General features: G+C 69.2%; 53 protein-coding genes (2 of these 53 only partly in view). 13 read left to right on the top strand and 40 right to left on the bottom strand.

Annotated features, from left to right (window positions below; translation table 11 throughout):
• Positions 1-184, top strand: the 3' portion of a protein-coding gene (locus FHU39_RS07080; protein ID WP_221185162.1) for a VOC family protein. 299 nt of this gene lie to the left of the window's left edge; the window shows 184 of its 483 coding nt (coding positions 300-483); its start codon lies off the left edge, out of view; its stop codon occupies positions 182-184.
• Here FHU39_RS07080 and FHU39_RS07075 read toward each other — a convergent pair.
• From FHU39_RS07075 to uvrA, 11 genes are all read right to left on the bottom strand, one after another.
• Positions 177-527, bottom strand: a complete 351-nt coding sequence (locus tag FHU39_RS07075) for an RNA polymerase-binding protein RbpA (protein ID WP_183319696.1) — start codon at positions 525-527, stop codon at positions 177-179. The two genes, FHU39_RS07080 and FHU39_RS07075, sit on opposite strands and share 8 nt — an antisense overlap.
• Before the next feature lie 36 nt (positions 528-563).
• A complete protein-coding gene (gene secG, locus FHU39_RS07070; protein ID WP_183319695.1) occupies positions 564-806 on the bottom strand; it encodes a preprotein translocase subunit SecG in 243 nt (80 codons plus the stop codon).
• A gap of 167 nt (positions 807-973) precedes the next feature.
• Positions 974-1,789, bottom strand: a complete 816-nt coding sequence (tpiA, locus tag FHU39_RS07065) for a triose-phosphate isomerase (RefSeq protein WP_343065770.1) — start codon at positions 1,787-1,789, stop codon at positions 974-976.
• Positions 1,790-1,792: 3 nt separating this feature from the next.
• Complete coding sequence (locus FHU39_RS07060; RefSeq protein WP_183319694.1) at positions 1,793-2,995, bottom strand: phosphoglycerate kinase; 1,203 nt, start codon at positions 2,993-2,995, stop codon at positions 1,793-1,795.
• 35 nt (positions 2,996-3,030) lie between these two features.
• On the bottom strand, positions 3,031-4,026 hold the full coding sequence (gap, locus tag FHU39_RS07055) for a type I glyceraldehyde-3-phosphate dehydrogenase (protein ID WP_183319693.1): 996 nt from the start codon (positions 4,024-4,026) through the stop codon (positions 3,031-3,033).
• Positions 4,027-4,201: 175 nt separating this feature from the next.
• A complete protein-coding gene (whiA, locus tag FHU39_RS07050; protein ID WP_183319692.1) occupies positions 4,202-5,182 on the bottom strand; it encodes a DNA-binding protein WhiA in 981 nt (326 codons plus the stop codon).
• A gap of 154 nt (positions 5,183-5,336) precedes the next feature.
• Positions 5,337-6,281 (bottom strand): gluconeogenesis factor YvcK family protein, encoded by a 945-nt coding sequence (locus FHU39_RS07045; protein WP_183319691.1) that lies wholly within the window; start codon positions 6,279-6,281, stop codon positions 5,337-5,339.
• 43 nt (positions 6,282-6,324) lie between these two features.
• A complete protein-coding gene (gene rapZ / locus FHU39_RS07040) occupies positions 6,325-7,224 on the bottom strand; it encodes an RNase adapter RapZ (protein ID WP_183319690.1) in 900 nt (299 codons plus the stop codon).
• On the bottom strand, positions 7,221-9,239 hold the full coding sequence (uvrC, locus tag FHU39_RS07035; RefSeq protein WP_183319689.1) for an excinuclease ABC subunit UvrC: 2,019 nt from the start codon (positions 9,237-9,239) through the stop codon (positions 7,221-7,223). The genes rapZ and uvrC overlap by 4 nt, the downstream gene beginning before the upstream one ends.
• 285 nt (positions 9,240-9,524) lie before the next feature.
• Positions 9,525-10,004, bottom strand: a complete 480-nt coding sequence (locus FHU39_RS07030; protein ID WP_183319688.1) for a Rieske (2Fe-2S) protein — start codon at positions 10,002-10,004, stop codon at positions 9,525-9,527.
• A gap of 95 nt (positions 10,005-10,099) precedes the next feature.
• A complete protein-coding gene (gene uvrA / locus FHU39_RS07025; protein ID WP_343065769.1) occupies positions 10,100-13,225 on the bottom strand; it encodes an excinuclease ABC subunit UvrA in 3,126 nt (1,041 codons plus the stop codon).
• 53 nt (positions 13,226-13,278) lie between these two features.
• On the opposite strand from uvrA, the gene FHU39_RS07020 reads away from it, so the two are divergent.
• Genes FHU39_RS07020 through FHU39_RS07010 form a run of 3 tightly spaced genes read left to right on the top strand, consistent with a single transcriptional unit; the run spans position 13,279 to position 15,632 of the window.
• Positions 13,279-13,944, top strand: a complete 666-nt coding sequence (locus FHU39_RS07020; RefSeq protein WP_183319686.1) for an MBL fold metallo-hydrolase — start codon at positions 13,279-13,281, stop codon at positions 13,942-13,944.
• A 36-nt stretch (positions 13,945-13,980) separates the two neighbouring features.
• Positions 13,981-14,736, top strand: coding sequence for a C40 family peptidase (locus FHU39_RS07015; protein WP_246336415.1), 756 nt, complete (start codon positions 13,981-13,983; stop codon positions 14,734-14,736).
• Between the two features lie 8 nt (positions 14,737-14,744).
• Entirely contained in the window at positions 14,745-15,632 is an 888-nt protein-coding gene (locus FHU39_RS07010) for an EamA family transporter (RefSeq protein ID WP_183319684.1), read from the top strand.
• Between the two features lie 17 nt (positions 15,633-15,649).
• On the opposite strand, the gene FHU39_RS07005 is transcribed toward FHU39_RS07010, so the two are convergent.
• Both FHU39_RS07005 and FHU39_RS07000 read right to left on the bottom strand, forming a co-directional pair.
• Positions 15,650-17,092, bottom strand: a complete 1,443-nt coding sequence (locus FHU39_RS07005) for an MFS transporter (protein ID WP_183319683.1) — start codon at positions 17,090-17,092, stop codon at positions 15,650-15,652.
• Positions 17,093-17,172: 80 nt separating this feature from the next.
• Entirely contained in the window at positions 17,173-18,438 is a 1,266-nt protein-coding gene (locus FHU39_RS07000) for an aspartate aminotransferase family protein (RefSeq protein ID WP_183319682.1), read from the bottom strand.
• 58 nt (positions 18,439-18,496) lie between these two features.
• Between FHU39_RS07000 and FHU39_RS06995 the strand changes: the two genes are divergently transcribed.
• Complete coding sequence (locus FHU39_RS06995; protein WP_183319681.1) at positions 18,497-19,975, top strand: NAD-dependent succinate-semialdehyde dehydrogenase; 1,479 nt, start codon at positions 18,497-18,499, stop codon at positions 19,973-19,975.
• A 12-nt stretch (positions 19,976-19,987) separates the two neighbouring features.
• Here FHU39_RS06995 and FHU39_RS06990 read toward each other — a convergent pair whose 3' ends face one another.
• Genes FHU39_RS06990 through FHU39_RS06975 form a run of 4 tightly spaced genes read right to left on the bottom strand, consistent with a single transcriptional unit; the run spans position 19,988 to position 24,399 of the window.
• Positions 19,988-20,671 (bottom strand): GntR family transcriptional regulator, encoded by a 684-nt coding sequence (locus tag FHU39_RS06990; RefSeq protein WP_183319680.1) that lies wholly within the window; start codon positions 20,669-20,671, stop codon positions 19,988-19,990.
• A 41-nt stretch (positions 20,672-20,712) separates the two neighbouring features.
• Positions 20,713-21,978 (bottom strand): M20 family metallopeptidase, encoded by a 1,266-nt coding sequence (locus tag FHU39_RS06985; protein ID WP_183319679.1) that lies wholly within the window; start codon positions 21,976-21,978, stop codon positions 20,713-20,715.
• A complete protein-coding gene (locus FHU39_RS06980) occupies positions 21,978-23,174 on the bottom strand; it encodes an aminotransferase-like domain-containing protein (protein WP_183319678.1) in 1,197 nt (398 codons plus the stop codon). The genes FHU39_RS06985 and FHU39_RS06980 overlap by 1 nt, the downstream gene beginning before the upstream one ends.
• Position 23,175: 1 nt before the next feature.
• Positions 23,176-24,399, bottom strand: coding sequence for a M24 family metallopeptidase (locus FHU39_RS06975; RefSeq protein WP_343065768.1), 1,224 nt, complete (start codon positions 24,397-24,399; stop codon positions 23,176-23,178).
• Between the two features lie 63 nt (positions 24,400-24,462).
• Here FHU39_RS06975 and FHU39_RS06970 point away from each other — a divergent pair, with 63 nt between their 5' ends.
• On the top strand, positions 24,463-25,446 hold the full coding sequence (locus FHU39_RS06970; RefSeq protein ID WP_343065767.1) for a D-2-hydroxyacid dehydrogenase: 984 nt from the start codon (positions 24,463-24,465) through the stop codon (positions 25,444-25,446).
• 4 nt (positions 25,447-25,450) lie between these two features.
• The gene (locus FHU39_RS06965) at positions 25,451-26,407 is read left to right on the top strand and encodes a pyridoxal-phosphate dependent enzyme (RefSeq protein ID WP_183319675.1); all 957 of its coding nucleotides are present in this window, start codon (positions 25,451-25,453) and stop codon (positions 26,405-26,407) included.
• A gap of 283 nt (positions 26,408-26,690) precedes the next feature.
• Here FHU39_RS06965 and FHU39_RS06960 read toward each other — a convergent pair whose 3' ends face one another.
• Both FHU39_RS06960 and uvrB read right to left on the bottom strand, forming a co-directional pair.
• Positions 26,691-27,044, bottom strand: coding sequence for a DUF3817 domain-containing protein (locus FHU39_RS06960; protein WP_183319674.1), 354 nt, complete (start codon positions 27,042-27,044; stop codon positions 26,691-26,693).
• Positions 27,045-27,088: 44 nt separating this feature from the next.
• A complete protein-coding gene (uvrB, locus tag FHU39_RS06955) occupies positions 27,089-29,215 on the bottom strand; it encodes an excinuclease ABC subunit UvrB (RefSeq protein WP_183319673.1) in 2,127 nt (708 codons plus the stop codon).
• Between the two features lie 60 nt (positions 29,216-29,275).
• On the opposite strand from uvrB, the gene FHU39_RS06950 reads away from it, so the two are divergent.
• Positions 29,276-30,529 (top strand): threonine/serine exporter family protein, encoded by a 1,254-nt coding sequence (locus tag FHU39_RS06950; RefSeq protein ID WP_183319672.1) that lies wholly within the window; start codon positions 29,276-29,278, stop codon positions 30,527-30,529.
• Positions 30,530-30,649: 120 nt separating this feature from the next.
• Here the strand turns inward: FHU39_RS06950 and FHU39_RS06945 are convergent, their stop codons facing one another.
• From FHU39_RS06945 to coaE, 11 genes are all read right to left on the bottom strand, one after another.
• On the bottom strand, positions 30,650-31,294 hold the full coding sequence (locus FHU39_RS06945) for a GNAT family N-acetyltransferase (RefSeq protein ID WP_183319671.1): 645 nt from the start codon (positions 31,292-31,294) through the stop codon (positions 30,650-30,652).
• A complete protein-coding gene (gene lplAB, locus FHU39_RS06940; protein WP_183319670.1) occupies positions 31,291-32,340 on the bottom strand; it encodes a lipoate-protein ligase LplAB in 1,050 nt (349 codons plus the stop codon). The genes FHU39_RS06945 and lplAB overlap by 4 nt, the downstream gene beginning before the upstream one ends.
• Positions 32,340-33,497 (bottom strand): hypothetical protein, encoded by a 1,158-nt coding sequence (locus FHU39_RS06935; RefSeq protein WP_183319669.1) that lies wholly within the window; start codon positions 33,495-33,497, stop codon positions 32,340-32,342. Before FHU39_RS06935 ends, lplAB begins: the two co-directional genes overlap by 1 nt.
• A gap of 42 nt (positions 33,498-33,539) precedes the next feature.
• The gene (locus FHU39_RS06930) at positions 33,540-34,964 is read right to left on the bottom strand and encodes an MFS transporter (RefSeq protein ID WP_183319668.1); all 1,425 of its coding nucleotides are present in this window, start codon (positions 34,962-34,964) and stop codon (positions 33,540-33,542) included.
• Complete coding sequence (locus FHU39_RS24100) at positions 34,957-35,394, bottom strand: MarR family transcriptional regulator (protein ID WP_183319667.1); 438 nt, start codon at positions 35,392-35,394, stop codon at positions 34,957-34,959. The genes FHU39_RS06930 and FHU39_RS24100 overlap by 8 nt, the downstream gene beginning before the upstream one ends.
• A gap of 21 nt (positions 35,395-35,415) precedes the next feature.
• Positions 35,416-36,618 (bottom strand): chloride channel protein, encoded by a 1,203-nt coding sequence (locus tag FHU39_RS06920; protein ID WP_183319666.1) that lies wholly within the window; start codon positions 36,616-36,618, stop codon positions 35,416-35,418.
• Between the two features lie 35 nt (positions 36,619-36,653).
• On the bottom strand, positions 36,654-37,730 hold the full coding sequence (locus FHU39_RS06915; protein ID WP_183319665.1) for an ABC transporter ATP-binding protein: 1,077 nt from the start codon (positions 37,728-37,730) through the stop codon (positions 36,654-36,656).
• A gap of 3 nt (positions 37,731-37,733) precedes the next feature.
• Positions 37,734-39,044, bottom strand: coding sequence for an ABC transporter substrate-binding protein (locus FHU39_RS06910; RefSeq protein WP_183319664.1), 1,311 nt, complete (start codon positions 39,042-39,044; stop codon positions 37,734-37,736).
• Between the two features lie 32 nt (positions 39,045-39,076).
• Complete coding sequence (locus tag FHU39_RS06905; protein WP_183319663.1) at positions 39,077-39,976, bottom strand: carbohydrate ABC transporter permease; 900 nt, start codon at positions 39,974-39,976, stop codon at positions 39,077-39,079.
• Positions 39,973-40,932, bottom strand: coding sequence for a carbohydrate ABC transporter permease (locus tag FHU39_RS06900; RefSeq protein ID WP_343065766.1), 960 nt, complete (start codon positions 40,930-40,932; stop codon positions 39,973-39,975). Before FHU39_RS06900 ends, FHU39_RS06905 begins: the two co-directional genes overlap by 4 nt.
• Before the next feature lie 145 nt (positions 40,933-41,077).
• A complete protein-coding gene (gene coaE / locus FHU39_RS06895) occupies positions 41,078-41,980 on the bottom strand; it encodes a dephospho-CoA kinase (protein ID WP_183319662.1) in 903 nt (300 codons plus the stop codon).
• Between the two features lie 104 nt (positions 41,981-42,084).
• On the opposite strand from coaE, the gene FHU39_RS06890 reads away from it, so the two are divergent.
• Positions 42,085-42,429, top strand: coding sequence for a carboxymuconolactone decarboxylase family protein (locus tag FHU39_RS06890; RefSeq protein ID WP_183319661.1), 345 nt, complete (start codon positions 42,085-42,087; stop codon positions 42,427-42,429).
• Positions 42,430-42,449: 20 nt separating this feature from the next.
• On the opposite strand, the gene FHU39_RS06885 is transcribed toward FHU39_RS06890, so the two are convergent.
• Positions 42,450-43,037 (bottom strand): TetR/AcrR family transcriptional regulator, encoded by a 588-nt coding sequence (locus tag FHU39_RS06885; RefSeq protein ID WP_183319660.1) that lies wholly within the window; start codon positions 43,035-43,037, stop codon positions 42,450-42,452.
• 68 nt (positions 43,038-43,105) lie between these two features.
• On the opposite strand from FHU39_RS06885, the gene FHU39_RS06880 reads away from it, so the two are divergent.
• The gene (locus FHU39_RS06880) at positions 43,106-43,651 is read left to right on the top strand and encodes a hypothetical protein (protein ID WP_183319659.1); all 546 of its coding nucleotides are present in this window, start codon (positions 43,106-43,108) and stop codon (positions 43,649-43,651) included.
• A 258-nt stretch (positions 43,652-43,909) separates the two neighbouring features.
• Here the strand turns inward: FHU39_RS06880 and rpsA are convergent, their stop codons facing one another.
• Entirely contained in the window at positions 43,910-45,394 is a 1,485-nt protein-coding gene (gene rpsA / locus FHU39_RS06875) for a 30S ribosomal protein S1 (RefSeq protein ID WP_183319658.1), read from the bottom strand.
• A 213-nt stretch (positions 45,395-45,607) separates the two neighbouring features.
• On the opposite strand from rpsA, the gene FHU39_RS06870 reads away from it, so the two are divergent.
• The gene (locus FHU39_RS06870) at positions 45,608-46,414 is read left to right on the top strand and encodes a class I SAM-dependent methyltransferase (protein ID WP_183319657.1); all 807 of its coding nucleotides are present in this window, start codon (positions 45,608-45,610) and stop codon (positions 46,412-46,414) included.
• Between the two features lie 66 nt (positions 46,415-46,480).
• On the opposite strand, the gene FHU39_RS06865 is transcribed toward FHU39_RS06870, so the two are convergent.
• On the bottom strand, positions 46,481-47,899 hold the full coding sequence (locus FHU39_RS06865; RefSeq protein ID WP_183319656.1) for a purine-cytosine permease family protein: 1,419 nt from the start codon (positions 47,897-47,899) through the stop codon (positions 46,481-46,483).
• Positions 47,896-48,897: an agmatinase gene (speB, locus tag FHU39_RS06860; protein WP_343065765.1), complete on the bottom strand. Its 1,002-nt coding sequence runs from the start codon at positions 48,895-48,897 to the stop codon at positions 47,896-47,898. Before speB ends, FHU39_RS06865 begins: the two co-directional genes overlap by 4 nt.
• A 242-nt stretch (positions 48,898-49,139) precedes the next feature.
• Here speB and FHU39_RS06855 point away from each other — a divergent pair, with 242 nt between their 5' ends.
• Positions 49,140-50,543, top strand: a complete 1,404-nt coding sequence (locus FHU39_RS06855) for a helix-turn-helix domain-containing protein (RefSeq protein ID WP_183319654.1) — start codon at positions 49,140-49,142, stop codon at positions 50,541-50,543.
• A 19-nt stretch (positions 50,544-50,562) separates the two neighbouring features.
• On the opposite strand, the gene pgfA is transcribed toward FHU39_RS06855, so the two are convergent.
• From pgfA to FHU39_RS24090, 5 genes are all read right to left on the bottom strand, one after another.
• A complete protein-coding gene (gene pgfA / locus FHU39_RS06850) occupies positions 50,563-51,648 on the bottom strand; it encodes a cell envelope lipid trafficking protein PgfA (RefSeq protein WP_183319653.1) in 1,086 nt (361 codons plus the stop codon).
• Between the two features lie 63 nt (positions 51,649-51,711).
• The gene (locus tag FHU39_RS06845; RefSeq protein ID WP_183319652.1) at positions 51,712-52,287 is read right to left on the bottom strand and encodes a D-glycero-alpha-D-manno-heptose-1,7-bisphosphate 7-phosphatase; all 576 of its coding nucleotides are present in this window, start codon (positions 52,285-52,287) and stop codon (positions 51,712-51,714) included.
• A 76-nt stretch (positions 52,288-52,363) separates the two neighbouring features.
• Positions 52,364-52,990 carry a D-sedoheptulose-7-phosphate isomerase gene (locus tag FHU39_RS06840; protein WP_183319651.1) on the bottom strand — a complete coding sequence of 209 codons (627 nt, stop codon included), beginning with the start codon at positions 52,988-52,990 and terminating at the stop codon, positions 52,364-52,366.
• Complete coding sequence (locus FHU39_RS24095) at positions 52,990-53,652, bottom strand: GHMP family kinase ATP-binding protein (protein WP_343065764.1); 663 nt, start codon at positions 53,650-53,652, stop codon at positions 52,990-52,992. The genes FHU39_RS06840 and FHU39_RS24095 overlap by 1 nt, the downstream gene beginning before the upstream one ends.
• Positions 53,649-54,071 (bottom strand): GHMP family kinase ATP-binding protein, encoded by a 423-nt coding sequence (locus FHU39_RS24090; RefSeq protein ID WP_246336176.1) that lies wholly within the window; start codon positions 54,069-54,071, stop codon positions 53,649-53,651. The genes FHU39_RS24095 and FHU39_RS24090 overlap by 4 nt, the downstream gene beginning before the upstream one ends.
• 83 nt (positions 54,072-54,154) lie before the next feature.
• On the opposite strand from FHU39_RS24090, the gene FHU39_RS06830 reads away from it, so the two are divergent.
• Positions 54,155-55,291, top strand: coding sequence for an acyltransferase family protein (locus FHU39_RS06830; RefSeq protein WP_183319650.1), 1,137 nt, complete (start codon positions 54,155-54,157; stop codon positions 55,289-55,291).
• Here the strand turns inward: FHU39_RS06830 and FHU39_RS06825 are convergent.
• Positions 55,185-56,909, bottom strand: partial view of an alpha-(1->3)-arabinofuranosyltransferase domain-containing protein gene (locus FHU39_RS06825; protein ID WP_183319649.1) — the 3' portion only. 2,043 nt of this gene lie beyond the right edge of the window; only the last 1,725 of its 3,768 coding nucleotides appear in the window; its start codon lies beyond the right edge, outside the window — the gene reads right to left on this strand; it ends in the stop codon at positions 55,185-55,187. The genes FHU39_RS06830 and FHU39_RS06825 overlap by 107 nt on opposite strands.

Here is a 56,909-nt window from a genome sequence, read left to right as displayed (position 1 = left end):
CGCCCTGTCGGCGGTGCCGGAAGCGGAGCAGTGCGGCTGGTGCAAGGACAGGTACGGCCTCAGCTGGCAGATCCTGCCCGCGCAGCTGGACCGGCTGATGACGGGTCCGGCGGCCGTGCAGGCCCTGTTGGGAATGCAGAAGATCGTGATCGCCGAGCTGGCGGCCGCGGGTGCGGCTACTTGATCAGGCCCCGCTGGCGCAGCGTGTCGAGCGCCTCGTCGAGGATGACCGCGCCCTCCTCGTCGCTGCGCCGCTCCTTCACGTAGGCCAGGTGCGTCTTGTACGGCTCGGCCCGCGGCGGCGCCGGCGGGTTCTCCTGGTCCTGGCCGGCGGGGAACCCGCATCGCGGGCAGTCCCAGATCTCCGGAACGGCGAGGCCGGGCTCCTGCGCGAAGCTCGGCCGGGTCTCGTGCCCGTTGGCGCACCAGTAGGAGATGACTACGCGGGGAGCAGCCTCACCACGCTCCGCCTCACCCATCGGTCCGGCGCCGACTCGACTACCTCGAATTGCATTGGCACCGGCCACGATTGCTCCTTGACAGCGAAGAAATGGGGATGAGGACTACTGGAAGCGCGCAACGAGACCGAGCCCGACGATCGCAGCGAGCCAGACGATGCTCACCATGACCGTCAACCGGTTGAGGTTGCGCTCCGCGATCGACGAGCCCCCGAGGCTGCTGCTGACACCGCCACCGAACATGTCGGACAGGCCCCCGCCCTTGCCCTTGTGCATCAGGATCAGCAACACCAGGAACAAACCGCTGATGACCACGACCGCCTGGAGAGCGATGCGCATGACGTCCACGCTGGAGACACCTTCACGTCGAGAACTTCGGATGGCGCGCACGAGGCGACACCGGGAACCAGATTACCTGTGATCATACGTAAATCTGGACAGGACCCCCGCGAAGCGCAGTCCCGACCCCGCCGAAGGGTATTCGGGGAGCGCAGCGGAGGAGAGACTTCGTGGGGTCAGAGCACTCCCTGGTGCGCCTTGAACCGGCAGATCGAGGCGAACTCGGCCGCGTCCAGGGAGGCGCCGCCGACGAGCGCGCCGTCGACGTCGTCCCTGGCCATGATCGAGGCGACGTTGCCCGACTTGACCGAGCCGCCGTAGAGGAAGCGGACCTGGTCGGCGACGTCACCGGAGTAGAGCTCGGCCACCGTGTCGCGCAGCGCCGCGCACGCCTCCTGGGCGTCATCGGGCGTCGCGACCTCCCCGGTGCCGATCGCCCAGATCGGCTCGTAGGCGACGACCATGGTCGCGACATCCTTCGCCGGAACGCCGGCCAGGTCGGCCGTCAACTGACCGACGATGTGCTCGACCTGGCGCCCCTCCTTGCGGACCTCCAAGGACTCACCGACGCACAGGATCGGCGTCAGGTCGTGCCGGAACGCCGCCTGCACCTTGGCGCCGACGATCTCGTCCGTTTCGCCGTGGATGGTGCGGCGCTCACTGTGCCCGACGACGACGTAGTCGCAGCCCAGCTTGGCCAGGAACTCGCCGGAGATGTCCCCGGTATAGGCGCCGGAGTCGTGCTGCGACAGGTCCTGCGCACCCAGCTTCAGCTTCAGCTTGTCACCGTCGATCAGCGTCTGCACCGAGCGCAGATCGGTGTATGGCGGGATGACGGCGATCTCGGTCTCGGCGTGGTCGTGTCGCTTGTCCTTCAGCGTCCAGTCGAGCTTCTGCACCAGCACGGTCGCCTGCTGGTGGTCGAGGTTCATCTTCCAGTTGCCCGCGATGAGCGGGACGCGTCCGGCCTGCTGGTCCTTGTTGTCCGCCACCGCTCAGCCCTCCAGCACGCTCAGGCCGGGCAGGGTCTTGCCCTCGAGCAGTTCGAGGCTCGCACCACCACCGGTGGAGATGTGGCCGAAGGCGTCGTCGGCGAAGCCGAGCTGCCGCACCGCGGCGGCGGAGTCACCACCGCCGACAACGGTCAGCGTGCCGTCCTTGGTCGCATCCGACAGGGCCTGCGCGACCACCTTGGTGCCGTCGGCGTACGGCTGCATCTCGAAGGCACCCATCGGGCCGTTCCAGAAGACCGTCCTGGCCCCACGGATGACCTCGGCGAACTGCCGGGCGGACCCCGGTCCGATGTCCAGCCCCATCCGGTCGGCGGGTATGGCGTCCGCGGCCACGACCTCGTGATCGGCATCCGCGGAGAACTCGGTCGCGGCCACGATGTCGGACGGCAGCACGATCTTCACCCCGCGCTGCTCGGCGTCCGACAGGTAACCCTTGACCCGTTCGATCTGGTCCTGCTCCAGCAGGCTCTTGCCGACCTCGTGGCCCTGGGCGGCCAGGAACGTGAAGACCATGCCGCCGCCGATCAGCAGCAGATCGGCCTTGCTGAGCAGGTTCTCGATGACGCCCAGCTTGTCGCTGACCTTGGCCCCGCCGAGCACCACGGCATACGGGCGCTGCGGTGCCTCGGTCAGCTGCCGGAGCACACCGACCTCGGTCTCGACCAGGGTGCCCGACGCGTGCGGCAGCCGCTGCGCGATGTCGTAGACGCTGGCCTGCTTGCGGTGCACCACGCCGAACCCGTCGGAGACGTAGGCGTCGGCCAGGTGACTGAGCTGGTCGGCGAACGCGCCGCGCTCGGCGTCGTCCTTGCTGGTCTCCCCCGGGTTGAACCGCAGGTTCTCCAGCAGGGCGACCTGGCCCTTGTGCAGCTTGTCGACGGTTTCGTTCGCCGACTCACCCACCGTGTCCGTGGCGAACAGCACCGGGTCGTCGAGCAGCTCGGACAGCCGGTCCGCGACCGGCCGCAACGAGTACTTCTGCTCCGGCGTGCCCTTCGGACGGCCCAGGTGGGCGCACACGACGACCCGGGCACCCGCATCGGCCAGCCGTTTGATGGTCGGCACGGAGGCCCGCACCCGCCCGTCGTCGGTGATCTCCCCCGCGTCGTTCAGCGGGACGTTCAGGTCGCTGCGGACCAGCACCGTCTTGCCGGTGAGATTGCCCAGGTCGTCGATCGTTCGCATCGGTTCTCCAGCTCCTCGCCCAGAACGGTCGCGCGTCAGAGGCTCTGCCCGACCAGCTGCACGAGGTCGGCCAGCCGGTTGGAGTAACCCCACTCGTTGTCGTACCAGCCGACGACCTTGACCTGGTTGCCGATGACCTTGGTCAGGCCCGAGTCGAAGATGCACGACGCCGGGTCGGTCACGATGTCGGAGGAGACGATCGGGTCGCTGGTGTAGCGCAGGATCCGGCCGTCGGCGGCCTTCTCCACGGCCGCGTTGACCTCTTCGACGGTGGTCTCGCGACCCGCCTCGAAGGTGAGGTCGGTGGCCGACCCGGTCGGGGTCGGGACGCGCAGCGCGTAGCCGTCCAGTTTGCCCTTCAGCTCCGGCAGCACCAGGCCGATGGCCTTGGCGGCACCGGTCGACGTGGGGACGATGTTGAGGGCGGCGGCGCGGGCCCGGCGGGCGTCCTTGTGCGGTCCGTCCTGGAGGTTCTGGTCCTGCGTGTAGGCGTGGATGGTCGTCATCAGGCCCTTGACGATGCCGAACTCGTCGTGCAGCGCCTTGGCCATCGGGCCGAGGCAGTTGGTGGTGCAGGACGCGTTGGAGATGATCGTGTGGTTCGACGCGTCGTAGTCGCCGTCGTTGACACCCATCACGATGGTGATGTCCTCGTTCTTCGCCGGCGCCGAGATGATGACCTTCTTGGCGCCGTTGTCGACGTGCACCTTCGCCTTGGTGGCGTCGGTGAAGATGCCGGTCGACTCGATGACGATGTCGGCGCCCAGGTCGCCCCACGGCAGCTTGGCGGGGTCGCGCTCGGCGAACGCCTTGAAGGTCGCGTCGCCGGCGGTGATGTCGGTGTCCGTGGCGGACACGTCACCGGGGAAACGGCCCAGGATCGAGTCGTACTTCAGCAGCAGCGCGAGTGACTCGTTGTCGGTCAGGTCGTTGACGCCCACGACCTCGATGTCGGCACCGGACGCGACGACGGCCCGGAAGAAGTTGCGGCCGATGCGGCCGAAGCCATTGATTCCCACGCGGACGGTCACAGGCGACTCATCCCTTTCTCATCTGTCAGGGGTATGGGGTCAAGAGGGTTTGCGCGACGCGTGCCATGAGCCCACGCCACACAAGCACGACCCTATGGGATGACCGGCCGGTAACCCGAACCACCTCCGCCGATCGTCCGCCGGTCGGACGTGGCCCTCGTCACGTCATACCGGGTCAGCCGTCGAGCAGGTCCCCCGACAGGGCCGCCTCGGTGTTGGGTATGCCGAGGTCGGCCGCCCGCTTGTCGGCCATCGCCAGCAGCCGGCGGATCCGGCCGGCGACCGCGTCCTTGGTGAGCGGCGGCTCCGCCTTCTGCCCGAGCTCCTCGAGGCTGGACTCCTTGTGCGTCAACCGGAGTCGGCCGGCCTCTGCCAGGTGGTCGGGCACCTCCTCGCCGAGGATCTCCAGGGCCCGCTCGACGCGGGTGCCGGCCTGCACGGCCGCCTCGACCGAGCGGCGCAGGTTGGCGTCGTCGAAGTTGGCCAGCCGGTTGGCGGTCGCCCGCACCTCCCGGCGCATCCGGCGTTCCTCCCACGCCATGAACGCATCGGTCGCGCCGAGCCGGGTGAGCATGACGCCGATGGCGTCGCCGTCCCGGATGACGACGCGGTCGACCCCGCGCACGTCACGCGCCTTGGACTGCACGCCGAGCCGGCGGGCCGCCCCGACGAGCGCGAGCGCTGCCTCCTGGCCCGGGCAGGTGATCTCCATCGAGGACGAGCGACCGGGCTCGGTGAGCGAGCCGTGGGCGAGGAACGCGCCCCGCCACGCCGCCTCGGAGTCGCACACCGCACCGTTGACCACGCGCGGCGGCAGCCCGCGCACGGGACGCCCGCGGTGGTCGATCAGGCCGGTCTGCCGCGCCAGCGCCTCGCCGTCCTGCGCCACCCGCACGATGTACCGGCTGCCGCGGCGCAGGCCGCCGCCGCTCATCACCAGCACCTGCGGGGTCTGGCCGTAGAGGTCGGCGATCGACTGCCGCAACCGGCGGGCCGCCGAGGCGGTGTCGAGCTCGGCCTCGATGACGATCCGGCCACCGATGATGTGCAGGCCGCCCGCGAACCGGAGCATCGCGGAGATCTCCGCCTTGCGGCAGCACGTCTTCGTGACGACATACCTGCTCAGTTCGTCCTTGACGGCTGCGGTCATCGACATCTGGTTTCAATTCCTCGTGCAGTTGGCGGCGGCGTCCACATCCCTGAGTTCCCCGCGAAGCGATGTCCTGAGCTTGTCGAGGCTACCGGAGCAAGGCAGGCTCGGAGAAACTTCGTGGGGTGATCATGCTACGTCTCCGTAAGGTGCGGCAGGTTCACTCGACCACATCACGATAGGCCGCTGCGAGCCGGAGTGTGTCGTGTGCGCCCGGTCGATCGGAGTCGGCGACGTTGGCGAAAACCACTTCCGCGCCTAGCGATTCGGCCGTGCTGCGCAGTTGTTCGCCCTGATCCGCGACCACGCTCGGGTCGGCCAGCACCACGTCGAGATGGAGTTCGGGCGCGTGTGCGGCCAGCACCTCGAGGTGGTCGGAGGCGCTGAAGCCGCTCGTTTCACCGGTGTTCATCACCATGTTGAGGGTCAGCATCCGTTTGGCGGTGGTGTGCACCAGCGCCTCCCGCAGGTCGGGCACCAGCAGGTGCGGCATCACCGACGTGAACCACGAACCGGGGCCGAGGATCACCCAGTCGGCGTCATACACCGCGTCGATCGCCTCCTGGCAGGCCAGCGGCGGGTCGGGGTGCAGCCGCACCCCGAGCACCCGGCCCGGCGTCGTGGCGACCTCGACCTGACCGATGATCTCGGTGACCGCTTCCGGGTCGTCCGGGTCCGCGCCCACCACGCTGGCCTCGATGCGCAGCGGCTCGGCGGCCATCGGCAGCACGCGCCCACGCGCGCCGAGCAGCCGGCCGACCAGGTCGAGCCCGGTGATCGGATCACCCAGCAGGTCCCAGAGCGAGGCGATGATCAGGTTGCCCAGCGCGTGGCCGCCGAGCGGTCCGTCACCGGCGAAGCGGTGTTGCAGGGCGTCGGCCCACTGCAGGCCCCATTCGGAGTTGTCGCACAGCGCCGCCAGCGCCATCCGCAGGTCGCCGGGCGGCAGGATGTCGAACTCCTCCCGCAACCGCCCGCTCGAGCCGCCGTCGTCGGCGACCGTGACGATCGCGGTGATCTTGTCGGTGACCAGCTGCAGGGCCTGCAGCGAGGCGAAGAGACCATGACCGCCACCGAGCGCGGCGATCGCCGGACGCCGGGTCATCGACGACTCCGCTGCGATGAGCGGGCGCGACGGACCGCGGTCTTCATTCGCGCCCCAGGTCGCGGTGGACGACGATCGACTTCACCTGGCTGGAGTTCAGCTTGTCGGCGAGCGCCTCGGCCATCGCGACGGACCGGTGCTTGCCACCGGTGCACCCGACGGCGAGCGTCACGTAACTGCGGCCCTCGCGCAGGTAACCGGCGGTCATCGGCTCCAGCAGGCTCAGGGTGCGGTCGAGGAACTCCTTGGCACCGGGCTGGGCGAGCACGTAGTCGGCGACGATCGCCTCCTGGCCGGTGTGCGGCCGCAGCTGCGGGTTCCAGAACGGGTTGGGCAGGAAGCGCATGTCGAAGACCAGGTCGGCGTCCAGCGGGATGCCGTACTTGAACCCGAACGACATGACCGCGACGCGCAGTGCCGGGCCCTCGTCGCCGCCGACGAACTCGCGCACCTTGCTGCTGAGCTGGTGGACGTTGAGACCGCTGGTGTCGATCAGGATGTCGGCCGTGGAGCGCAGGTCACGCAGGGTTTCGCGTTCTGCCTGGATGCCGTCCAGCAGCCGGCCCTCGCCCTGCAGCGGGTGCGGGCGGCGGACCGACTCGAAGCGGCGCACCAAGGCCTCGTCGGTCGCGTCCATGAAGATGACCGTCGGCCGCCACCCCTCGTCACGCAGGTGGTCCAGGCCCTCCCGGAAGTCGGTGAAGAACTCCCGTGACCGGACGTCGACGACGGCCGCCAGACGCGGCAGGTCGTCACGGTTGTCGACGCTCTGCTTGGCGAGCAGGTCCGCCATGGAGACCAGCAGTTGCGGCGGGAGGTTGTCGATGACGTACCACCCGCGGTCCTCGAGCACGTTGGCGGCGGTGGTGCGTCCCGCGCCGCTCATACCCGTGACGACGATCAGCTCCGGCGACCCCGCCGGGGGCTCCTCCGAGGTGGTCATCGGATCGTCTCCTTGTCGTCCAGCACTTCACCGGTGGTCAGGTTGACCGCAGGTGTCGCGTCGCCATCTTCTTTCAGGTGTGAGTGCACCGTAGCGGCGAGAGCGGGCCCGATGCCCTTCACCGCGGCAATCTCGTCCGCTGTTGCCGCCCGGAGCCTCTTGACCGAACCGAACTGCTTCAGCAGCGCCTTGCGACGGACTGCGCCCAGCCCGGGTATGTCGTCCAGCGCCGACCGCGTCATCGCCTTGGATCGGCGCTGCCGGTGGAAGGTGATCGCGAAGCGGTGCGCCTCGTCGCGCACCCGCTGCAACAGGTAGAGGCCGTCACTGGTGCGCGGCAGGATCACCGGGAAGTCGTCGCCGGGCAGCCAGACCTCTTCGAGTCGTTTGGCCAGACCGACCACGGCGACGTCGTCGATGCCCAGGCCCTCCAGGGCGCGCGACGCGGCGTCCACCTGCGGCTTGCCGCCGTCGACGACCACCAGTTGCGGCGGGTAGGCGAATCGCTTGGGTTTGCCGGTGGTTTCGTCGATCGGGCCACTGCCCGGTGACGGCTCGTCGGTGTCGTCCAGCTCGATGTCCCCGGCGTTGTCACGGTCCTCGAGGTAGTGCCGGAACCGGCGGGTGAGGATCTCGTCCATGGCGGCGGTGTCGTCGACCCGGACGGACCCGTCGGGCTGCGGGGTGCCGCGCACGATGAACCGCCGGTATTCGCCCTTGCGGGGCAGCCCGTCCTCGAAGACGACCATCGAGGCGACGACGTTGGTGCCCTGCACGTGGCTGACGTCGAAGCACTCGATGCGCAGTGGCGCCTGCTGCAGTTCGAGCGCGTCCTGCAGGTCCTGCAACGCCTGGCTGCGCGCGGTGAGGTCACCGGCGCGGGCCACCTTGTGCCGGGCGAGGGCCTGCGTGGCGTTGCGGTTGACCGTTTCCATCAGCGTGTGTTTGTCACCACGCTGCGGCACGCGCAGGTCGACGTTCGCGCCGCGGACCTCGGACAGCAGATCTGCCATCGCCTCCGGCTCCGGCGGCAACGCCGGCACCAGCACCTCACGCGGCACACCTTCGGGAGACTCCCCGCCATACACCTGCCCGAGCAAGCGCTCGACCACCTCGGCGAGCCCGAGATCACCCTCACTCTGCTTGTCGACCACCCAGCCCCGCTGGCCACGGATGCGTCCACCGCGCACGTGGAAGACCTGCACCGCGGCCTCCAGCTCGTCGTCGGCGATCCCGAAGACGTCGGCGTCGGTCGCGTCCGGCAGCACGACCGCGGACCGCTCCAGGGCCTTCTCCAGCGCCTGCAGGTCGTCCCGTCGCCGTGCGGCCGTCTCGAAGTCGAGTTCGTCGCTGGCAGCACGCATTTCGCGCTCCAGCCGCTTGACGAACCGGCCGGTGTTGCCGGCCATGAAGTCGCAGAACTCCTCCGCGATCGCCCGGTGCTCCTCCGGGGTGACCCGACCGACACAGGGCGCCGAGCACTTGTCGATGTAACCCAGCAGGCACGGCCGGCCGACCTGCCCGGCGCGCCGGAAGACGCCGCTGCTGCAGGTGCGCAGCGGGAAGACCCGCAGCAGCTGGTCGAGCGTCTCGCGGATCGCCCACGCGTGCGCGTAGGGCCCGAAGTAGCGGGTGCCCTTGCGCTTGGTCCCGCGCATCACCTGCGCCCGGGGGAACTCCTCGCCCATGGTGACCGCGAGGTAGGGGTAGGACTTGTCGTCGCGGTACTTGACGTTGAACCGCGGGTCGAACTCCTTGATCCAGGAGTATTCGAGCTGCAGCGCCTCCACCTCGTTGCGCACCACGGTCCATTCGACGCTGGCTCCGGTGGTGACCATGGTGCGGGTGCGCGGGTGCAGTGCCGCGATGTCCTGGAAGTACGACGACAGCCGGCTGCGCAGCGATTTGGCCTTGCCGACGTAGATGACCCGGCGGTCCTTGTCGCGGAACTTGTAGACACCGGGGTCGACCGGGATCTCCCCCGGCTTCGGGCGGTATGACGAAGGATCGGCCACAACTCCACTCTATGGACTCACCCGGACACCCCGACGCCGTCCCCGCACCCCGACCGTCGGCACTACGGGACATCCCCGGGCCGGAAACCCGTCCCCAACCACCGACCGTCGGCACTACGGGACGCCTTCGCACCGAAAACCCGTCCCCACCCACCGACCGTCGGCACCACGGGACACCTTCGGGCCGAAAACCCGTCCCCACCCACCGACCGTCGGCACCACGGGACACCTTCGCACCGAAAACCCGTCCCCACCCACCGACCGTCGGCACTACGGGACGCCTGCTCAGGAGATGACGACCCGGGATCCCTTGACCGTCGCGGTCTTGGCTTCCAGCGGCTTGGTCGCGGGTCCTTGCAGCACGGAGCCGTCCTTGATGCTGAACTCGCTGCCGTGGCAGGCGCACATGATCTTCTCGCCCTGGATCTGCGAGACCGGGCACTGCTGGTGCGTGCACAGGTAGTTGAACGCCTTGAACTCGCCGCTGGTGGGCTGGGTGATGACCGTCTGCAGGTTGTCGTCGATGATGCCGCTGCCGACCGGGACCTTCGACGTCGCGACGCTCTCGGCGGCACCGCCTGCCGAGCCGCCGTGCGTCACCGAGGCGCCGGTGCTGCCGGCCGCATCGGCAGCGCTCGACCCACCACACCCGGCCAGCGCGGCCACCACCGTGAGTCCGCCGATGAGGCCGGCGGAGCACAGCACCGCACGCCGCGGGGTCCCTTCACCGGGTGCGTCGGCAGGACGGTCGTCTCGGGTCGTCATGGGACCATGATGCGGTACTTGAATGGTCAACAGGTTGCGAAGGCCTGTGCATCCGCTGTGCACCGGCGCCGCACCCGGGACAGCGGTGCACCGGGTCAGTTCGCCCGCGTCGCCTTCGCGTTCGGTGCCTTCGCGGTGGCAGCGGGCTTGGCCGAGCGTGCCGCCGCGGCGGCGGTCCGGGTGCGGGTGGGCGACGTGGTGGCTGCGGCCTTGGTGGCGGCCGTCTTCCGCGCCGCCTTCTTCGTCGCCGTCTTCTTCGCGCTCGCCTTCTTCGTCGTCGCCTTCTTCGTCGGCGACGCCTTGGCCTGCGACGGCCGAGCGGCCCGGGTCGTCTTGGCGAGCAGCGGCGCGAGGAACTGACCGGTGTAGCTGTCCGCGACCTCGGCCACCTCCTCCGGGGTGCCGGTCGCCACGATGGTGCCGCCCCGGTGCCCGCCCTCGGGGCCCATGTCGAGGATCCAGTCGGCCGACTTGATCACGTCGAGATTGTGCTCGATCACGATCACCGTGTTGCCCTTGTCGACCAGGCCCTGCAGCACCCCGAGCAGCTTGCGGATGTCCTCGAAGTGCAAACCGGTGGTGGGCTCGTCGAGCACGTAGATGGTGCGGCCGGTGGAACGCTTCTGCAGCTCGGAGGCGAGCTTCACGCGCTGCGCCTCGCCACCGGACAGGGTCGGCGCCGGCTGCCCGAGCCGGACGTAACCCAGCCCGACGTCGACCAGGGTGTTCATGTGCCGCGCGATGGCGGGCACCGCCGCGAAGAAGTCCTTCGCCTCCTCGATCGGCATGTCGAGCACGTCCGCGATCGTCTTGCCCTTGAAGTGCACCTCGAGCGTCTCGCGGTTGTAGCGGGCGCCGTGGCACACCTCGCACGGGACGTAGACGTCCGGCAGGAAGTTCATCTCGATCTTGATGGTGCCGTCACCGCTGCAGGCCTCGCAGCGACCACCCTTGACGTTGAACGAGAAGCGTCCCGGCTGGTAACCGCGCACCTTCGCCTCGGTCGTCTCGGCGAACAGCTTGCGGATGTTGTCGAAGACCCCGGTGTAGGTCGCGGGGTTGCTCCGCGGGGTGCGGCCGATCGGGCTCTGGTCGACGTGGACGACCTTGTCCAGCTGGTCCAGACCCTCCACCGTGCGGTGCCGCCCGGGCACGTGCCGGGCGCCGTTGAGCTGGTTGGCCAGCACGTTGTAGAGGATGTGGTTGACCAGCGTCGACTTGCCGGAGCCGGAAACACCGGTGACCGCCACGAGATTGCCGAGCGGTATGGCGGCGTCGATGTTCTGCAGGTTGTGCTCGCGCGCCCCGCGGACGACGATCTGGCGACCGTCCTGCGGCCGGCGGATCGCCGGGGTCAGGATCTCGCGACGACCGGACAGGTAGGCGCCGGTGATCGAGTCGGGGTGCTCCAACAGCTCCTTGACCGGACCCGAGTGCACGACGTTGCCGCCGTGCTCGCCCGCGCCCGGCCCGATGTCGACGACCCAGTCGGCGGTGGCGATGGTGTCCTCGTCGTGCTCCACGACGATCAGCGTGTTGCCCAGGTCGCGCAACCGGGTCAGCGTCTCGATCAGCCGGTGGTTGTCGCGCTGGTGCAGACCGATGGACGGCTCGTCGAGCACGTAGAGCACGCCGACCAGCCCCGAACCGATCTGGGTGGCCAGCCGGATGCGCTGCGCCTCACCGCCGGACAGCGTCGCCGCGGGCCGGTCGAGCGACAGGTAGTCGAGACCGACGTCCAGCAGGAATCCGAGCCGTGCGTCGACCTCGCGGATCACCCGCTCGGCGATCTGCCGCTCCCGCGGTGTGAAGTCGACGTTGTCCAGGAAGCCGGCCGACTCGGAGATCGGCAGCGCGCAGACCTCGGCGATGGAACGTCCGCCGATGGTCACCGCCAGCGACTCGGGCTTCAGCCGGGCGCCGCGGCAGACCGGGCAGGGCACCTCCCGCATGTAGCCCTCGTAGCGGTCCCGGCTCCAGTCGGACTCGGTCTCCTCGTGCCGCCGCTTGATGAACGGTATGACGCCCTCGAAGCCCGTGGAGTAGCTGCGTTCGCGGCCGTAGCGGTTGCGGTACTTGACGTGCACCTTGTGGTTCCGGCCGTGCAGCAGCGCCTCCTTGGCACGCTCCGGCAGCGCTCGCCACGGCACGTCGAGGCTGAACTTCTGCTCGTCGGCGAGCGCGCCGATGACCCGCAGGAAGTAGTCGGTCGACTGCGCGCCCTGCGCCCACGGCAGGATCGCGCCCTCCCGGATCGACTTGTCCTGGTCGGGGATCACCAGGTCGATGTCGACCTCCAGCTCGGTGCCGATACCGGTGCAGGTCGGGCACGCGCCGAACGGGCTGTTGAACGAGAACGAGCGGGGCTCGATCTCGTCCATCGCGAGCGGGTGCTCGTTGGGGCAGGCCATCTTCTCGGAGAAGCGCCGCTCCCGCCGGGGGTCGTCGGCGTCCAGGTCGACCAGGTCGGCGATCATCACACCACCGGCCAGGCCGAGCGCCGTCTCGACCGAGTCGGTGATCCGCTGCTTGCCGGAGGCATCACCCTCCTTGGCCACCAGCCGGTCGACGACGACCTCGATCGTGTGCTTCTTCTGCTTGGCGAGCTTCGGCGGCTCGGTGAGCGTCACGACCTCGCCGTCGACCCGCGCCCGCGAGTAGCCCTTGGCCTGCAACTCGGCGAACAACTCGAGGTATTCGCCCTTGCGCGCCCGCACCACCGGGGCCAGCACCTGGTAGCGGGTGCGGTCCGGCAGCGCCAGCAGCTGGTCGACGATCTGTTGCGGTGTCTGCCGGCCGACCGGCTCACCGCACACCGGGCAGTGCGGCCGCCCGGCGCGGGCGAAGAGCAGGCGCAGGTAGTCGTAGACCTCGGTGATGGTGCCGACGGTCGAGCGCGGGTTGCGGTTGGTCGACTTCTGGTCGATCGACACCGCGGGCGACAGACCCTCGATGAAGTCGACGTCCGGCTTGTCCATCTGGCCGAGGAACTGCCGGGCGTATGCCGACAGCGACTCGACATACCGGCGCTGTCCCTCGGCGAAGATGGTGTCGAAGGCGAGTGACGACTTGCCCGAACCGGACAGCCCGGTGAAGACCACGAGCGCGTCGCGCGGGATGTCGATCGAGATGTCCTGGAGGTTGTGCTCGCGAGCACCACGCACCCGGAGGTGGTCGCGGCCCCGACTTGATGGCACGGTGGATGACGGAGGCGTTGGCACGAGCTCAATGCTAGGTCGCACCACCGACAACCCCGAATCGTGAGGAGACTTCGATGATGTACGACGGTCACGTGACCCCTGGTGATGCTCCTGCGACGCGTGATGCGGGTCCGGCGCGGATCAGCAAGCTCAGCGTCTCGGACATGCACAACAACGTCTACCTGGTGACCGACGCGGCGAGCGGTGAGGCGCTGCTCATCGACGCCGCCGACGACTGGCCGGCGATCGCGGCGATGGTCGAGGCGGACGGCGGCCGGGTCACCCAGATCGTCACCACGCACCGGCACTGGGACCACGTGCGGGCCCTGCCGGACGCGGTGGGCGCGACCGGAGCCCGCACCCTCGCGGGCGCGGACGACGCGGACGAGCTGCCGGTCGCCGTCGACCAGCGGCTGGCCGACGGCGACACCGTCCGCGTCGGCGACCTGACGCTCGACGTGATCGCCCTGCGCGGGCACACGCCCGGGTCCGTCGCACTGTCGTTCCGGGGCGACGACGGTCACACCCACCTGTTCACCGGCGACTCCCTCTTCCCCGGAGGCGTAGGAGCGACGAATCACGCCGACTACCAGTCGTTCCCGCAGCTGATCGACGACGTCGAGGAGCGCGTGTTCGGCCGGTACGACGACGACACCTGGGTCTACCCGGGGCACGGTGACGACACGACCCTCGGGGCCGAGCGCCCGCAGCTGGCGGAGTGGCGATCGCGGGGCTGGTGAGCGCGGGCGGCAGCGAGCGTGTTGGATGGGCTGGTGATGATTGACGCGGAAGCCGCACAACTGGCAATTGTGAACGTCGGGGTCACCGGGCTGTGGAACGCGCCCGGCTCTCCCCGGCCCGTCGACGGACCCATCGTCGCCGACCGGCCCGACCACGCTCGCTGGCTCGCCGACCTGGACGCGCAGCCGACGCTCGAGGAGGGTCGCCTCGGCCTCTACGAGCGTTTCGACTCCGAACTCCTCGAGGGTGAGCCGGTCCTCGTCGGTGGCGAGGAGGAGGCGGGCTGGACCCGGGTCACCGCACCGTGGCAGCCGTATGACGGCAGCGACACCGGCTACCCGGGATACGTCCGCACCGCCCACCTACGGCTCGTCGACGACGCCCCCGTCGGCCGCCTCCCCGACTGCGGCGTCGCGCCGACCGTCGACAACTTCCTCACCGAGGCGCGCCGGCACATCGGTCTCGGCTACCTCTGGGGCGGCATCTCCCCCGCCGGACTGGACTGCTCCGGTCTGGTCCACTACGCGCTGCGCCGCCTCGGGGTGATCTTCGCCCGCGACGGCGGCGACCAGTACCGCGCGTGCGACGACGTGCCGGTCGACGAGGCACGACCGGGCGACCTGTACTTCTTCGCCTACCCCGGCAAGACGATCCACCACGTCGGCATCGTCACCGGCCCGCGGCGGATCCTGCACTCGCCGTCCACCGGCGAGGTCGTCGTCGAGGAGGACATGCCGGCGCACCGCCAGGAGACCCTGACGGTCATCGGCCGGATCCGCCAACTGCAATAATCACCGGCATGAGGCGCGGCGCGGGGACTGTCCCCGCGCCGTTGCTCGTGCTGGGCAGCATCGTGTCCGTCCAGTTCGGCGGCGCACTGGCCGTGACGCTGCTGCCGCTCGTCGGCGTCTCCGGGTCGGTCGCGCTCCGGCTGGCGCTCGCGACCCTGCTGATGTGGCCGTGGGTCCGCCCGTCGCTGCGCGGTCGCAGCCGCTCCGACTGGGTGGCCGTCGCGGCCTACGGTGCGACCCTCGGCGCGATGAACCTCGCGTTCTACGGGTCGCTGCGCCGGTTGCCGATCGGTGTCGCCGTCACCATCGAGTTCATCGGCCCGCTGGTGCTGTCGGCGATCCTGTCGCGGCACGTCCGGGACTTCCTCGCGATCCTGCTCGCAGCGGCGGGGGTCGTCCTGGTCTCCGGCGCGGTCAGCACACCGCTCGGCGACCTCGACCTGGTGGGCATCCTGCTGGCACTCACCGCCGGGGCGTGCTGGGCGATCTACATCCTCACCTCCCGGCGCACCGGCCGGCACTTCTCCGGGGTGGAGGGCCTGGCGATCGCCATGCTCCTGGCCTCCGTCGTGGTGCTGCCGCTCGGCGCGTTCGAGGCGGGCAGCCCGCTCGTCGGCGGCGAGGCGCTCCTCAAGGGCGCGGGAATCGCCGTGCTGTCGTCGGTCGTGCCCTACTCCCTGGAGCTGGTCGCACTGCGCCGGCTGCCGCCCAACGTGTTCGGCATCCTGCTCTCGCTCGAGCCGGTCGTCGCCGCCGGTGCCGGTCTACTCGTGCTGGGGCAGCGGCTCTCCCCCGTCAAACTGCTCGGGATGCTCTTCGTGGTCGCGGCCAGCGTGCTGATCCTCGGCGCTGCACAGGGCAACACCGAGGACCAGCCCGCCGCACTCGACGTATGACGTGACCCGAGACGCCGCTAGCGACGCCGGCGGGTGCCGAACTCCCGTGAGACGTCATGGATTCCGGACACGTTGTGAATGCCGGAACGATCTCGCGGTTCGGCCTTCTCCTCCGAGGTACCCGGTATGCCGCGGCCGCGGATCGACTCGCCCGCCGTCTCGGGGACCTTCACGAGGCCGATCATCCCGATGACCATGGCGAGCATCATGTAGAACGCCGGCATGTAACGGCCGCCCCAGCCGACCAGCCAGTCGTTGACCACGGATGCGGTGCCACCGAAGGCGGCGGTCGACACGTTGTAGCTGATCGCCATACCCGCATAGCGGACGTGCGCCGGGAACATCGCCGGGAAGGTCGCCGACACGGTGCCCAGCTGCGGCAGGAACACCAACCCGAGAACGGTGAATCCGATGATGGCCCAGGCGATCCCCTGACCCATGAGCCAGAAGCAGGGCACGGCGAGCACGAAGATCCCGATCAGCGAGAACCACCACATGGGTTTTCGCCCGACCCGGTCCGACGTCGTTCCCGCGATCCAGATCAGCGCCGTCATGATCAGCTGACCGATCAGCAGGATGACATCCGACTGGGTGCTCGAAATGCCCAGCCCGTCCGGCTTGTCACCCGACATGTACGTCGGCATGTACGTCAGCAGCGTGTAGTCGGCGATGTTCAGCGCAACGACCAACAGGAAGAGGCGCACGATCGGCTGCCAGTAGTCCCGGAACAGGTCCTTCAGCGCGCTGGTGGCCGCTTCCTCCACCTCGTTGTTGCCCTGCAGCTCGCGGAAGACCGGGGTGTCCTCCATCTTGGTGCGCAGATACAGCCCGACCAGGCCCAACGGCAGGCCGATGAGGAAGGGGATGCGCCAACCCCACGACGTCATGGCGTCATCGCTGAGCGATGCGCGCAGGATGAGCGTGATGGCCAGGCCGCCGCTGAAGCCGAGCAGGGTGCCGCACTCCAGGAAGGAGCCCCAGAAACCGCGCTTCTTGTCCGGGGCGTACTCGGCCATGAACGTGGCGGCACCGCCGTACTCACCACCGGTGGAGAAACCCTGCACGACGCGCAGCAGGATCAGCAGGACCGGTGCCCAGAAGCCGATCGAGTCGTAGCTGGGGATGACGCCCACGAGGAAGGTGCCGAGCGCCATCAGGATGATGGTCATCGCCATCACCTTGTTGCGGCCCAACCGGTCTCCGATGGGGCCCCACACGATGCCGCCGAGCGGCCGCAGGACGAAGGACACGGCATACACCAGCAGGGTTGCCGCCACGCCCGCGTGCGGGAAGAAGTTGTCGGTGATCTCGGTCGTCAGGTAGGCGTAGACGCCGTAGTCGTACCACTCGGTCGCGTTCCCGATCATCGATGCGCCGACGGCGCGTCTCAGGGTTTTCTGGTCAACCGGCTGCTCGCCGGGACTCGCATACGTATCGCTGTCGGTCGATTGAGCTGGCATGTGCTCCTCCTCATGGTGGATGTGCACTCCTGGCTACTTCCCGGCAGGACCTCGCTCCAAACAGGTCGCTCCGGGGCACGTCAGCGTGCGCCGGCCGCAAGGACAGCGTCGACCGACGCTGCCCACAGCTCGGCGGCTTCGTCCACCTCCTTCTCGTTCACGACGAGGGCCGGTATGAACCGCACCACCTCGCCCGATGGTCCACAGGTCAGCAGCAGCAGGCCACGACGGGCCGCCTCCTGCTGCACCGCCGCGGCGGTGCTTCCGTCGGGCTCGCCGTTCGCGGACCGGAACTCGTTCCCGACCAGCAGACCCAGGCCACGCACGTCGTGGACCGCGTCGTACCCGTCCGCCGTGCTCCGCAGCCGCTCCAGCAACTGCTCGCCGCGCTGCGCCGCGTTGTCGACGAGTTTCTCGTCCTGTATGACGTCCAGCGTGGCGATGGCCGCCGCGCACGCTACGGCATTCGCGCCGTAGGTTCCACCCTGCGAGCCCGGCCACACCTTGTCCATCAGCGCCGCGGGGGCCGCGATACCGGACAGCGGGAAGCCGGATCCGATGCCCTTGGCGGTGACCAGGATGTCCGGTGTCACCCCGAAATGCTCCTGCGCCCAGAACTTCCCCGTGCGTCCCCAGCCGGTCTGCACCTCGTCGAGGATCAGCTGGATCCCGTGCCGGTCGGCCCGTTCCCGCAGGCCGGTGAAGAAGGCGGTGTTGCCGGGTACGTAGCCGCCTTCACCGAGCACCGGCTCGACGAGGAAGGCCGCGGTCTCGTTCGGCTGGGTGAGCGTCTGCAGGATGAAGTCGAGCTCCTTGAGCGCGAAGTCCGTCGCCTGCTCGACCGGCCAACCGTAGTGCGTCGGGTTGGGGAACGGCGCCACGTGCACACCGGACATGAGCGGCGAAAAGCCAGCACTGTAGCGGGTGTTCGAGGTTGTCATCGACGCGGTTGCGACGGTTCGGCCGTGGAACCCGCCGTGGAAGACGATCACATTGGGACGGCCGGTCGCCTGACGCGCCAGCCGCAGCGCCGCCTCGACGGCCTCCGACCCGGAGTTGGCGAAGAAAACCCGGTCCAGCCGCTCGGGCAACACCTCACCCAGGCGCTCCACGAGCGTCAGCAACGGCCGGTGCATGACGGTGGTGTACTGCCCGTGGATGAGTTTCGCGACCTGCTCCTGTGCGGCGGCCACCACCCGCGGGTGGCAGTGCCCGGTACTGGTCACCCCGATACCTGCGGTGAAATCCAGGTAGCGTCGGCCGTCCTCGTCATACAGGTTCACCCCCTCGCCCCGTGCTGCGATCACCGGCGTGGCCTGCTTGAGGGCCTGGGAGAGCTGTGCCATCGAAATCCGTCCCTTGCTAGATTGTCAACAATCAGACTAACTCGCGAGGAGTGCGCAGATGTCCTTTTCGAACGACAGATCGGTCCGGTCCGCCCGGGTGCTCGATGCGGTGCCGACACAGTTGCTGATCGGCGGTGCGTGGGCCGACCCGGCGAGTGGCGCGACGTTCCCGGTCTCGAATCCCGCGACCGGCGAGGAGCTGGCGCGGGTCGCCGACGCCACCCCGGACGACGGCCGGCGAGCGCTCGACGCGGCGGTCGACGCACAGGCCGGGTTCGCCGCGACCGCTCCCCGTGACCGCTACGACATGCTGATGCGCGCGTACGACCTGCTCCACGAGCGGATCGACGATCTCGCGCTGCTGATGACGCTGGAGATGGGCAAGCCGCTCGCCGAGTCGCGTGGCGAAATCGCTTATGCCGCAGAGTTCTTCCGCCATTTCGCGAGCGAGGCGCTGCGCATCGACGGCGGCTACCAGACCGCGCCGGCGGGTGGCGCACGCTTCCTGGTGACCAAGCAGCCGGTCGGGCCGTGCCTGCTGATCACGCCGTGGAACTTCCCGATGGCGATGGGCACCCGCAAGATCGGCCCCGCCATCGCCGCGGGCTGCACCAGCGTCATCAAACCGGCGCCGCAGACCCCGTTGTCGATGCTGGCGCTGGGGCAGATCCTGCTCGACGCGGGTGTGCCTGCCGGCGTCGTCAACATCGTCACCTGCACCGACGCGAACGGCGTCATGGAGCCGCTGATCCGGTCCGGCAAGGCCCGCAAGCTGTCGTTCACCGGGTCGACCGCGGTGGGCAAGATCCTGCTCGCGCAGTGTGCGGACACCGTGATGCGCACCTCGATGGAGCTGGGTGGCAATGCACCGTTCATCGTGTTCGACGACGCCGAACTGGACGAGGCGGTGACGGGCGCCATGGCGGCCAAGATGCGCAACATGGGTGAGGCGTGCACGGCGGCCAACCGGATCTACGCCCAGCAGGGCGTGGCCGACGAGTTCGCCCGACGGCTGTCGACGGCGATGAGCGCACTGCAGGTCGGTCCCGGTGTCGAGGACGGCACCCAGGTCGGCCCGCTCATCGACGATGCCGGGCGCGGCAAGGTCGTCGACCTGGTCGCCGACGCGACCGCACGGGGCGCCAGGGTGCTCACCGGAGGTGCGGCTCCCGACGGTCCCGGATTCTTCTACCCGCCAACGGTTCTGGTCGATGTGCCCACCGATGCCCGGATGGCCCGGGAAGAGATCTTCGGGCCGGTCGCCTCCGTCATCCCGTTCGCCACCGAGGACGAGGTGGTCGCCGCCGCGAACGACACGCCCTACGGGCTGGTGTCCTACGTCTTCACCAACGACCTGCGCCGCGCCCTCCGCGTCGCCGAACGCCTCGAGTCCGGCATGGTCGGCCTCAACCAGGGGGTCGTGTCCAACCCCGCGGCGCCGTTCGGCGGGATCAAGGAGTCCGGTCTCGGCCGCGAGGGCGGCAACGTCGGGATCGACGAGTTCCTCGAGGTGAAGTACATCGGGATCAGCGTCTGATCCGGCGGGCCGTCAGTCCGTCCCGGCGCTGCGCGCGGTCAGCCGCTCGACCGCGTCCGCCATGTGCAGCCGCAGCAGCTGGTCGGTCTCCGCGGGATCGCCGTCGATGAACGACTGTGCGATCGCGCGGTGTTCGGCCACGCGGGCGTCATACCCCTGGTAGGTCGGCTCGAGTGCGTGGATGCCCATCCGGGTCTCGGTCAGCAGGGTGCGGTGCATGCGGGACAACCGGGGGCTCCCGGCCAGTCGCACCAGCAGGTCGTGGAAGGCGATGTCGGCCTCGCCGACGCCGGACGGGTCCCCGGCATCGGCGGTGACCTCCATCTCGTCGGTGATCTGCAACAGCTGCGCGCCGGCGGTCTGCGGTGAGCCCAGGTGGATCTGTTCCGCCGCCGCGCGCTCGACCGCCTGCCGGGCCACGTACATGTCGCGCACCCGCTCCGGGGTCATCTCGATGACGAACAGGCCGCGGTTGCGGATGGACAGCAGTAGCCCCTCCTGGGTGAGGCGTTGCAGCCCCTCGCGCAGCGGACCACGGCTCACGCCGAGCTGGCGGGATAGCTCGGCCTCTCCCAGTTGCGTGCCGGGCGGCAGGTCGCCACGCTCGATGCCCTCGCGCACTCGGTCCGCGATCATCACCGCGGTCGACTCACGGACCACCGGCTCCAGTCTGGGACGTCCTGCCGCTGCGCTCATGCTCTCGTTCTCCTTCGTGCCGGAAGCAGATTACCCGCCGGTCACCGGGTCCCCGTCGGACGCTCGCCCGCCCGCGTCGCCAGCAGTCGTACCGCCGCGCGGACATAGGTGCGGGCCGCGACAACGAGCTCCGCGATCGGCACCGACTCGTCGGGCCGATGCGCCTGGTCGTTGACCGAGCCAGGCCCGAGCACCACGGTGGGCACGCCGAGATCGCGACTGATGTATCCGCCGTCGCAGGCGGCGGTCCAGCCCCCGGGCGGCAGCCCGGGCCCACCGGAGTCCGCGAGCGCGCCGTCGAGCACCCGGACGAACGAATCATCCTCTGCCGTCTCGAAACCCGGCATGCTCATCGGCATCGCGACCTCCGCATGCAGTCCGTCACGCGCCAGGTCCAGCCCGGCGATCCGGGCCTCGACCGACGCCAGCACGGTGTCCGGCCCCTCCCCCGGCAGCAACCGGCGGTCCGCCTGGATCCGGCAGGCCGCCGGCACGATCGCCGTGCCCTGTCCGCCCTCCACGATCCCGACACTCCAGGTCGCCGGCCCGGCCAGCGGATGCGGTGACCGCGCGAGCTCGTCGTTCCAGGCCCGCAACGACTCGATCACCCGGGCGGCGCCGTAGATCGCGTTGCAGCCGTCCGACGGGCGGCCCGCGTGCGCGGCCCGGCCGTGCACCGTGATGTCGAGGTAGCAGTCGCCGCGTGCCGCGACGATGGTCTGCAGGTCGGTGGGCTCGGCGGTGATGCATCCGCAATAGCTCACCCGACCCGGCATCTCGTGAGCATCAGCCATGAAGCCGCGGATGCCGAGGCCGCCCTCCTCCTCGTCGACCGCGGCGACCAGCTCGATCCGGCCGGACAACTCGACGCCCGTGTGCTCGGCCGCGCGTTGCACGGCGCTCATCGCGACGACGCACGCGGCCAGACCCCCGAGCATGTCGCTCGTCCCGCGGCCGATGATCCGCCCGTCGCGCACCACCCCGGCGAACGGGTCGACCGACCAGCCGTCGCCCACCGGGACCACGTCGGTGTGCCCGAGCAGGAGCAGACGCGGCCCGCCTCCGCCGGTCGTGAGGGCGTGCACGTTCTCCCTGCCCTCCGCCAGCGGCGCGGTCCGCACGTCGAGCCCTCGCGCCGTGCACGCCGCGACGAGCGCCGCCACCCGCGCGGCCTCCTCACCCGGCGGGTTCTCCCCCGGCTGTCGTACCAGGGCCTGGGTGACCGCGACCAGTTCGTCTTCGTCGATCAGGGCGAGAGCCGCGTTTTCGAGGTGCGAAACTCCCTGGGTGTCAACGGTTTCGGTCATCAGCGCTTCCCCATCGAGTCCACCGCGCGACGCAGTCGTGCCACGCCCTCCCGGATGCGTTCCGGGGTGCTCGACGCGAAGCACAGCCGCAGCGCATCCGGGAAACGTTTACTCGGCGAGAACGCGTTGCCCGGGATGAACGCCACCCCTTCGGCGAGCGCGACCTCGAACAGCGCCTCGGTGTCGACGTCGTGGTCGAACGTCACCCAGAGGAAGAAGCCGCCGTGCGGGTCGGTCCAGTGCGCCGTACCCGCGAAGTGCTCGGTCAGCGCGTCCTGCATGGCCCGCTTGCGCTCCCGGTACGCCGAGCGTTGCGCGACCAGGTGCGGCTGCAGGTGACCGCCCTCCAGGAACCCGGCCACCAACCGTTGCAACGGCAGGTTGGTGCAGGTGTCCATAGCCTGCTTGGCGTTGATCAACAGCTGTTGCAGCGACGGGTCCGCGTCCACCCAGCCGACCCGCAGGCCGGGGCCGATGATCTTGGAGAAGGTTCGCACCGAGAAGACGAGCGGATCGCCGCCGGCGAGCGCGTGCAACGACGGCACGTCCGCACCCTCGAAACGCAGCAGCCCGTACGGGTCGTCGTCGATGAGCACGCTGCCCCACTGCCGGGTCAGCTCCAGCAAGCGGTGCCGGCGCTCGACGGACATCGACGCGCCCGACGGGTTCTGGAACGTGGGTATGGCGTAGATCGCCTTCGGCGTCCGGCCGGCGCGCGCCACCAGGTCCTCCAGGGTGTCGACCTGCATGCCCTCGTCATCGACCGGCACCTCCAGCAGCTCGGCCTGGTAGGACAGCGCGGTCGCGGATCCGTTGGTGTAGGTGGGTGATTCGACGACCACCAGGTCTCCGGGATCGACGAAGAGTTTGAAGGCCAGGTCGAGTCCCTGCATGCCGCCGGCCGTGATGAGCAGCCGGTCCGGGGTGGGCGCGTCGGGCGTGTCAGCGAGCACGCCGAGCAGCGCGTCGCGTAACCGCGGGTCACCCTCGGTCGCGGCATAGTCGTAGGCGTCCGGACGGCCGAGCTCGGTCGCCGCGATGTCGCGCAACGTGTCGGCAGGGATCGCCTCGGGCGCCGGGCTGCCCATGGCGAACCGCACGATGTCGTGCCGCTGACCGGCCAGCAGGGAGGTGCTGGAGTCGATGATCGACCCCACCAGGTCGGTTGCACGGGTTGCCAGGGGCAGCCGGGTCATGTCACTCCTTCGCTGTCAGTCCGCGTGGGACGTTGGTGAGCAGGTCCGGGCCGTCCGGACCGATGAGCATGGACTCGGAGGTCTCGTACCCCCAGCCGTCCATCCACATGCCGAGGATGACGTGGAACGCCATGTCCTCCTCGATGACCGTTTCGTCCTCGGGCCGCACGCTCATGGTGCGCTCGCCCCAGTCCGGCGGGTAGCCGATGCCGATGGAGTAGCCGATCCGCGACTCCTTGGTGAGCCCGTAGCGGCCGATGGTCTGGGCGAACTCCCGGTGCACGTCGCACGTCCGGTTGCCGGGCCGCATCTGCTCCAGCAGGGCCGCCATACCCTCGTTGGTGGCGTCGGCGCACTCGATCAGCTTGCGCGGCGCCTTACCGAGCACGACCGTGCGGGCCAGCGGCGCGTGGTAACGGTGGAACACGCCGGCGAGCTCGATGGTGGTCGCCTCCCCCCTCTGCAGCGGTAGGTCGCTCCAGGTGAGGTGGGGGGTGCCGGCCGTCTCGCCGGTGGGCAGCATCGGCACGATCGCGGGGTAGTCGCCGCCGAGCTTGTGCGCACCGAGCGCCTGGGCGTGCTGGATCTCCGCGACCACGTCGCACTGGCGTCGGCCGGGCTCCAGCTCCTGCAGTGCGGTCTCCATCACGCGTTGCGCGATCTTGCCTGCGGTGTGGAGCTTTTCACGTTCCAGGGGTGACTTGCGCACGCGCACCCAGTTGACCAGCTCGGTGCTGTCGACCAGGGCGGACATCTTCAGCGCCGACTGGATCGCCAGGTAGCTGCGGACCGAGAAGAAGTGCGCGTCCAGCTCCGCGGCGACATACGCGCCCGGCTCGTCGACGAGCACGCCGATCTCCAGCGCGCGGTCGACGATCCAGTCGAAGGGGTGCGTGTCCGGGCGGTTGACCAGGTAGTCGGGGTAGCCGTGGATGCGGTCGACCGGCAGGAACGCCGTGTAGTGCGCGCCCGCCGCGTCCATCGTCCGGGTGAACAGGTGGCAGTCGCCCTCCACCGGGACGATGAGGCACTGGGGCATGTAGAACGACCACGCGTTGTAGCCGGTCAGGTAGTAGAGATTCGCGGGGTCGGCGATGATCAGCGAGCTGAGCTGACGTTCCGCCATACGCACCTGCACGGCACGCAGACGGTCGAGGTACTCCTGCTCCGGGAACGGCCGGGAGCGCAGGCCGCTGAGCGCGGCGTCGGGGGGTGTTTGACTCACCTGCTCATGGTGCATCCAGAATCAATTGTTGACAATCAGACACGGCCATTCTTCACTGGCGGAGTGACTTCGAACCCGCCCGTGATCGCCGTCCTGGTGGCGGACGCCGACGACCGACCCCCGGGCCTGGCGGCCCTCGCCTCCCGAGCGACGCTCCGGTACACCGATGCGGCGGGCCTCGGTGCCGCGCTGGAGGGCGCCGAGGCGCTCTTCCTCTGGGACTTCTTCTCGACCGCGGTGCGGGACGTATGGCGCCATTGCGGCGACCTGCGGTGGATCCACGTCGCCGCGGCCGGCGTCGACAAGCTGCTCTTCCCGGAGTTGCGCGACTCCGAGGTCGTGGTGACCAACGCCCGCGGGATCTTCGACCGGCCGATCGCCGAGTTCGTGCTGGCGTCGGTGCTGGCGCACCTGAAGCTGATGCGGGAGGGCCTCGAACTGCAGCGCGCCCATGAGTGGCGCCACCGGGAGACCCGGCCGCTGCGTGGCCGCCGTGCGCTGATCGTGGGCACCGGCAGCATCGGTCGCGAGATCGCGCGGCTGCTGCGTGCCGTCGACGTCGACGTGACGGGTGCCGGGCGCACCGCGCGCGAGGGTGACCCCGACTTCGGCTCGGTGATCGCCAGCTCCACCCTGAGCAAACACGTCGGTGATTTCGACGTGGTCGTCAATGTGACACCGTTGACGGACGACACCCGGAATCTGTTCGACCGCAACGTGTTTGCCGCGATGAGCCCCTCGGCATACTTCGTCAACGTCGGCCGCGGCCAGAGCGTGGTCGAGGCCGACCTGGTGGCCGCGCTGCAGGCCGGTGCGTTGGCCGGCGCCGCGCTCGACGTCTTCCAGCAGGAGCCACTACCCGCCGAATCACCGCTGTGGGACGTGCCGGGGCTGACGATCTCACCGCACCTGTCCGGGGACTCCACGGGCTGGCTGGACGCGCTCGCCGCGCAGTTCGTCGAACTGGCCGACCGGTGGCTCGCCGGGGATCCGCTGCCGCACCCGGTCGACAAGCAGCTGGGGTTCGTGCCGAGCGCGGGACAATGACGGTATGACGGACCTGGCGCTGCCCGACCTCGACGCGATCAGGTCGGCGCAGCGACGCATCGCCGGCCACGTGGAGCACACTCCCAGCCGGATCAGCCGGTGGCTGAGCGAGCTGACCGGCGCCACGGTCTACCTGAAGCTGGAGATCGAGCAGCCGACCGGCAGCTTCAAAGTGCGCGGCGCCTGCAACGCGATCCGGGCCGCCGCGGAGGGCGGCGAGGTCACCGGTGTGACGACCGCGTCCACCGGCAACCACGCGCGGGCGGTGGCGCACATGGGCCGCCGCTTCGGGCTGCCGGTCACCGCGTTCCTCGCCCGCACTGTGCCGGACTACCGCGCCCGCGCGCTGGAGCAACTCGGCGCGGTGGTGGACCACACCAGCCACGACCAGACCGCCGCCATCACCGCCGCGCTCGCACTCGCGAACGACCGCGGCTACCTGTTCGTCCCGCCGTTCGACCACCCGGACGTGATCAGCGGCCAGGGCACCATCGGGCTGGAACTGACGCACGACCTGCCGCCGCTGGACGCGGTCGTCGTACCGGTCTCCGGCGGCGGTCTCAGCGGCGGCATCGGCCTGGCGGTCAAGGCGGTCACCCACGGCACGCAGGTCGTCGGGGTGTGCGCCGAGCGGGCCGACACCATGTACCGCTCGCTGCGCGCCGGTCACCCGGTGTCGATCGACGAGGTGGACACGGTCGCGACCTCACTGCTGGGCGATCTCGGCCCGCACAACCGGTACACCTTCCGCATCGCCCGGCAGGTGATCGACGAGATCGACACGGTCAGCGAGGAGCAGTTGCGCACCGCGCTGGAGACGCTCCGGCGGCACGACGAACTGCTCGTCGAGGGCGCGGCCGCCGCGGGCGTCGCGTTCCTGCAGTCGGACCCCGACCGCTGGCGCGGCAGCCGGCTCGCCGTGGTGATCACCGGCAACTCGCGCGCCCCCGCGGCCGCCTGAGGCGTCCCGACCAACCGACCGTCGGCACTTCGGGACGCGCCTTCCGCGCAACCCGTCCCCAGCCCCCGACCGTCGGCACTTCGGGACGCCCTTCCGCGCAACCCCGTCCCCAACCCCCGACCGTCGGCACTTCGGGACGCATTCTCCGCGCAACCCCGTCCCCAACCCCCGACCGTCGGCACTTCGGGACGCACTTTCCGCGAAACCCCGTCCCCAACCCCCGACCGTCGGCACTTCGGGACGCGCCGGCGTCGTCGGCGTCGTCGGCGGAGTTGGTATGGCGTCAGGCCGCGCGGCGCACCAGGGCGCCGCGGCGCTCCGCGCGGCGCTCGAACCACACCGTCATCAGCGGGGGCACACTGCTGACCAGGCCGAGCAGCGACTCCTTCGGCGTCCACTTGTGCGTCACCGAGACCGCCACCAGGCTGATCACGTAGAGCACGAAGATCGTGCCGTGGATCGGGCCGAAGATCCGCACCCCGAGATCGCCGGACTGCACGATCCACTTGAAGAACATGCCGATCAGCAGGCCGATCCAGGAGACTGCTTCGGCGAAGGCGGCGAGCTTGAAGGCCCGAGCCGGGAAGCTGGTGGAGACGCGCTCGGCGGCGGTCGTGTCGTCGAGAGTGGTGACCATGCACCGGATCCTACGTGACGTAGTAGATCGCCCTGGTCACCGGCTCACTTGGTCGCGGCCTCCATCTGCCGCAACTCCTTCTTCAGGTCGCCCAACTCGTCGCGCAACCGCGCGGCCAGCTCGAAATGCAGGTCGGCCGCGGCCTGGTGCATCTGCTCGGTGAGCTCCTGGATCAACCCGGCCAGGTCGGAGGCCGGCAGACCGGAGACCCGTGCCGCGCCGGCGACCTCACCGTCCGCGAGCACCGCACCGCGACCGCCGCCGCGCTTGCCGCGACCGTCGGACTTGCCGCGCGACTGCGCCCGGCCGCTGCCCATCAGCGCATCGGTGTCGGCGTCCTCGCGCTGCAGCATGTCGGTGATGTCCGCGATCTTCTTGCGCAGCGGCTGCGGGTCGACGCCGGCCGCCTTGTTGTAGGCGAGCTGCTTGTCCCGGCGGCGGTTGGTCTCGTCGATCGCCTCCTGCATCGACGGGGTCACCTTGTCGGCATACATGTGCACCTGACCGGACACGTTGCGCGCAGCGCGGCCGATCGTCTGGATGAGCGACCGGGCCGAGCGCAGGAAGCCCTCCTTGTCGGCGTCCAGGATGCTGACCAGCGACACCTCCGGCAGGTCGAGGCCCTCACGCAACAGGTTGATGCCCACGAGCACGTCGAACTCGCCGAGCCGCAGCTCGCGCAGCAGCTCCACACGGCGCAACGTGTCGACCTCGGAGTGCAGGTAGCGCACCCGGACGCCCTTCTCCAGCAGGTAGTCGGTGAGGTCCTCGGCCATCTTCTTGGTGAGCGTCGTCACCAGGACGCGCTCGTCCCGCTCGGTGCGCTCGTTGATCTCGTGCAGCAGGTCGTCGATCTGCCCCTTGGTCGGCTTCAGCACGATCTCCGGGTCGACCAGACCGGTCGGCCGGATCACCTGCTCGACGTATTCGCCGCCGGCCCTGGCCATCTCGTAGTCGCCCGGCGTCGCCGACAGGTAGATGGTCTGCCCGATGCGCTCCAGGAACTCCTCCCACTTCAGCGGCCGGTTGTCCATCGCGCTCGGCAGCCGGAAGCCGTGGTCCACCAGCATGCGCTTGCGGGACATGTCACCTTCGTACATCGCGCCGATCTGCGGCACCGTCTGGTGCGACTCGTCGATGACCAGCAGGAAGTCCTCGGGGAAGTAGTCGAGCAGGCAGTTGGGTGCGCTGCCCGGGCCGCGCCCGTCGATGTGCCGCGAGTAGTTCTCGATGCCGGAGCACGACCCGACCTGACGCATCATCTCGATGTCGTAGGTCGTGCGCATCCGCAGCCGCTGCGCCTCCAGCAGCTTGCCCTGCTTCTCCAGGGTCTTCAGCCGGTCGGCCAGCTCGGTCTCGATCGAGGAGATGGCCCGCTCCATCCGCTCCGGGCCGGCGACGTAGTGCGACGCGGGGAAGACGTACATCTCCTGCTCCTCGCGCACCACCTCGCCGGTCAGCGGGTGCAGCGTGTAGAGCCGCTCGATCTCGTCGCCGAAGAACTCGATCCGGATCGCCAGCTCCTCGTAGACCGGGATGATCTCGACGGTGTCGCCGCGGACCCGGAAGGTGCCGCGGGTGAAGGCCAGGTCGTTGCGGGTGTATTGCATCTGGACGAACTTGCGCAGCAGGTCGTCGCGGTCCAGCTGGTCACCGACCCGCAGCGCTTGCATGCGGTCGACGTACTCCTGCGGGGTGCCGAGGCCGTAGATGCAGGACACCGACGCGACCACGATCACGTCGCGCCGGGTCAGCAGCGAGTTGGTGGCGCTGTGCCGCAGCCGCTCGACCTCGTCGTTGATCGAGGAGTCCTTCTCGATGTAGGTGTCGGTCTGCGGGATGTAGGCCTCGGGCTGGTAGTAGTCGTAGTAGGAGACGAAGTATTCGACCGCGTTGTGCGGCAGCAGCTCGCGGAACTCGTTGGCCAGCTGTGCCGCGAGGGTCTTGTTGGGTGCCATCACCAGGGTGGGCCTTTGCACCTGCTCGATCAGCCACGCCGTGGTGGCGGACTTGCCGGTGCCGGTCGCGCCGAGCAGCACGGTGTCCTGCTCCCCCGCCTCGACCCGGCGCGCCAGATCGGCGATCGCGGTCGGCTGGTCGCCGCTGGGTGAGTACTCGGAAACAACCTCGAAGGGCGCGACACGTCGCTGCAGGTCAGTGGTCGGGCGCATAGTGCAACCGTAAACGCCGCCACTGACAACGGTTGTTCCCGTGGCCGTCATGATGGCTGTATGACGGACTCGACGCGTGAGGTGCTGCTGCGGATGGGCAGCGCTCTGCTCGCCGGTGGTGCGCCGGTGCCGGACGTCGAGTGGCAGGTGACGCTGTTGGCGCGCCGCCTCGGTGCGCCCGGCGTGCGGGTCGCGGCCACCCCGACCGGGCTGTTCGCCGGGCTGAGCGCCGAGGACAGCGTCGGCTTCGAACCCGTCACGGGGACCTTGCGGTTCGAGCAGGTCACCCTCGTCCAGGACGTCTACGACCGGCTGATGCGCGGAGCTGTCGCCATACCCTCGGCGATCCGCGAACTGGACGCGATCGCGGCCCTGCCGCCCTCGCGCCCGGTCTGGCTGAGTGACCTGGCGATGATCGCGATCGGCACGGGCATCTGCGCGATCCTGCAGCCCACCTGGCGCGACCTGGTCACCGCCGCGGGTAGTTCGCTGGTCGTGGCACTGCTCGTGATGGTCGGTCGCCGGGTGACCGTCGTCCGCACGCTGCTTCCGTTGCTCGCCTCGTTCGCGGTCGGCGTGCTGGTGCTGCTGGTGGCGCAGCACTGGCCCCTGCACGGGACGTTGCGGACGATGGTCGCGTCCTTCGCGGTGTTGTTGCCCGGCTCGATGATCGTCACAGGTATGTCGGAGATCGCCTCGGGGGCGGCGGTCGCGGGTACCTCGCGCCTGGTGTCGGGAGTGATGCAACTCGTGCTCTTCGCGGTCGGCCTCTTCGCGGCGGTCGCCGTCACCGGCGATCAGCTGTCTGCGTTGACCAACGTGCGAGCCCAGGACCTCGGACCGCTGGCGCCATACATCGGGGTCGCCGTGATCGGCTGCGGCATCGTCGTCAACGTCGCAGCCTCCCGCGCTGCGATCCCCTGGATCTTCGTCGTGCTGGCGCTCACGTTCGCGACCCAGTCGATCGTGCAGGCCGGCAGCGGGCTCATCCTCGGGGCGCTGGCCGGGGCCACCGTGGCCGGACTCGCCGCCGCCATCGTGCACCGCCTCTCCGGCCGCCCGCTCCGGCTGGTGGTCTTCCTGCCGGCGTTCTGGCTGCTCGTGCCCGGCAGCCTCGGCCTGCTGAGCACGACCGAACTCGCAACCGGGCAGGCGGGATTCAACGCCGCGACCATCGCGATCGGCTCCGTCGTCGCCGTCGCCACGGGAACGCTCATCGGCAGCGCAGCAGGACATGCGCTCGACCGGTTGCTCGACCCGGCGGACACACGGGACATTCAGGCCGTCGACCTCACGGACGTTGATCGCATCTAGCGAGAAGGTCCGGTCGCCGATGGGTCGAAGTCTTCGGCCTGCGATCACATCCGCTCGAGACGGGCACCTCCCAAGGACGAGCACCCTCACGGAGCGCTACGCTCCTCATCGGAATCGGAGTCAGCGACCCGACCCCACCCCCCACTGGCCGCGCAGCAGCACGCACGTGGCGAACGCCGTCTCGTCGCGCGCCGGGCTGCCCGGGACGACGCCGGGGCTGCGTACCTCACCGGCGTACGACATCCCGATACGCTCCATCACTGCGCTCGACCGCACGTTGCTACGCGCTGTGCACGAGACCACGGCACGCATCTGCAGCCGATCGAAAGCGAACGCCAGACCGGCGCGACCGATCTCAGCCGCATATCCGTGTCCCCAGAACCGTTCCCGGACGGCCCATCCCAGCTCCAACCAGTTCGCGTGCGCGACGAACGGCTCCTTCGTGCGGTACGGCTCGAGCGCGCACGGTTCCTGCGGAAGGAACCGATGGACCTGCGCCCAGTCCGCGTCGACCGGTGTGCGCGACAGTCCTCCGCGGCCGATGACCTCCCTCGTCGACCGGTCGTAGGCAATCAACTTGTGGACGCCGTGCAGCCGCCACCCGTCCGCCATACGACTCGCCAGCGTGCGCACCTCACTGCGGGTCGGGCAGCGTTCGGCGTACCACGGCCAGACGGCCGGGTCGGTGAGCACGAGGTGCAGGTCGTCGGCGCTGTCCAGCGAAACCGGTTCCAACCGAAGGCGATCCGTCAGAACGGTGCTCATGCCACGCGATGCGTCCACTCCGCGGTGCCGAACTTCTCGTCGACGAGGCGGCGGGCCTCGGTCAGCTCGTCGTCGGTGTATGCCGACAGCCGGCTGCGGTAGCTCGCGAGGAACGACTTGGTGAAGGTCTCCAGGATCTGCTCGCGCGGCAGGCCGGTCTGCGAACGCATCGGGTCCACCCGTTTGTTCGCGCTCTTGGTGCCCTTGTCCGACATCTTCTCGCGACCGATGCGCAGCACCTCCAGCATCTTGTCGGCGTCGATGTCGTAGGCCATCGTCACGTGATGCAGCACGGCGCCGTCGGCGAACCGCTTCTGCGCGGCACCGGCGATCTTGCCCTTGTCGGACGCGATGTCGTTGAGCGGCACGTAGTGTGCGTTGACACCGACCTCCGCGAGTGCGGCCATGACCCACTCGTCGAGGAAGGCGTAGGAGCGCTCGAAACTCAGCCCTTCGACCATCGACGACGGCACCACCAGTGAGTAGGTGATGCAGTTGCCGGGCTCCATGAACATCGCTCCGCCGCCGGAAACCCTTCGCACAACATCGATCCCGTGCCGTGCCGCACCCTCCGGATCGATCTCGTTGCGGTAGCTCTGGAACGAGCCGATGACCACCAGCGGTGAGTCCCAGTCCCAGAAACGCAGGGTCGGCGGCCGCGTGCCGGCAGCCACCTCGTGGGCGATGACCTCGTCGAGCGCGACGTGTTCGACCGGTGGCAGGACCGTGGCCGGTATGACGTCGAACGTGTGGTCGTCCCACCCGGTCGCCTTGCCCAACGCACGACGCACCGCCACGCCGACCGCGTCGGCGCTGAAGCCGATGAGGCTCACCCCGGGGTCGAGGGCACCGGTGATGGCACCGGCCAACTGGTCGACGGAGGCGTCCGCGGGCATGCCCGTCAGTGCCGCGTCGATGTCCTCCAGTGCTTCGTCGGGCTCGAGGAAGAAGTCGCCCGACACCGAAACACCTGCCAACCGGCCTGATTCGACCTCGACGTCGACGGCGACGAGTTTGCCGCCGGGGACCTTGTACTCACCGCGCATCAGAAGACGTCCTCTCGTCGGTCGCGCTGTCCATAACCGAATTCGTGTGCATCGCGTACTGCCTCCCGCAACAGCTCCAGTGCGTCCGCCTCACCCGGTGACAGATCCGCCGGTGCTGCCGCGCCGGAGACGACCGGACATGCCTGCACGGCCTCCGTGGCGCTGCCGAACGCGTCGTCCAACTGCCCCGCCGCCACCGTGCGCACGATTGCGGCACGCACTGCTCCACCCGGCGCCGCAGCGAGCCGATCCGCGCGCGCCAGCAGATGCCGCCGCACCTCCTGCGATGGCTCCCCGCCGGTCTGGTTCATGGCGTCGACGGTGTCCCGCAGTTCGTCGCGCAATGCCGCGTCGGCCATCGCCAATGCAACCTGTGCCGCAGAGCGGCTGACCAGCCGCAGATCGTCGGGATCGGGGATCTCCGAACCGACGGCGAGACTCAGCCACATCGTGCGGTTGATCGCGTTCAGGTCGCCACCGAGTGGGGTCAGTCCGAGCCCACGCGCACGCTCGATCCTCGAAGTGGGCGGCGAGTCCAGGTCCCGGAACGACACCCGCCGGTGCCGCCCGCCGAAGGTGTCGGCGGTCAGATCGGCGCCGGTCCACCGACTTGCCAGGGCAACCGCGAACGCACGAGCGTCGGTCCCCGGACGCCAGCCCAGTTGCGTTGCCAATGCGTGGAACTCATCCGGTTCATAACCCGCGAGAGGGCGCGGCAGTTCGTCGCCGAGCTGGACGGGCAGACTCACCAACCACCTCAGACGACCGTCCGACGCGGCGAACAGCAACACCTCACGATCGACGCGCCAGTCGATCACCAGCGCACGCCCGCCGCCGCGCGTGTGCCGTGGGTGGAAGCGCAGTCGCGGCTGGTTGAACCACGGGTCGAGCACCAACGACCAGGCGTCCAGCTGCGTGCGCAGAGCGATGGGCCGTGAATCCGGCCGGCCCAGTGCAGCATCCAGGCTGTGGGCGAGAGTCTCGGACCGCAGCGAACCCCGGATCTGGCGACCCAGCGATGCCGCCGTCGGCGCGTCGTACCACCCGAGGCTGCACACGGACGCCACGCGGTCATCGGCTCCGAGCGACCCGTCGGCCAGCAGCGGACCGGCGAACCGGTCGACCAGCGCTCCCGCGTCGGCAAGGGTCAACGTCATGCGGTCCAGGCTATGCCGGGCCGGAACGGCCGCTGCAGGGGCTCAGGAGCTGCCCAGCTCGACGGCCACCCGCTGCCCCGAGCGCAACGCCACTCCGCCGGTGAGGACGAAGCCGAGCAGGAACAGCACCACCGCGCACGCCAGCATGACGACCCACGCGGGATGCGTCGCGACGGCCAGGCCATGGGTCATGTCCCCGTGCATGTGCCCGAACGCGATCGCGGGTAGCACTGCAACGCCGAGCGATCCGCCGACCTGGCGGCTGGTGGAGGCGATAGCCGCCGCAACGCCCGCCTGCTGCCGCGGCATACCCGCCATCGCGGAGTTCGTGATGGGAGCGTTGAGCATGCCGAAGCCGATGCCGAAGAGCAGGTAGGCGACACCGAGGTAGACCAGACTCGTGGTGTTGTCGATCCGCAGCAACATCACCGCACTGAGACCGATGCCGAGACCGGAGATGCACATCGGCACGCGCACCCCGTGGTCGCCGACGATGCGACCCGACACGGGTGCGAACAACGCGACCGACACCGCCATGGGCAACGTCATCAGCCCGGCGTGCAGCGCCGACATGCCCCGAACGTCCTGCAGATACAGCGTGTTCAGGAAGAGGAAGCCGGCCATCGCGCAGAACCCGACCACCGCGGAGACCACCGCTCCGCTGAACGGGATGCTCCGGAAGAACCGCGGATCGAGCAGCGGCTCCTCCCGGTGCAGCTCCCAGCCGATCAACGCGGCAACCGCAACCACGGTCAGCGCGAAACACGCCACGATCACGATCGAGCCCCAGCCCTGCGAACCGCCTTCGATGATCGCGTAGGTGACCGCCGCCAACATCACGATCACCAGGCCCTGCGCCACGGGGTCCAGGCGGCGCACCCGATCGGCACGCGACTCGGGCACGAACAGCTGAGTCAGCAGCACGGCGGCGACGACGACTGGAACGTTGATCCAGAAGATCGCGCGCCAGCCGATGCCGGCGACCAACGCGCCACCGATCACCGGACCGAGCGCCATGGACAGTCCGATGACGCCACCCCACATGCCGATCGCCTGCGCGCGTTCGCGAGGATCGCGGAATGTATTGGTGATGATGGACATCGCGACCGGGTTGAGCATCGACCCACCGACGGCCTGCAGCATCCGAGCGCCGATCAGCAGACCCGGGCTGAGTGCCAGGGAACAGCAGATCGACCCGATGCCGAAGAGCACCAGCCCGATCTGGAACACCCGTCGGCGACCGAGCCGGTCACCGGTCGATCCGGAGAGCATCAGCAGACTGGCCAGCACCAGCGTGTAGGCATCGATGACCCATTGCAGTTGTGAGTCGCTGGCTCCCAGTTGCCGTCCGATCGACGGAATGGCCAGGTTCACGCCGGTGGAGTCGATGCCGACGATGAACAGGCTCATGCAGCAGATCGCCAGCACCCCGAAGCGGCGGCCGCGCGAGAGTTCGACATCAGGCATGCTCGCTCGCCTCCCGCATCTTCTCGATCAGTCGGGTCAGTTCACGGCGCTCGCTCAGCGTGAGGGTCGACACCGGGGGTGGTATGACGTCCGCGGCCGACCGCAGACCCTCGAGGAGGCCTCGGCCGGCACCGGTGATGCGCACCAGCTTGCGGCGGCCGTCACCCGGATCCGTGACACGCTCGACATACCCCCGGCCGACCAGATCGGTCACCAGCACCGACGCGGCCGGTGCGTCGATGTCCATGCGCTCGGCGAGCTCGCCCTGGGACATCGGCTCCCGCTCGACCCGGCGCAGCACGCGATAGCCGTTCCACGGCATACCACCCGTGCGGTCCTGCAACAGATCCCGGACCAGCCACTTGTTGTCCATCACCAGCGCCGCCAGGTTCAGCCAGACACCGACCGGCGTGGTTTTAGTTGGTTGCACACAACTATTATAGACGCACAACTATTTTCGCGCCGGCCACCACCTGTTCGTCAACCACACACCGCAGACGGCGATGGCAACAGGGGCCCACAGTGCCGGCGGTGACTGGGATATCTCGAGCATGAACGCGCCGGCCATGACCGGCGCCCGTTGGGTCGTGGCGAGCATCGCGGCGGCGCCGACCATGGCGCACACGATCATCGTCACCCCGCCCTGCGTGTGCCCGAGCAACACGGCGACCAACGCACCGAGCGAACCGCCGGTGGCCATGGACGGCGTGATCAGGCCGCCGACCAGGCCGCCTCGCAGGCAGAGGGCCGTCACCAGAGGCTTGGCGATGAGCAGGGCCACCAGGACACCCGCCGACAGGCCGCCCCGGCCGACCAGGGCCTCCAACACGCTCTTGCCGTTGCCGGTCACCCCGGGCAGGACCATGGCGACCGCACCGACCACCGCCATCGCGCCCGTGACGTGCAGCGGAAGGACGCGGGTCGGCCGCTGTGGACCGCCGCGCCGCGCCACGTCCATCAGCCGGACGAAACCTCGCCCGGCAACCGTGCAGATCGGCCCCGCGAGCACGGCCCAGAGCCAGACGCCCGGCGCAGTGGTGTGGGTGCCGAGTTGGTAGATCGCGCTGCGGCCCACCACCGGCCATGCCACGACGACGGCGATGCACGAAGACAGCCCAGCAGCCGAGATCGCCACGTAATCGACTGTCGCCAGGACGATCTCGACCGTGAACAGTCCGCCCGCCACTGGAGCGTTGTAGAGCGCCGCGAGGCCGGCACCTGCCGCGCAGCCGAGCAGGACGCGCCGGTGCTGCGCGTCCAGGCCGAGCCGTGCACTGATCACCTCGGCCAGCGCCGCGGCTAACTGGCGCGGCGCACCTTCTCTGCCCAACGAGGCACCCGCGCCGACCGCCACGATCTGCGTCACCGCGTCCAACGTGGTCGACCGGAGCGGGAGGCGAGCCGGTGGATCAGCCAGCGCGGTCCGGACCGTCACCACGTCGAACCGCCGGCGCAGCTGCCACCACGCGACGCCGACGACGCCACCGGCGACCGCCATACCGAGCAGGCGACGCAGTGGCGGCGCCTCCCGGACCTCCTGGGCGAACGAGGTACCCACGACCCCGAACACCGCGTGCTGCGTGAGGTGCAGCAACAAGGTGAGCAGCGCACCGCTGACGCCCGCGACCACACCGACCACGAGGATCGCGAGCACGAACCGACCCGTGACCCGCAGGTTGGTCGTCGGCGTCAGAGCCGATCGCCCGTAGCTGCGTCGAAGACGTGCACCTCCTCGGCGGCCGGAGTGACCCGCACGATGTCACCGACCTCGGGGCGGTGCTTCTTGTCGGTGCGCACGGTGAGCCGTGGCGCGTCACCGCCCACCTCCGGCTCGCCGTACACGAAGACTTCCGCACCGAGCGACTCGACCATGTCGACCTTGAGCGCGACGCCGTCCTTGTGGAGTGCGTCGCTGATGGTCCACGACTCGGGCCGGACACCGATCGTCACGCGTTCCGCCGAACCTCCCTGTTCGCGCTCCAACGGCACTGAAGCACCGAAGAATTCGGCTCGTCCGTCGCGGACTCCGGCGTCGATGAGGTTGATCGCCGGCGAGCCGATGAAACCCGCGACGAACGTGTTGCGGGGACGGTCGTAGAGCTCCTCCGGTGTGTCGACCTGTTGCAGCACCCCGTCCTGCAGCACGGCGACACGGTGTCCCATCGTCATCGCCTCGGTCTGGTCGTGCGTCACGTAGACCGTGGTGACCCCGAGACGCCGCTGCAGCGCGGCGATCTGGGCGCGCGTCGAGACCCGCAGCTTCGCGTCCAGGTTGGACAGCGGCTCGTCCATGCAGAACACCTTCGGGTTGCGCACGATCGCGCGACCCATCGCCACACGCTGCCGCTGGCCGCCGGACATCTGCCCCGGTTTGCGTTTCAGCAACGGGGCGAGTTCCAGGATCTCGGCTGCCTCCACGACGCGTTGGTGCGCCTCGGCCTTGCCCATACCGGCGTTGCGCAGGGCGAACGCCATGTTCTCCTCGGCGCTCATGTTCGGGTAGAGGGCGTAACTCTGGAACACCATCGCCACGTCCCGGTCCCGCGGCCGCACGCCCTTCTGGTCGTGCCCGTCGATCAGCACCCGGCCCTTGTCGACCGGCTCCAGGCCGGCGAGCATCCGCAGCGTGGTCGACTTCCCACAACCGGACGGCCCGACCAGCACCAGGAATTCGCCGTCCTGGATGTCCAGCGTCACGCGGTCCACCGACGGCTTCGAATTGCCCTTGTGCAGTCGGGTCGCCCCGTCGAAATACACCGATGCCATCGGTCAGGCCTTGAGCTTCGGCTTCACCTGCGAGTTGTACGACTTGGTGATGGTCGCGTCGAGCGCCTTCATCGTCGACTCGACGTCCGAACCCGCGACGATCTTGTCCAGCGCCTGGCCGATGTCCGCCCCACCGCCGGGCACGAAGACCCGGGCGTAGTCCTGCGGCCGGGTCTTCGGCAGCTGGTTGACGGCAACCTTGAAGTTGGGGTTCTTCTTCAGGTAGGCCACCTCGTCCGGCAGCTTCAGTGCCGACTTGCGCACCGGCATGTATCCGGTCGCCTGGGTGAACAGCACGGTGTTCTCGGGGTTGGTCAGGAACTCCACGAACTTCGCGGCGTTCGCCTGACGCGCCGCGGAGATGCCGGAGGGTATGGCGACGCCGGCGCCACCCGTCGGGCAGCACTTCTTCCCGCCCGGGGCGGGGACGAACCCGGCTCCCAGTTCGAACTTGAGGTCGGTGAGCCCGCCGAGGTTTCCGGTGGACTCCAGCAGGACTGCGCCCAGGCCGGCACCGAAGTCGCTCGCCGAGTCCGCCGAGGTCTTCACGTAACCGTTCTTCGCCCAGCCCTGCAGCACCTTGGCGGCCTTGACCGTGTTCGGGTCGGTGAAGGTCGGCTTCCATCCCTTGGAGTAGCCGCCGCCGTACGTCCACGCGATGGACTGGAAGGTCCAGTCCAGGTAGTCGGCTCCGTCGTCGAGGATCAGCGCGTGCTTGCCGCTGCCCATGGCGGCGTTCAGCTTCGGCGCCCACTGGGTGAACTCGTCCCACGACTTCGGCGAGCGGTCCGGCAGGCCGGCCTTCTTGAAGGCGTCCTTGTTGTACATGAACAGCACCGTCGAGCGGGCGTAGGGAATCGCGTAGTGCTTGCCGTCGTACTGGTAGTCGGCGTAGAGGCCGTCGACGTAGTCGTCGGTGGACAGCCCGTGCTTCTTGAACAGGGCGCCGATGTCGACGAAGCGGTTGTTGAGCGCGAAGTTGAACCAGGTGACGTCGGAGGTGACGATCACGTCCGGCAGGTTGCCACCGGCGAGCGCGGCGTTGAACTTCTGCCCGACCTCTTCGTAGTCCTTACCGGCGTCGGTCAGCTTGACCTTCAGGTCCGGGTACTTCTTCTCGAAGGCGGCGATGATCTTCTTCTCGACGGCGGTCGAGGTGCCCGGGTGGTTGCTCCAGAAGTCGATGGTGTTGGAGTCGCCGCCGCCACCCTTGTCGGACGAGTCCGAGCCGGTGCCGGCGCAGGCCGCCAGACCGGTGGCCAGTGCCGCGCCACCCGCTGCTCCGACGAGCCCGCGGCGTGTCAGGTTGGACATGAGTTTCTCCTTTGTGTTGTGCGTCAAGGGGTTCAGCCCTTGACCGCGCCGGCCGTGAGGCCCTTGATCATGTGTCGTTGAAGTGCGAGGAAGACGATCAGCACCGGGAGCATGGCGAGCACCGTTGCCGCCATGACCGGTCCCCAGTTGGTGATGCCGTCGGTGTTCTGCAGGTGGGTCAGCCCGATCGGCAGGGTGCCGGTGCGGCTGTCGTCGGACATCAGGAACGGCCACAGGTATTCGTTCCACTCGTTGACGACGGTGATGATCGAGAACGCGATCAGCGTCGGCCAGGACATCGGGAGCACGACGCGCCAGAGCATCTTCAGCGGTCCGGCACCGTCGAGGCGGGCCGCCTCGATGATCTCGCCCGGGACCGAGAGGAACTGGTTGCGCATCAGGAAGGTGCCGAACGCGACCCCTGCCAGCGGCAGGATGATCCCCTGGTAGGTGTTGCGCCAGCCCAGCTGGCTGACCAGCGCGTAGTTGGAGATCACGGTGATCTGGTTGGGGACCATGAGGGCCGCGATGATGATCAGGAACAGCAGGTTGCGGCCGGGGAAACGCAGCAGTGACAAGGCGTATGCACTGATGACGCCGAGGATGATCTTGGCGATCGACAGGATGGCGGTGATGATGACCGAGTTGCGGAAGTAGTGCCAGAACTCGATCTGGGTGGTCGCCGAGTGGTAGCCGTCGGTGGTGGGGTGCGCCGGCAACCACTGCGCCGGCTGCGTGTAGATGTCCGGTCGCTCCTTGAACGACGTGATCACGATCCAGAACAGCGGCGCGGCAACGAGCAGGAACACCAGGAACATCGCGACGTAGCCGGCGAGCTGCATCCCGATGCCGCCGAAGCTGGCCGCCTCGGCGTTGTGTGCACCGGTCGGCTGCTCGTCGACGTCGACTCCGGTCACTGCTTGATCGGTCATGACTGCTTCATCCCCCGATCCATCACTCGCACTTGAATCACGGTGATGATCAACAAGATCACGAACATGATGCTGGCGATCGTCGCGCCATACCCCGCCTTGCTGTTGACGAACGTCTCTCGATAGACCTGGTAGACCAGCGTCGTCGTGCCGTAGCCCTGCGGGCCACCGCGCGTCATGACGTTGATGATGTCGAAGACCTGCACGGAGTTCAGCAGCACCGTGATCGACAGGAAGAAGGTCGTCGGCCGCAGCTGCGGCAGCAGCACCTTGTAGAAGCGTCGCCAGGGGGAGGCACCGTCGATCTCCGCCGCCTCGTCGAGGTCCGCCCGGCGGCCCTGGAGCGCCGCGAGGTAGATCACGAACGTGTAGCCGAGGTTCTTCCAGATGTAGGTGGTGGTCACCATCACCAGCGCCCACCCCGGCTGCTGATAGAAGTCCGGAACCCCGATGCCGACCCGGTGCAGGATGTCGCGCAACATGCCGAAGTTGGGGTCGAACACGAACTGGAACGCGATGCCGACCGCTGCACCCGAGATGACGAACGGTGCGAAGATCGTGGACCGCACCAGGTTGCGCCCGTACAGCTTCTGGTCCAGCAACATGGCCAGGGCCAGGCCGAGCGCCATCGAGATGCCGACCGCACAGACGGTGAAGATCAGGGTGTTGATCAGCACCTCGTGCGAGTTCGGATCGTGCCACCAGGTCTTGTAGTTGGCGAACCCGATGTAGTGCGCGACCGGTGCCGCGATGTTCCAGTCCGTGAAGGACAGCCGGAAGTCGTCGAGCAGCGGCCGGTAGGTGAAGATCACCAGCAGCACCAGGTTGGGCAGCAACAGCGCCGCGGCGAGCAGCCACTCGCCGTACGGCCGGCCACTGCGCCGTGGGGGCGGCCCGATCGGCTCCGGCGGCCCCGTACGGGGTGCGGAGGGAGCAGTCGGTTGCGAGGCCGTCACGGACGCAGACTTTCCTCGACGATGCGGAACACGGCCTGAACACTAGTGGCACGTGGGCTGACGTGGGGGTAACTATCCCGCGACACGACCGAACTGTTACTTGGTTACATCCGTCCGCCGCGTCGCCGGCACTCCGGTGGCGCCCTCAGCCGGCGGTGTCCCGCAGGGACAGCCGCAACGGGGCAGCCGGGTCGCACGCGGTGAAGTCGGTCGCGCCCGGTGCGCCCACGAAACCGGCCGCGAGCAGCGCCCGGCGCAGGCTGTCGCCGACCGCCGGCGCCGGGGCGAGGCGCACCTCGATGGTGTCGCTGCCCGTCGTCCCCAGTTGCCCGATGTGGTCGCCGAGACCTGCGAAGTCCAGCTGCCGCCGGACCCGTGCAACGGCCCTGGCCGCTGCAGGTCCATCGACGGCCCGAGTGCCGGGCTGCGCTCCCCTGCCTGCCAGCAGGTTGTCGTTGTATGGCGAAAGCCGTTCGCGCCACAACGTTTCCACCCGTTCGAGCAGTTCGTCATGTGTGCCGTTGTTCTCCAGCAACACGTCCGCGACGGCATACCGCTGCTCGTCGGTGGCCTGCGCGCCGATCCGGGCCGCTGCCTCCTGCTCCGTCATACCCCGATCACGGCCCAGCCGCGCGGCACGGATGTGTTCGGCGGTGTCCACGATGACGGTCAGGTGGTGGTCCGCCGCGAGGTCGCCCTCGACCAGCAACGGCACGTCGTGCACGACGATCGCCTCGCGTGGCGCCGCAGCGCGCCGCCGCGCGGTTTCGTCCCGCACGAGCGGATGGATGATCGCCTCCAGGTCCCGGCGCGCGCTCCGGTCGGCGAACACGACGGCACCGAGCGCAGGGCGATCCAGCGCGCCGTCCGAGGACAGCAGCCCCGGCCCGAAGCGCTCGACGACCGCCGCGAGGCCGGGCGTGTCGGGAGCGACGACGTCGCGCGCGATCAGGTCCGCGTCGATCACCACCGCGCCGAGTTCGATCAGCCGCGCCGACACGGTCGATTTCCCGGAGCCGATGCCGCCGCTGAGTCCCACGTAGAGCACGCCGTGACTCTAGTGCGGCGCCGCACCGACCGGGCCCGCGGATCGCCCGATCGCCCCGGGTCCTAATTTGGGGAGGTCAGCATTCTTCCCGAAGGAGCGCCATCATGGCCGACAGCCTGTACGAACCCGCCACCCGTGAGATCGACCAGCGCCGCAAGGAGCTGGCACCCGGGCCGTATGACGCGTTCCGCGAGTTCAGCAAGGCCGTCTTCGCCGAGGGGGCACTCGACGAGAAGACCAAGCAGCTGATCGCCGTCGCGGTCGCCCACACGACCCAGTGCCCGTACTGCATCGACGGGCACACCAAGCTCGCCAAGCGCCGGGGCGCGACGGCCGAGGAGATCATGGAGGCGGTCTGGGTGGCCGCCGAGATGCGGGCAGGGGGCGCCTACGCGCACTCGACCCTCGCGCTGCGCGCCATCGGGGAGACCGAGCCGCACCAGCACTGAGGCGCCGCCGCCGGCCGCTGTCACCGGCCGGCGGCGAGCTCCGCCAGGTGGGTCCGCAACGCAGCCCTCATGCGCGCCGCCGACAGCCGCGGTCGCAGCGTCCCGTGCAGCGCCAGTCCGTCGGTCAGGGCGTGCAGCCGGTCCGTCTCGGCCGGTATGTCGAGTGCCCGCCCGGACAACTCCGCGACGACGAGCACGCACGACTCCATCAGTCCGTGCAGACCGGTGTTCACCTCCCGCCAGATGGCACCGAGCTCCGGGTCCGTGTGCGCCGCGACCGCCAGGGCCAGCCACACCTCCGATTCGACGCGACGGGCGGAGTCCAGCGGGAGGATCTCCTCCAGCAGCCGCGCTACGCCGTCCAGGTCCGTGGCCCGGCTCCCCTGCCGCTCGATGCGGACCCGCACCCGGGCGGACAAGGTCGTCATCGCGAAGCCGATCAACTCCTGCTGGGTCCTGAAGTAGTGCCGGATCGAACCCGGTGACCAGCCCGCCTCCTGGGCGACCGTGCGCACCGACAGGCCCGCGTAACCGTCACGCGCGACGACCCGCATGACGGCGTCGACGATCTCCTCGCGGCGCGCGTCGTGGTCGACCAACTTCGGCATACAATCTTTTTATCACACGACTGTGTTATTTTAGGTATCAACACACTCGTGTGAAATAAGGTGATCCCATGCTTCTCGCAGTGATCGTCGCGTGCGAGATCGGCTTCTGGCTCTTCCTGCTCGCCGGGCTCAGCTGCCGGTACCTGCTGCACCGCAACCGTGCGTCCGCGGTGCTGCTGGCACTCGCCCCGGCGGTCGACCTCGTCCTCCTGGTCGCCTCGGTGCTCGACCTGCGGCGCGGCGGGACCGCGTCACCGGCACACGCCCTGGCCGCGATCTACATCGGCGTCTCCGTCGGGTTCGGGCGGCGGATGCTGCACTGGGCCGACGTCCGTTTCGCCCACCGTTTCGCGGGCGGCCCGCGCCCACCGAAGAAGCCGAAGTACGGTGCGGCGCGGGCGGCATACGAACGCTCGGGGTGGTACGCGCACCTGCTGGCGTACGTCGTGGGCGCCGCCCTGCTGGGCCTGGCCATCGTCGCCATCCACGACGCCGACCGCACCGCGGCGCTGTCCAGCGCGCTGGAGTTCTGGACGCTCGTGCTGGCGATCGATGCGGCGATCTCGTTCAGCTACACGGTCTTCCCGAAGAAGACGCCGGTGTCGCGCGCCTGAGGCGGACCCGCCGTCCCCAACCCTCGACCGTCGGCACTACGGGACGCCATCGGCCGCGTCCGCCGTCCCCAGCCCACGACCGTCGGCACTTCGGGACACCATCGGCCGCGTCCGCCGTCCCCAACCCTCGACCGTCGGCACTTCGGGACGAGGTTGGCGCAGTGGAGCCGCTTCCCGCTGGTATGCCGAAAGCCCCTGGAACCAGGTGGTTCCAGGGGCTTTCGATCGCTTCGGCTACGCCGCGCGGTCACACACCGCTCAGTTGCCGGTGAGCTTCTCGCGCAGGGCGGCCAGCGCCTCGTCGGAAGCCAGCGTGCCCTCGGCCGGGGCGGCCGGGGTGCTGCTGCTGCTGGACGAGCTGCCGCTGTCGCTGGACTCCGAGGAGTAGGACGTGGCGCCGGTGGCAGCGGTGGCCGCGGCCTCGGCGTCGTCCTTGCGAGCCTGCTCAATCTGCGCCTGGTGCGCCTCGTAGCGGGCGTGCGCCTCGGCGTACTGCTTCTCCCACTTCTCGCGCTGGGTCTCGAAGCCCTCGAGCCATTCGCCGGACTCCGCGTCGAAGCCCTCGGGGTACTTGTAGTTGCCCTGCTCGTCGTACTCCGCGGCCATGCCGTAGAGGGTCGGGTCGAACTCGGTCGCGGCGGCGGCCTCGTCGTTGGCCTGCTTGAGGCTCAGCGAGATGCGTCGACGCTCCAGGTCGATGTCGATGACCTTGACGAAGATCTCCTGGCCGACCTGGACGACCTGCTCCGGCAGCTCCACGTGGCGCTCGGCCAGCTCGGAGATGTGGACCAGGCCCTCGATGCCGTCCTCGACACGCACGAACGCGCCGAAGGGCACCAGTTTGGTGACCTTGCCCGGCACGACCTGGCCGATGGCGTGGGTGCGGGCGAAGTGCTGCCACGGGTCTTCCTGGGTCGCCTTCAGCGACAGCGAGACACGCTCGCGGTCCATGTCGACGTCCAGCACCTCGACGGTGACCTCGTCGCCGACCTCGACGACCTCGGACGGGTGGTCGATGTGCTTCCAGGACAGCTCGGACACGTGGACCAGACCGTCGACCCCGCCGAGGTCGACGAACGCACCGAAGTTGACGATGCTGCTGACCACACCGGAGCGGACCTGGCCCTTCTGCAGCTCCTTGAGGAACGTCGTGCGGACCTCGGACTGGGTCTGCTCGAGCCAGGCGCGGCGCGACAGGACCACGTTGTTGCGGTTCTTGTCGAGCTCGATGATCTTGGCCTCGATCTCCTTGCCGACGTACGGCTGGAGGTCGCGCACGCGGCGCATCTCCACCAGCGACGCCGGCAGGAAGCCGCGCAGACCGATGTCGAGGATGAGGCCGCCCTTGACGACCTCGATGACGGTGCCGGTGACGACGCCGTCCTCCTCCTTGATCTGCTCGATGGTGCCCCAGGCGCGCTCGTACTGCGCACGCTTCTTGGAGAGGATGAGGCGGCCTTCCTTGTCCTCCTTCTGGAGGACCAGAGCCTCGACCTCATCTCCGACCGCCACGACCTCGCTCGGGTCGACGTCGTGTTTGATGGACAACTCACGCGAGGGGATGACGCCCTCGGTCTTGTAGCCGATGTCGAGCAGGACCTCGTCCCGGTCGACCTTGACGATGACACCGTCAACGATGTCGCCGTCATTGAAGTGCTTGATCGTCGCGTCGATCGCGGCGAGCAACTCCTCCTCGGACCCGATGTCGTTGATGGCGATCGGGGAGGTGGTGGTGGCAGTCATGTAGTAGGAAACCTTCGGTGGACAGTAGATATGGACAATGTGTTGGAATGGCGGCCGGCAACTGACCTCAAGTCAGCGGTGCCGGCGCGTCAATCGGCGAGAAACCCCGCCGTCGACGCTCTGCCGAGATGGAACCCCTCACACGCACATGCGTGCGCGCTGCAATCTTATCGGCCCGTCCACAGGTGGGTCAAAAGGAGTCGAGGTCGAGCGATGGATGCCTTCGGAGTCGGACGCCGCACCGCGGACGCCGCCGAGACCCGCACGGCCAATCGGGGCTGGTGGGACGCGGAGGCCGTCGCCTACTACGCCGAGCACGGCGACTTCCTGGGTGACCGCGAACTCGTGTGGGGACCGGAAGGATTGACCGAGTCCGAGCTCGGCCTGCTCGGGTCGCTGTCGGGCCGGGACGTGCTCGAGATCGGGTCCGGTGCGGCGCAGGGCGGCCGGTATGCCGCGGCGCGCGGCGCCCGGGTCGTGTCGACCGACCTGTCCGCGGGCATGCTCCGGCAGGCTGCCGCGATCGACGCGCGAGCCGGTGCGCTGCTGCCGCTCGCGCAGTGCGACGCGACCGCGCTGCCCTTCCCGGGGGCGACGTTCGACCTCGTCTTCACGGCGTACGGCGCCGTCCCGTTCGTGGCCGACAGCGCCGCGGTCATGGCCGAGGCGACGCGCGTGTTGCGGCCCGGCGGGCGGTTCGTCTTCTCCACCACCCACCCGATCCGGTGGGCCTTCCCCGATGCACCCGGCCCGGAGGGCCTGGTGGCCGACCGCTCCTACTTCGACCGCACGCCCTACGTCGAGGAGGGCGACGACGGCACGGCGACGTATGTCGAGCATCACCGGACCCTCGGCGACCGGGTGCGCGAGATCGCCGGAGCCGGGCTGACCCTGGTCGACCTGGTCGAGCCCGAGTGGCCGGCCCGCAACACGGCGGTCTGGGGCGGCTGGTCCCCCACCCGCGGCCGGATCATCCCCGGTACGGCGATCTTCGTCGCCGAGAAACCCGTCGACCACTGAGAACGGGTCCGGCCGCGCGGCTCGGGGCGGCGCGGCCAGACCCGGTGCGGCCAGACCTGGTGCGGCTCAGCGCGGTGCGGCAGGCACCCCGGAGGTTTCCGGGTCGACCGTGATGACCTCGCTGTTGTGCATGAATACCCCGTACAGGACCGCGGACACGATGAGACCGAGTGCCCAGGAGATGTCGGCGCCGTGCAGTCGGGCGACCATGGGTCCGGTGTAGAAAGTGGTGCTCATGAACGGGATCTCCACCGCAATGGCCAACAGGTACGCCACGAGCGCCTGCCAACTGAACAGACCGTACATGCCGCGCGGATTGAAGATTTCGGCGATGTTGTAGTGCTCTTTCCGGATCAGATAGAAATCGACCAGATTGATCGCCGTCCACGGAATGATGAAATAGGCGAGGAAGAGGATGAAATTCTCGAAATTGTCCATGAAATTGCCGCGGCCGGCAACGGCGATCGCCGTGGACACCAGCGCGACGGCGATGGTGTAGATCGCGCGGGTGGTCGGGCGCACCCCGTGGGTCCGGGTCGCCGTGGCGATCGTCGTCCACGACGTGAAGGCGCCATACAGGTTCAGCACGTTCACGGCGACGATGCCGAGGATGATCATGATCGAGAAGGCCCAGTGGGTGCCCGCCGGCGCGAGGTCGACGATGAAGGAGACCGAGCCGCCGTCGAACGCCTTCGCGGCGACCGCGGCGGCGACACAGCCGAAACCGATCATCCACACCGAGCTGATCGAGCACCCGGCGTAACTCCACCAGAAGACCTTCGCGCTCGACGTGCTCTCGGGCAGATAGCGCGAGTAGTCCGCGACGTACGGTGCGTAGGTCAGCACCCAGGTCGCGGCGATCGCGATACCGAGGCCGAACGTGCCCGCCGACAGGTGCCCCGTGGTCCACACGGCCCCCACGTCGTGCTTCACGAACAGCATGATGGTCAGGTACACGAAGCCGAGGCCGCTGAGCAGGCTGACCCACCTCTCGAGCCGGTGGATCAACCGGTACCCGAAGATCGCGATCACGGTGCACACCGCCGAGACCACGATGATCGAGGGGGTCACCCCGACCGGTGACGCCCCGGCCAGGGCCTGGCCGCCGAGCACACTGCTGCTGGCGAAGAATCCGATGTACATCAGCAGCACGATGACGATGGGCAGGATCGCACCGTAGAAGCCGAACTGCGCACGGCTCTGGATCATCTGCGGGATCCCCAGTTTCGGACCCTGGGCCGAGTGCAGGGCCATGAACACGGTGCCGATCGCGATGCCGATGACGTCGGCCACGATGGCCCACACGAGCGGGAGCCCGATCACCACGAGTAGTGCCCCGGTGACGATCGCGGTGACCTGCATGTTGGCCGCGAACCAGACGTTGAACAGGCTGCGCGGCTCGCCGTGCCGCTCGTCGTGCGGAATGAAGTCGATACTGCGCCGTTCCACCGACAACGTGCTCTCGGGCGCGACCTGCTTGCTCATGATGTCTTCCGTTCACTCGTGACGTCCGCCCCGGCCTGGTGCTGGAGGCTCATGATCGTGACCAGTTCGTAGATGAGGTTCGCGGCGGCGACCCCGGTGATCTCGGCGTGGTCGTAGGCCGGCGCGACCTCCACCACGTCCGCGCCCACCAGGCGCAGCTCCCGCAGCCCGCGGACGATCTCCAGCAACTCCCGCGACGTCAGCCCGCCCGCCTCGGGTGTCCCGGTACCGGGAGCATGTGCCGGGTCCAGCACGTCGATGTCGATCGAGATGTATGCCGGAGCGTCCCCCACTCGCTCCCTGATCATGTCGATCACGGCGTCCACGCCGATGCGGTCCAGGTCGCGACAGGAGATCGCGGTGAATCCGAGGTCCGCGTCCTCGGCGAGGTCGCTGCGGTCGTACAGCGATCCGCGGATCCCGACGTGCGCGGAGTTGCCCTTCACGATCAGGCCCTCCTCCGAGGCGCGGCGAAAGGGCGACCCGTGCGTCAAGGGTTCGCCGAAATAGGTGTCCCAGGTGTCCAGGTGCGAGTCGAAGTGCACCAGCCCGATGGGTCCGTGCTCGGCGCTCAGCGCACGCAACACCGGTAACGCGACGGAGTGGTCGCCGCCCATGATGACCGGCCGCCGCCCGCCGCGGATCACCTCGGAGACGCCGCTCTCGACCTCATCGAGCGCGGCCTGGATGTTGAACGGGTTGCAGGCGATGTCACCGGCGTCCACCACCTGCGCCACACGGAACGGGGCACAGTCCAGTGCCGGGTTGTAGGGACGCAGCAGCCGCGACGCCTGCCGGATGTGCGACGGGCCGAACCGCGCACCGGGCCGGTACGTGACCGCCGAGTCGAACGGCACACCGACGACCGAGATGTCGAACGCGTCGACGTCTTCGGCACGAGGTAATCGCGCGAACGTCGTGAAGCCGGCGAATCGTGGTACCTGTGTTCCGTCGACCTGCCCGACGATTCCGTGGTGCAGGACTCTGCGTTCGTTCACCATTGTCTCGTTTCGTGTTGGAAGTGTCGCGTGCGAACCGCGATATGGAATGCGCTGCCGTGCGAATGTCACGTCACCCCGGAAACGAGAATGTGCACACATCGCCGGTGGTCGATGAACTGCGATCCAAGCAGCACCGACAAGCGGCAGCAATAGCCTCGGCAAGACCTGCAATCGATGGACACCCTGGCGACCCGCTGGTGTAGATTCGTACACCACGACTCGGAGCCGGGACGGGACACATGACGCCACCAGCGACGCCTTCCGGGGCGGGCATCACCCCGGTCGGCCCCACCCTGACGGAGCTGGTCGACGCATCGCAGCTGCGGCTGCACTGGGTCGGCGGCGAGTCCACTGCCGGGCAGCGGCACGTCCGCTGGGCGCACAGCACCGAGCTCGCCGATCCCTCGCCGTACCTCAAGGGGGACGAACTGGTCTGCACGGTCGGTGCCGGACTGACCGATGCCCCCAGCTGCGAACGATTCGTCGACGCGCTCCTCGCCGCCCACGCCGCCGGGCTGTGCTTCGGCATCGGCGACGCGCACCCGGCGGTACCCCCGGATCTCATCCGGGCCTGTGCCCGACACGAGCTGCCGCTGCTCGCAGCACCACCGGGAGCGCCGTTCGAGGCCGTCGCCGAGTTCGTCGTCGAGCGGCAGGTCGCCCTCGAGGCCGGCCGCACCGAGCAGGCGGGCAAGCTCCAGGCACGTCTCCTGGCGGACCTGCGGATCGGTGCCGGGACCGAAGAGTTGATCGCGATCGTCCAGGACGAACTCGACGGTGAGATCACCCTGGCCGACTCCGGATCGCCGGCCGCTACCGGCGCGGCCGTCACCACCGCTCTGAGCAGCGGGCAGGTGCTGACCTGGGCGGTCACCCCCTCGACGTGGGCGCACCAGACGCTCGAGCAGGTCGCCCGCATCGTCGACGTCGCCGCCCACGAGCGAGATGTCGAGGCCACCTATCGGTGGGAGCGCGTCGGACAGCTGGTGATGCTGGTCGGGGACCGGCTCGCGCTACCGCAGAGCCTCCTCCCGTTCCTGGCCGAGGCGGGTGTCCGTCGGGACGGGATCGTGGCGTCGGCATGGCCGTCCGGTGCGGCGGCACTGCTCGCCCACAAGCTGCCCGATGCCCTGATCGGCCAGACCAGCACGCTCACCGTCGCGCTGACGAACTCCACCGCAGCGGTGCGCACGGCGGCCGAGAGTCTCTCCCTCGCCTGCGGTCACGGCAACGCACTGCCGTTGGACGACGTGGGTCGCAGCATCACCCAGGCCCGCGCGGCCCTGCTGCTCGCACAACGCGTCGGCCGCACGACCGGGCCGGCCGAGCTGACGACCCTGGAGGGCCTGCTGGTGCAACAACCACCGCAGCTGTTGCGGCCGTTCGTCGATGAACTCGTCGCACCGATCCGTGCACTGAACGCTCGGGAGCAGCCGACCTACCTCGACACCCTTCGCCGGTTCGTACGCAACGGTGGGAGCGTTCAGCAGACCGCTGCCGAGTGCTACATGCACGTCAACACCGTCCGCAAGCGGATGCAGCGGATCCACGAGGCCACCGGACGGGACCCGCTCGACTTCCAGGACCGCGCCGCGCTCGCCATCGCGCTGTGGGCATACGACCGCACTCGCCCTCAGCAGTGAGGGCGCGTGCCTGCGCCGCTCAGGCGTCGTCCGTGCCGAGGCGCGCGGTCGCGTCCTCGTCCGCGCCGTCCAACAGACCCGAGACGCCGCCCTGTGTCTCGTCGTCGGCCTCGTCGTCATCCGCCTCGTCGTAGTCCGCGTCCGTGTCCTCGTCCGCGGCATGGTGGCGGCCGCCCTCACCGCCGCGCCCCAGCAGCAGGGCCATCAGCACCCCGCCGATGAGCAGCAGCAGGCCGAGGATGCCCAGGATCCACGGTGCGAGCTTGAGCGCCTTCAGTTGCGAGGCCTTGCCCTTGTAGTCGTCGACGTTCTGCTTGACGGTCGCGTCGTTGAAGGTCGACGTGGTCTTGAGCACCTGGACCGACTTGTTCGTCTTGGGGTTGGTCAGCCACTGCTGCTGCGCCTCGCGCACCTTGATGAACGCGCCGGTCTGGGGCTCGACCCAGATGGTGCGGTCGTTGGCGTAGGTGTACTTCGCCTTCACGCCCGGGCTGCTCTTCGGCTGTCCGAAGAGGAACCCCGGGGTGTCCTTGATCGGCTGGGTCGCCAGCGTCTGCCGCGGCACGCTGCCCTCGAAGCGGTAGACGGTCAGGCCGTCGATCTTCTCGGTGCCGGCATACTTCATCGACATCGACTTCTCGATCGAACCGTCCCAGTAGGGGTAGGTCGTCTTCTCGGTGCCGAACGGGAACTTCACCGTGTAACCGGTGTGCTTGATCGCCTTGCCGTTCTCCTGGTCGCCGCTCCAGTCGATGACCTTGCCCGTGTGCCGGTTGACGGCGAACTTCTCGGTCGACGCGGTCTGCGGGGTCTTCGTCTGCGGGATGCTGGAGTACTGCCACTTGCTGAAGATGACCGCGTTGTGGCCGAAGCTCTCGCTCGCGTCCTTCTGCGCGACGGCACCCACCGTCGTGGTGAGCGTGGTGTCGCGCTGGAACTTCAGGGTCCCCGCGTCGAAGATGTAGGCGTTCTTGTCGACGGCGACCTGCCTGGAGTTCTGGTCGAGTGGGATGACCGCCAGCTTGTCGAAGGCATAGAACTTCAACAGGAGCGCCATCGTGATGAAGAAGGCGCCGAATCCGATCACGATTGCGGATTTCCGCACGGTCTCAACCTCCGGTTGTGAGCTGGAACTTACCGGACAGTAGCATCAACCGTGCGAGTTGTGTCACACACGCGTTGCGTGGCCGCGAAACAATTCTGCGACAAAAGCATCGAGCGACGTCCCCGGCGCGCCGACCAGCACCGATCCGACCCCTCCGGCGCCGGCTGCTGCTGCGTCCGTCGGCTGGTCCCCGAGCAGCACGGTCCGACCCGCACGGGCCCACGACGCCCGGCGCAGGGCCTCGCGGATCAGCCCGGCGCGCGGCTTGCGGCAGTCGCACGTGTCCTTCTCGTGCGGGCACACCTGCACCGCGTCCAGTCGCGCGTCCCGCCGCCCCAGCTCCCCGATCAGCCGTCGGTGCACGGCCAGCAACTGCGTCCTGCTGAGTTCACCGCGAGCGAGTCCGCGTTGGTTGGTGATCAGCACGACCGCGCAGCCGGCCCGGTTGCACGCCCGGACCGCCTCGACCGCACCCGGCAGCAGCACCAGGTCGTCGGGGTCGGTCACGTAACCGGGGCGCCGCACGTTGAGGGTGCCGTCCCGGTCCAGCAGCACCAGGTCGTACGGCGCGCCGCCCGCACCCGCGGGACGCGGGATCGGCATACGGCTCTCCCCCAGCAGCTCGGCGTCGCTCAGCACCGGCGCACCCACTCCTGCGTCGTTCCCGCTCCTGTCGTCACTTCCTCGCGGGTGCTGGCCGCATCGGCGCAGGCGGTCACTCCTGGCACACGACGTCGACGGCCTCGCACCACACGTGCGTCCAGAGCATGTGCGCCTCCTGGATGCGCGGGGTCTCCACCGACGGGACGACCAACACGTGATGGGCGCGCCCGGCGAGGTCGCTGCCCCGCTCCCCGGTCAGCACGATGGTGAGCAGCCCCATCTCCTGGGCCAGCTCCAGGGCCCGCAGGATGTTCTTGCTCCCGCCGCTGGTGCTCATGGCGAGGAGTATGTCGCCGGGCCTCCCGAGCGCCGCGACGCCTCGGGCGAACGTCTCGTCATACGCGTAGTCGTTGGCGACCGCGGTGATCGAGCTGAGCGACTCGGCCAGGTTGACCGCCGGCAGCGGTGCGCGGTCCAGGATGCATTTGCCGATGAACTCGGCGGCCACGTGGCTCGCGATCGCGGCCGAGCCGCCGTTGCCGGCCACCAGCAGCGTGCCGCCCTCGACGAGCGCGTCGAGCAGCGCGGTGCCGGCGGCGTCGACCCGCTCGACCAGTCCGGGCTCCGCGAGGGCGGTGGCCAGGTCCGCCCAGGCGGCCAGCCCGATCCGCTGGCGCTCGGAGATCGCGGGCCCGCGGTGCTCCCGCGGGACCTCGTGCAGAGCATGGCCGTCCGGCATCAGTGCTGTCCTCTCCAGGTCGTGACCCCGTGCTGGCTGAAGGTGATCTCCGACAGGGTGAGCCCCATCTCCAGCAGCTGCTGCGCGACGACGTGACGCCGTTCGAACTCGCAGACGAACACCAAGTGTCCCCCACCGCCCGCGCCGGTCACCTTGCCACCCAGCGCTCCGCAGCCGAGCGCGGTCTCGACGGCCTTGTCGATGATCGGTGTCGTGATGCGATCGGACATCTTGCGCTTCTGCGACCAGGCCTCACCGAGCAGTCGGCCGAACCCGTCGACGTCGCCGCGCACCAGCGCGACCTTCATCTGCTCGGCCAGCTCCTTCTGGGCTCGCAGCCCCTCCAGCGCCTCGGCGTTGCCGGTCTCGTAGCGCGACCGCTGGTCCTCGATGATGTGGTCGCTCACCCGGGTGTTGCCGGTGAACGCCAGCAGCATGTTGTGCTCCAGCTCGTGCACCGTGTCGTCGCGCACCCGCAGCGGGTTGACCACGACCTGCTCTGGCTGGAACTCGATGTAGTTGAAACCACCGAACGCGGCTGCGTACTGGTCCTGGGAGCCGCCGGGTATGGCGAGGTCCTCCCGCTCCAGCCGGTAGGCCAGCTCGGCGACGTCGTACGGCGTGAGGTCGAGGCCGCAGTGCTGGGCGACCAGCCCGATCACGACACCATCACCGCGCTCGAGGAGCCCAGCCCGGACCCGGGCGGCGCCTGCGTGTGCAGGAACAGGTCGAACCCGCCGGACGGGCGCGCGCCCTCGATGTCCCGCACCCGTTTGATGGCGGCCTTGGGCAGGTCGAGCTTGCCGTCGTACTCGACCGGTTCGTCGATGCCGAACCCGATCGAGGTGCCGTAGTCCAGCGAGCGGACCGTCACCTGACCGTCGGTGCGCGGACGGAGCGTGCTGAACGCGAACGCCGAGATCGTCGCCGACAGCACCGCCCCGCCCTCCCGCTCCGGGAAGGGTGTGACGTCGGTGCCGCCGCCGGCGAAGGAGATCCGCAGCGGCGCCCGGGCACGCAGCACGGGGCGGCTGTGATCGACGGCGCCGTCATCGGGCAGTACGTCGTCGCGTGCAGTCATCGGTCTGTCTTCGGCCTTCCGAAAGGTGCGTGCGCAGGAAATCTACTGCAGAGTAGCTCTCGCAGCCTTGGAGAGGAGGCCGGATGGCGCGTTATCGGCTGATCGACGGCCTGCGCGGGCTCGCAGCGCTGCTGGTGCTGCTGTCCCACGTCGGTTTCTGGACCGGCGCGGACCACCTCGACCTGTCCGGCGGGCTGCTGGCCCGTGGCGACAGCGGGGTTGCAGTCTTCTTCGCGATCAGCGCGTTCCTGCTGCTCCGCCCGTGGCTGCCGGGCGCTCCGCCGCAACGGATCGGCGGGTATGCCGGCCGCCGCGCCGCCCGCATCCTGCCCGCCTACCTGATCGCGCTGGCCGCGGTGCTGCTGGTGGCCGGCACCTGGGGTGCCGTCGGCGGCGCCGGCCTCGGCGGCATCGGGAAGGTCGTCGCGCATCTGCTCCTGGTGCAGGGGTATGCCGACACGTCGTACCAGTCGTTCAGCCAGACCTGGAGCCTCACCACCGAGGTGTCGTTCTACGTCCTCGTGCCGGTGATCGGCCGCGCGCTCGGGCGCTTACTGCAACGGTCACCCCGGGCCGTGTACGGCGCACTCGGTGCCACCGTCGCGGGCGGCGTCGTCATACAGGCCGTGACCGCGGTGTGGACGCAGCACAGCCCGACGACCCACGCCGGCGTGCTCGGGACCAGCGTGCTCGGGCACGCGGCCTGGTTCGCCGCCGGCGCGGCGCTCGCGATCGCCGTCCAGCGCGGCGACCTGGACCGGTTGCGGGACATCGGGGTGGGCACCTGGCTGGCCGCCGCCGGCGTCGTCTACCTGATCGCGTCCAGCGGCATCGCCGGCCCGCGCGACCTGCACGCGCCGACGGTCGGGGCGGCGGTGGCGAAGGAGCTGCTCTACACGCTGCTGGCCGGCCTGCTGCTGCTCGCGGCGGTGAGGGGGCCGTCGGACGAACGCTGGTGCGCGGTGGCGGCGTCTCCCGCGACGCGGTTCGTCGGTGACCTGTCGTACGGTGTCTTCCTCTGGCACGTGCTGGTGCTCCAGGTCATCTACCGGGTCTCCGGGTGGGCGCTGTTCACCGGCGGGTTCAGCGCGGTGCTGTTCGCGGTGCTCGTCTTCAGCTGGCTGATCGCGTGGGCGTCGGCGACGCTGGTGGAGCAGCCGATCCTGCGTCGGGTGCACCGGCGGACCCGCACGCCGCGCGTGCCAGCGCGGCAAGCGTGACGGTCGCCAGCAGCTGACCGGCGATCGCGCCCGCCGACGTGGCGTCGACGACACCGAAGAACGCCAGGGCGACACAGGACGCGACCAGCGCGATTGCCGCAACATGCCGCAGCCACCGGCGGGGTGTGGCAGCCGCGACGACGCCGGGCAGGATGCCCAGGGGCCCGGCGACCAGGAAGCCGACGACGACGGCCGCGAGCCGGCCGAGTGACCCACCGCGTCGGCCGGGCGCCCCACCGCGCCGGCCGGGCGCCCCACCGCGTCGGCCGAGTGACCCACCGCGCCGGCCGAGTGACCCACCGCGCCGGCCGAGCTTGTCGAGGTCACCCGACGTCGCTTCGACTGCTCCCCCGCTCCGCTCCTCCGCGCTCAACGACCGCCCAGCGCGCTCGCCGGGCGCCCCACCGCGTCGGCCGAGTGACCCACCGCGCCGGCCGAGCTCGTCGAGGTCGTTGCGCCCGGACCGCCGGCACACCAGGGCCGCGGCGAGGAAGGTCAGCAGCAGCGCCAGCGCGAGGAGCGCGCCCACCAGCAGACCGAGCCGCTGCGGCGTGGTCGGTGTGAACCGCAGCGTGACCGTGTCGGCGCCGCTGCCGACCAGCCGGAAGCCCTGCCGCCATCCGTCCACCTCGACGGACTGGAGCCGGTGCCCGGCCGCGTCGGTCGCCCGCCAGCCGGCGTTGAAGCCCTCACTGAGCGAGACGACGTCCCCGGCTCCGCCGGCGCCGACCCGGATGACGCGGTCGCCGGAGTCGCCGGACACCGACGTGATGGCGCGATCCGTGCTCGGAGCGATCGGCGGCTTCCCGAACGACGCGAGTTCCGGGGTGAGGCCGTGGCTCGCCGACACGGTGATGGTCGTGGCACGTGGTCTCGATACGCTGCGCCGCTCCGCAGCTGCGCTACTGGACCCGCAGGTGGTCGCCCGGATCAGCGCCCCCTTGACGGTCCAGGCTTTTCCCTTGAGCCGCAACGGGATCCGCTGGGTGCTGCCGTCGGCGGAGCGGACCGTGATCGACCCGGCGGCGCCACACCGGCTCGATATCGACCGGCCGTCGGTGCGCAGCCACACGGTCCCGGCCACGGCCCCGTCGCCCGCGAGGTGCACCTGCCGGGTGATGCTCGGGCCGTCCTCCGGGAGTCGGGTGAGCAGCAGCGTCCGGGATGAGAGGTCCACCGGTTGCGGCACGTCGATGACGGAGCCGAGTCTCGTTCCCGCGAGCGTCATTCCGACGATGCCGAGCACCGGGTCGATGGCATCGCCGGAGGCGTCCAGCCGTACCGTGATCGACCGCACGTCGGCCCCGCGCACCGGCACGGTGATCGTGGTCCGGCCGCGCACGGCGACCGTTTCGGTGTGTCCGCCGACGGTGACGTGCACCCGCTCGGGCAGGGTCGCGTGCTGCGCCGGACCGGCGAGGCGCAGCGTGACCTTCGAGACCGCCGTCGGCTTGCGCAGCGTGCCGCGCAGCCAGGCTTCGCGCGCGTGGTCGCCGGTCAGCCACGCGGTGCCGTCGTCACCGTCGAAGGCCGACGCCGGACCGTCCCGGACATCGAGGTAGTGCGTAGCGAACGGATCCGCGGCCGACGAGGAGACCTGCACGTCGCTCCAGCCGAT

This window comes from Flexivirga oryzae (assembly GCF_014190805.1).
Lineage (GTDB): Bacteria > Actinomycetota > Actinomycetes > Actinomycetales > Dermatophilaceae > Flexivirga > Flexivirga oryzae.
This window is presented reverse-complemented; position numbering and strand designations above follow the sequence as displayed.

What these genes read in the sequence shown, in the direction of transcription:
- FHU39_RS06995 (WP_183319681.1), top strand. Translation starts at nt 18,497, where the DNA reads ATGTCCTTTTCGAACGACAGATCGGTCCGGTCCGCCCGGGTGCTCGAT.
- FHU39_RS06855 (WP_183319654.1), top strand. Translation starts at nt 49,140, where the DNA reads ATGACGCCACCAGCGACGCCTTCCGGGGCGGGCATCACCCCGGTCGGC.
- FHU39_RS07015 (WP_246336415.1), top strand. Translation starts at nt 13,981, where the DNA reads ATGATTGACGCGGAAGCCGCACAACTGGCAATTGTGAACGTCGGGGTC.
- FHU39_RS07000 (WP_183319682.1), bottom strand. Translation starts at nt 18,438, where the DNA reads ATGGCACAGCTCTCCCAGGCCCTCAAGCAGGCCACGCCGGTGATCGCA.
- FHU39_RS07045 (WP_183319691.1), bottom strand. Translation starts at nt 6,281, where the DNA reads ATGACCCGGCGTCCGGCGATCGCCGCGCTCGGTGGCGGTCATGGTCTC.
- FHU39_RS06950 (WP_183319672.1), top strand. Translation starts at nt 29,276, where the DNA reads ATGACGGACTCGACGCGTGAGGTGCTGCTGCGGATGGGCAGCGCTCTG.
- FHU39_RS06905 (WP_183319663.1), bottom strand. Translation starts at nt 39,976, where the DNA reads ATGACCGATCAAGCAGTGACCGGAGTCGACGTCGACGAGCAGCCGACC.
- FHU39_RS06865 (WP_183319656.1), bottom strand. Translation starts at nt 47,899, where the DNA reads ATGAGCAAGCAGGTCGCGCCCGAGAGCACGTTGTCGGTGGAACGGCGC.
- FHU39_RS06880 (WP_183319659.1), top strand. Translation starts at nt 43,106, where the DNA reads ATGCTTCTCGCAGTGATCGTCGCGTGCGAGATCGGCTTCTGGCTCTTC.
- FHU39_RS06980 (WP_183319678.1), bottom strand. Translation starts at nt 23,174, where the DNA reads ATGACCCGGCTGCCCCTGGCAACCCGTGCAACCGACCTGGTGGGGTCG.
- rapZ (WP_183319690.1), bottom strand. Translation starts at nt 7,224, where the DNA reads ATGACCACCTCGGAGGAGCCCCCGGCGGGGTCGCCGGAGCTGATCGTC.
- FHU39_RS06840 (WP_183319651.1), bottom strand. Translation starts at nt 52,990, where the DNA reads ATGCCGGACGGCCATGCTCTGCACGAGGTCCCGCGGGAGCACCGCGGG.
- FHU39_RS07020 (WP_183319686.1), top strand. Translation starts at nt 13,279, where the DNA reads ATGATGTACGACGGTCACGTGACCCCTGGTGATGCTCCTGCGACGCGT.
- FHU39_RS06990 (WP_183319680.1), bottom strand. Translation starts at nt 20,671, where the DNA reads ATGAGCGCAGCGGCAGGACGTCCCAGACTGGAGCCGGTGGTCCGTGAG.
- FHU39_RS07030 (WP_183319688.1), bottom strand. Translation starts at nt 10,004, where the DNA reads ATGACGACCCGAGACGACCGTCCTGCCGACGCACCCGGTGAAGGGACC.
- FHU39_RS06945 (WP_183319671.1), bottom strand. Translation starts at nt 31,294, where the DNA reads ATGAGCACCGTTCTGACGGATCGCCTTCGGTTGGAACCGGTTTCGCTG.
- FHU39_RS07060 (WP_183319694.1), bottom strand. Translation starts at nt 2,995, where the DNA reads ATGCGAACGATCGACGACCTGGGCAATCTCACCGGCAAGACGGTGCTG.
- FHU39_RS06915 (WP_183319665.1), bottom strand. Translation starts at nt 37,730, where the DNA reads ATGGCATCGGTGTATTTCGACGGGGCGACCCGACTGCACAAGGGCAAT.
- FHU39_RS24090 (WP_246336176.1), bottom strand. Translation starts at nt 54,071, where the DNA reads ATGACTGCACGCGACGACGTACTGCCCGATGACGGCGCCGTCGATCAC.
- FHU39_RS06830 (WP_183319650.1), top strand. Translation starts at nt 54,155, where the DNA reads ATGGCGCGTTATCGGCTGATCGACGGCCTGCGCGGGCTCGCAGCGCTG.
- FHU39_RS06935 (WP_183319669.1), bottom strand. Translation starts at nt 33,497, where the DNA reads ATGACGTTGACCCTTGCCGACGCGGGAGCGCTGGTCGACCGGTTCGCC.
- FHU39_RS06960 (WP_183319674.1), bottom strand. Translation starts at nt 27,044, where the DNA reads ATGGTCACCACTCTCGACGACACGACCGCCGCCGAGCGCGTCTCCACC.
- FHU39_RS06985 (WP_183319679.1), bottom strand. Translation starts at nt 21,978, where the DNA reads ATGACCGAAACCGTTGACACCCAGGGAGTTTCGCACCTCGAAAACGCG.
- FHU39_RS06930 (WP_183319668.1), bottom strand. Translation starts at nt 34,964, where the DNA reads ATGCCTGATGTCGAACTCTCGCGCGGCCGCCGCTTCGGGGTGCTGGCG.
- FHU39_RS06890 (WP_183319661.1), top strand. Translation starts at nt 42,085, where the DNA reads ATGGCCGACAGCCTGTACGAACCCGCCACCCGTGAGATCGACCAGCGC.
- FHU39_RS06885 (WP_183319660.1), bottom strand. Translation starts at nt 43,037, where the DNA reads ATGCCGAAGTTGGTCGACCACGACGCGCGCCGCGAGGAGATCGTCGAC.
- FHU39_RS06965 (WP_183319675.1), top strand. Translation starts at nt 25,451, where the DNA reads ATGACGGACCTGGCGCTGCCCGACCTCGACGCGATCAGGTCGGCGCAG.
- FHU39_RS07010 (WP_183319684.1), top strand. Translation starts at nt 14,745, where the DNA reads ATGAGGCGCGGCGCGGGGACTGTCCCCGCGCCGTTGCTCGTGCTGGGC.
- uvrB (WP_183319673.1), bottom strand. Translation starts at nt 29,215, where the DNA reads ATGCGCCCGACCACTGACCTGCAGCGACGTGTCGCGCCCTTCGAGGTT.
- FHU39_RS06910 (WP_183319664.1), bottom strand. Translation starts at nt 39,044, where the DNA reads ATGTCCAACCTGACACGCCGCGGGCTCGTCGGAGCAGCGGGTGGCGCG.
- FHU39_RS07005 (WP_183319683.1), bottom strand. Translation starts at nt 17,092, where the DNA reads ATGCCAGCTCAATCGACCGACAGCGATACGTATGCGAGTCCCGGCGAG.
- lplAB (WP_183319670.1), bottom strand. Translation starts at nt 32,340, where the DNA reads ATGCGCGGTGAGTACAAGGTCCCCGGCGGCAAACTCGTCGCCGTCGAC.
- whiA (WP_183319692.1), bottom strand. Translation starts at nt 5,182, where the DNA reads ATGTCGATGACCGCAGCCGTCAAGGACGAACTGAGCAGGTATGTCGTC.
- rpsA (WP_183319658.1), bottom strand. Translation starts at nt 45,394, where the DNA reads ATGACTGCCACCACCACCTCCCCGATCGCCATCAACGACATCGGGTCC.
- FHU39_RS06870 (WP_183319657.1), top strand. Translation starts at nt 45,608, where the DNA reads ATGGATGCCTTCGGAGTCGGACGCCGCACCGCGGACGCCGCCGAGACC.